55 protein-coding genes and 1 pseudogene (1 of these 56 cut by a window edge) are annotated in these 56764 nt (G+C 64.7%); 46 read left to right on the top strand and 10 right to left on the bottom strand.

What is annotated here, in order from left to right; all coding sequences use genetic code 11:
* Positions 1 to 1563, top strand: partial view of a bifunctional proline dehydrogenase/L-glutamate gamma-semialdehyde dehydrogenase PutA gene (putA, locus tag MRY80_RS25160; protein WP_293294335.1) — the final stretch only. 1926 nt of this gene lie to the left of the window's left edge; 1563 of the gene's 3489 nt are visible here — the last part of the coding sequence; its start codon lies off the left edge, out of view; it ends in the stop codon at positions 1561 to 1563.
* Between the two features lie 9 nt (positions 1564 to 1572).
* On the opposite strand, the gene MRY80_RS25155 is transcribed toward putA, so the two are convergent.
* The 4 genes from MRY80_RS25155 to MRY80_RS25140 are packed head-to-tail and all read right to left on the bottom strand — an operon-like array spanning position 1573 to position 5352.
* Positions 1573 to 2451 carry a hypothetical protein gene (locus MRY80_RS25155; protein ID WP_293294333.1) on the bottom strand — a complete coding sequence of 293 codons (879 nt, stop codon included), beginning with the start codon at positions 2449 to 2451 and terminating at the stop codon, positions 1573 to 1575.
* Between the two features lie 9 nt (positions 2452 to 2460).
* Entirely contained in the window at positions 2461 to 3627 is a 1167-nt protein-coding gene (locus tag MRY80_RS25150; protein WP_293294331.1) for an acetate/propionate family kinase, read from the bottom strand.
* Positions 3624 to 5009 carry a bifunctional enoyl-CoA hydratase/phosphate acetyltransferase gene (locus MRY80_RS25145; RefSeq protein ID WP_293294329.1) on the bottom strand — a complete coding sequence of 462 codons (1386 nt, stop codon included), beginning with the start codon at positions 5007 to 5009 and terminating at the stop codon, positions 3624 to 3626. Before MRY80_RS25145 ends, MRY80_RS25150 begins: the two co-directional genes overlap by 4 nt.
* Before the next feature lie 19 nt (positions 5010 to 5028).
* A complete protein-coding gene (locus tag MRY80_RS25140; protein WP_293294327.1) occupies positions 5029 to 5352 on the bottom strand; it encodes a hypothetical protein in 324 nt (107 codons plus the stop codon).
* A 57-nt stretch (positions 5353 to 5409) separates the two neighbouring features.
* On the opposite strand from MRY80_RS25140, the gene MRY80_RS25135 reads away from it, so the two are divergent.
* The 5 genes from MRY80_RS25135 to MRY80_RS25115 all read left to right on the top strand — a co-directional run bounded on the left by MRY80_RS25135 (position 5410) and on the right by MRY80_RS25115 (position 9883).
* On the top strand, positions 5410 to 6732 hold the full coding sequence (locus tag MRY80_RS25135) for an NAD(P)-dependent oxidoreductase (protein WP_293294325.1): 1323 nt from the start codon (positions 5410 to 5412) through the stop codon (positions 6730 to 6732).
* Between the two features lie 15 nt (positions 6733 to 6747).
* Positions 6748 to 8061 carry an NAD-dependent dihydropyrimidine dehydrogenase subunit PreA gene (gene preA, locus MRY80_RS25130; protein WP_293294324.1) on the top strand — a complete coding sequence of 438 codons (1314 nt, stop codon included), beginning with the start codon at positions 6748 to 6750 and terminating at the stop codon, positions 8059 to 8061.
* Between the two features lie 76 nt (positions 8062 to 8137).
* Positions 8138 to 8797: a glutathione S-transferase gene (locus tag MRY80_RS25125; RefSeq protein ID WP_293294322.1), complete on the top strand. Its 660-nt coding sequence runs from the start codon at positions 8138 to 8140 to the stop codon at positions 8795 to 8797.
* A gap of 97 nt (positions 8798 to 8894) precedes the next feature.
* Positions 8895 to 9401 carry an Rrf2 family transcriptional regulator gene (locus MRY80_RS25120; RefSeq protein WP_293294320.1) on the top strand — a complete coding sequence of 169 codons (507 nt, stop codon included), beginning with the start codon at positions 8895 to 8897 and terminating at the stop codon, positions 9399 to 9401.
* Between the two features lie 20 nt (positions 9402 to 9421).
* Positions 9422 to 9883, top strand: a complete 462-nt coding sequence (locus MRY80_RS25115) for a carboxymuconolactone decarboxylase family protein (RefSeq protein WP_293294318.1) — start codon at positions 9422 to 9424, stop codon at positions 9881 to 9883.
* A 32-nt stretch (positions 9884 to 9915) separates the two neighbouring features.
* On the opposite strand, the gene MRY80_RS25110 is transcribed toward MRY80_RS25115, so the two are convergent.
* On the bottom strand, positions 9916 to 10566 hold the full coding sequence (locus MRY80_RS25110) for a TetR family transcriptional regulator C-terminal domain-containing protein (RefSeq protein ID WP_293294316.1): 651 nt from the start codon (positions 10564 to 10566) through the stop codon (positions 9916 to 9918).
* A 224-nt stretch (positions 10567 to 10790) separates the two neighbouring features.
* Between MRY80_RS25110 and MRY80_RS25105 the strand changes: the two genes are divergently transcribed.
* The 7 genes from MRY80_RS25105 to hydA are packed head-to-tail and all read left to right on the top strand — an operon-like array spanning position 10791 to position 17885.
* The gene (locus MRY80_RS25105) at positions 10791 to 12116 is read left to right on the top strand and encodes an aspartate aminotransferase family protein (RefSeq protein WP_293294314.1); all 1326 of its coding nucleotides are present in this window, start codon (positions 10791 to 10793) and stop codon (positions 12114 to 12116) included.
* 21 nt (positions 12117 to 12137) lie between these two features.
* Positions 12138 to 13634, top strand: coding sequence for a CoA-acylating methylmalonate-semialdehyde dehydrogenase (locus MRY80_RS25100; protein WP_293294312.1), 1497 nt, complete (start codon positions 12138 to 12140; stop codon positions 13632 to 13634).
* Positions 13635 to 13658: 24 nt separating this feature from the next.
* A complete protein-coding gene (locus MRY80_RS25095) occupies positions 13659 to 14915 on the top strand; it encodes a Zn-dependent hydrolase (RefSeq protein WP_293294310.1) in 1257 nt (418 codons plus the stop codon).
* Positions 14912 to 15280, top strand: a complete 369-nt coding sequence (locus MRY80_RS25090; RefSeq protein ID WP_293294309.1) for a hypothetical protein — start codon at positions 14912 to 14914, stop codon at positions 15278 to 15280. The genes MRY80_RS25095 and MRY80_RS25090 overlap by 4 nt, the downstream gene beginning before the upstream one ends.
* A gap of 30 nt (positions 15281 to 15310) precedes the next feature.
* The gene (locus MRY80_RS25085; RefSeq protein WP_293294307.1) at positions 15311 to 16060 is read left to right on the top strand and encodes a class II aldolase/adducin family protein; all 750 of its coding nucleotides are present in this window, start codon (positions 15311 to 15313) and stop codon (positions 16058 to 16060) included.
* Positions 16061 to 16079: 19 nt separating this feature from the next.
* Positions 16080 to 16370 (top strand): hypothetical protein, encoded by a 291-nt coding sequence (locus MRY80_RS25080; RefSeq protein WP_293294305.1) that lies wholly within the window; start codon positions 16080 to 16082, stop codon positions 16368 to 16370.
* Positions 16371 to 16430: 60 nt separating this feature from the next.
* Positions 16431 to 17885: a dihydropyrimidinase gene (gene hydA, locus MRY80_RS25075; protein ID WP_293294303.1), complete on the top strand. Its 1455-nt coding sequence runs from the start codon at positions 16431 to 16433 to the stop codon at positions 17883 to 17885.
* 21 nt (positions 17886 to 17906) lie between these two features.
* Here the strand turns inward: hydA and MRY80_RS25070 are convergent, their stop codons facing one another.
* Positions 17907 to 18128 carry a hypothetical protein gene (locus MRY80_RS25070; protein WP_293294301.1) on the bottom strand — a complete coding sequence of 74 codons (222 nt, stop codon included), beginning with the start codon at positions 18126 to 18128 and terminating at the stop codon, positions 17907 to 17909.
* 83 nt (positions 18129 to 18211) lie between these two features.
* On the opposite strand from MRY80_RS25070, the gene MRY80_RS25065 reads away from it, so the two are divergent.
* From MRY80_RS25065 to MRY80_RS25045, 5 genes are all read left to right on the top strand, one after another.
* Positions 18212 to 18994 (top strand): ABC transporter ATP-binding protein, encoded by a 783-nt coding sequence (locus MRY80_RS25065; protein WP_293294299.1) that lies wholly within the window; start codon positions 18212 to 18214, stop codon positions 18992 to 18994.
* Entirely contained in the window at positions 18995 to 19558 is a 564-nt protein-coding gene (locus tag MRY80_RS25060; RefSeq protein ID WP_293294297.1) for a hypothetical protein, read from the top strand. It abuts the gene before it with no gap.
* Positions 19555 to 20421: an ABC transporter permease gene (locus MRY80_RS25055; protein ID WP_293294296.1), complete on the top strand. Its 867-nt coding sequence runs from the start codon at positions 19555 to 19557 to the stop codon at positions 20419 to 20421. The genes MRY80_RS25060 and MRY80_RS25055 overlap by 4 nt, the downstream gene beginning before the upstream one ends.
* The gene (locus tag MRY80_RS25050; protein ID WP_293294294.1) at positions 20418 to 21545 is read left to right on the top strand and encodes an ABC transporter permease; all 1128 of its coding nucleotides are present in this window, start codon (positions 20418 to 20420) and stop codon (positions 21543 to 21545) included. Before MRY80_RS25055 ends, MRY80_RS25050 begins: the two co-directional genes overlap by 4 nt.
* A 66-nt stretch (positions 21546 to 21611) precedes the next feature.
* Entirely contained in the window at positions 21612 to 22583 is a 972-nt protein-coding gene (locus MRY80_RS25045) for an ABC transporter substrate-binding protein (RefSeq protein WP_293294293.1), read from the top strand.
* A 69-nt stretch (positions 22584 to 22652) separates the two neighbouring features.
* Here MRY80_RS25045 and MRY80_RS25040 read toward each other — a convergent pair whose 3' ends face one another.
* Positions 22653 to 23390 (bottom strand): SDR family oxidoreductase, encoded by a 738-nt coding sequence (locus MRY80_RS25040; protein ID WP_293294291.1) that lies wholly within the window; start codon positions 23388 to 23390, stop codon positions 22653 to 22655.
* A gap of 98 nt (positions 23391 to 23488) precedes the next feature.
* On the opposite strand from MRY80_RS25040, the gene MRY80_RS25035 reads away from it, so the two are divergent.
* The 11 genes and pseudogenes from MRY80_RS25035 to cueR all read left to right on the top strand — a co-directional run bounded on the left by MRY80_RS25035 (position 23489) and on the right by cueR (position 34963).
* Positions 23489 to 24427 (top strand): AraC family transcriptional regulator, encoded by a 939-nt coding sequence (locus tag MRY80_RS25035; RefSeq protein ID WP_293294290.1) that lies wholly within the window; start codon positions 23489 to 23491, stop codon positions 24425 to 24427.
* 129 nt (positions 24428 to 24556) lie between these two features.
* Positions 24557 to 25228, top strand: a complete 672-nt coding sequence (locus MRY80_RS25030) for an SH3 domain-containing protein (protein ID WP_293294289.1) — start codon at positions 24557 to 24559, stop codon at positions 25226 to 25228.
* A 123-nt stretch (positions 25229 to 25351) separates the two neighbouring features.
* A complete protein-coding gene (locus MRY80_RS25025; protein ID WP_293294287.1) occupies positions 25352 to 25558 on the top strand; it encodes a DUF2783 domain-containing protein in 207 nt (68 codons plus the stop codon).
* 264 nt (positions 25559 to 25822) lie between these two features.
* Positions 25823 to 27112, top strand: coding sequence for an urea ABC transporter substrate-binding protein (gene urtA / locus MRY80_RS25020; protein ID WP_293294285.1), 1290 nt, complete (start codon positions 25823 to 25825; stop codon positions 27110 to 27112).
* Positions 27113 to 27197: 85 nt separating this feature from the next.
* Complete coding sequence (urtB, locus tag MRY80_RS25015) at positions 27198 to 28814, top strand: urea ABC transporter permease subunit UrtB (RefSeq protein WP_293294283.1); 1617 nt, start codon at positions 27198 to 27200, stop codon at positions 28812 to 28814.
* A pseudogene (urtC, locus tag MRY80_RS25010) lies at positions 28811 to 29878 on the top strand (urea ABC transporter permease subunit UrtC); the annotation flags it as partial. The gene urtB and the pseudogene urtC, both read left to right, overlap by 4 nt.
* Positions 29879 to 29961: 83 nt before the next feature.
* Complete coding sequence (urtD, locus tag MRY80_RS25005; protein ID WP_293294281.1) at positions 29962 to 30714, top strand: urea ABC transporter ATP-binding protein UrtD; 753 nt, start codon at positions 29962 to 29964, stop codon at positions 30712 to 30714.
* On the top strand, positions 30714 to 31412 hold the full coding sequence (gene urtE, locus MRY80_RS25000) for an urea ABC transporter ATP-binding subunit UrtE (protein WP_293294280.1): 699 nt from the start codon (positions 30714 to 30716) through the stop codon (positions 31410 to 31412). Before urtD ends, urtE begins: the two co-directional genes overlap by 1 nt.
* Positions 31413 to 31629: 217 nt before the next feature.
* A complete protein-coding gene (locus MRY80_RS24995) occupies positions 31630 to 32043 on the top strand; it encodes a thioesterase family protein (RefSeq protein WP_346433422.1) in 414 nt (137 codons plus the stop codon).
* Between the two features lie 128 nt (positions 32044 to 32171).
* Positions 32172 to 34553 (top strand): heavy metal translocating P-type ATPase, encoded by a 2382-nt coding sequence (locus tag MRY80_RS24990; protein ID WP_293294276.1) that lies wholly within the window; start codon positions 32172 to 32174, stop codon positions 34551 to 34553.
* Positions 34554 to 34564: 11 nt separating this feature from the next.
* Positions 34565 to 34963 (top strand): Cu(I)-responsive transcriptional regulator, encoded by a 399-nt coding sequence (gene cueR / locus MRY80_RS24985; protein ID WP_293294274.1) that lies wholly within the window; start codon positions 34565 to 34567, stop codon positions 34961 to 34963.
* Here the strand turns inward: cueR and MRY80_RS24980 are convergent.
* Positions 34960 to 35763: a creatininase family protein gene (locus MRY80_RS24980; RefSeq protein WP_293294272.1), complete on the bottom strand. Its 804-nt coding sequence runs from the start codon at positions 35761 to 35763 to the stop codon at positions 34960 to 34962. The genes cueR and MRY80_RS24980 overlap by 4 nt on opposite strands.
* Positions 35760 to 36173, bottom strand: a complete 414-nt coding sequence (locus tag MRY80_RS24975) for a RidA family protein (protein WP_293294270.1) — start codon at positions 36171 to 36173, stop codon at positions 35760 to 35762. Before MRY80_RS24975 ends, MRY80_RS24980 begins: the two co-directional genes overlap by 4 nt.
* A 234-nt stretch (positions 36174 to 36407) precedes the next feature.
* Here MRY80_RS24975 and MRY80_RS24970 point away from each other — a divergent pair, with 234 nt between their 5' ends.
* Genes MRY80_RS24970 through MRY80_RS24940 form a run of 7 tightly spaced genes read left to right on the top strand, consistent with a single transcriptional unit; the run spans position 36408 to position 42994 of the window.
* The gene (locus tag MRY80_RS24970) at positions 36408 to 37403 is read left to right on the top strand and encodes an ABC transporter substrate-binding protein (RefSeq protein ID WP_293294268.1); all 996 of its coding nucleotides are present in this window, start codon (positions 36408 to 36410) and stop codon (positions 37401 to 37403) included.
* Positions 37404 to 37429: 26 nt separating this feature from the next.
* Positions 37430 to 38242, top strand: coding sequence for an ABC transporter ATP-binding protein (locus tag MRY80_RS24965; RefSeq protein WP_293294372.1), 813 nt, complete (start codon positions 37430 to 37432; stop codon positions 38240 to 38242).
* Positions 38229 to 39098, top strand: a complete 870-nt coding sequence (locus MRY80_RS24960) for an ABC transporter permease (protein ID WP_293294266.1) — start codon at positions 38229 to 38231, stop codon at positions 39096 to 39098. The genes MRY80_RS24965 and MRY80_RS24960 overlap by 14 nt, the downstream gene beginning before the upstream one ends.
* Entirely contained in the window at positions 39098 to 40411 is a 1314-nt protein-coding gene (locus tag MRY80_RS24955; protein WP_293294264.1) for a cytosine deaminase, read from the top strand. Before MRY80_RS24960 ends, MRY80_RS24955 begins: the two co-directional genes overlap by 1 nt.
* A 3-nt stretch (positions 40412 to 40414) precedes the next feature.
* Positions 40415 to 41821 (top strand): FAD-binding oxidoreductase, encoded by a 1407-nt coding sequence (locus tag MRY80_RS24950; protein ID WP_293294262.1) that lies wholly within the window; start codon positions 40415 to 40417, stop codon positions 41819 to 41821.
* A 4-nt stretch (positions 41822 to 41825) separates the two neighbouring features.
* Entirely contained in the window at positions 41826 to 42407 is a 582-nt protein-coding gene (locus MRY80_RS24945) for an NAD(P)H-dependent oxidoreductase (protein WP_293294260.1), read from the top strand.
* Complete coding sequence (locus MRY80_RS24940; protein ID WP_293294259.1) at positions 42407 to 42994, top strand: NAD(P)H-dependent oxidoreductase; 588 nt, start codon at positions 42407 to 42409, stop codon at positions 42992 to 42994. Before MRY80_RS24945 ends, MRY80_RS24940 begins: the two co-directional genes overlap by 1 nt.
* Here MRY80_RS24940 and MRY80_RS24935 read toward each other — a convergent pair.
* A complete protein-coding gene (locus tag MRY80_RS24935; RefSeq protein WP_293294258.1) occupies positions 42991 to 44070 on the bottom strand; it encodes a LacI family transcriptional regulator in 1080 nt (359 codons plus the stop codon). The genes MRY80_RS24940 and MRY80_RS24935 overlap by 4 nt on opposite strands.
* A gap of 312 nt (positions 44071 to 44382) precedes the next feature.
* Here MRY80_RS24935 and MRY80_RS24930 point away from each other — a divergent pair, with 312 nt between their 5' ends.
* The 10 genes from MRY80_RS24930 to hemA all read left to right on the top strand — a co-directional run.
* Positions 44383 to 45621, top strand: a complete 1239-nt coding sequence (locus MRY80_RS24930) for an ABC transporter substrate-binding protein (protein ID WP_293294256.1) — start codon at positions 44383 to 44385, stop codon at positions 45619 to 45621.
* Positions 45622 to 45744: 123 nt separating this feature from the next.
* On the top strand, positions 45745 to 46674 hold the full coding sequence (locus MRY80_RS24925) for a sugar ABC transporter permease (RefSeq protein ID WP_293294254.1): 930 nt from the start codon (positions 45745 to 45747) through the stop codon (positions 46672 to 46674).
* Entirely contained in the window at positions 46667 to 47563 is an 897-nt protein-coding gene (locus MRY80_RS24920) for a carbohydrate ABC transporter permease (RefSeq protein ID WP_293294253.1), read from the top strand. The genes MRY80_RS24925 and MRY80_RS24920 overlap by 8 nt, the downstream gene beginning before the upstream one ends.
* Positions 47564 to 47567: 4 nt before the next feature.
* Entirely contained in the window at positions 47568 to 48659 is a 1092-nt protein-coding gene (locus MRY80_RS24915) for an ABC transporter ATP-binding protein (RefSeq protein ID WP_293294251.1), read from the top strand.
* 15 nt (positions 48660 to 48674) lie between these two features.
* Positions 48675 to 51116 carry a glycoside hydrolase family 2 protein gene (locus MRY80_RS24910; protein WP_293294249.1) on the top strand — a complete coding sequence of 814 codons (2442 nt, stop codon included), beginning with the start codon at positions 48675 to 48677 and terminating at the stop codon, positions 51114 to 51116.
* Positions 51113 to 51802, top strand: coding sequence for a D-lyxose/D-mannose family sugar isomerase (locus MRY80_RS24905; protein ID WP_293294248.1), 690 nt, complete (start codon positions 51113 to 51115; stop codon positions 51800 to 51802). The genes MRY80_RS24910 and MRY80_RS24905 overlap by 4 nt, the downstream gene beginning before the upstream one ends.
* Before the next feature lie 21 nt (positions 51803 to 51823).
* Positions 51824 to 52579, top strand: a complete 756-nt coding sequence (locus tag MRY80_RS24900) for a sugar phosphate isomerase/epimerase (protein ID WP_293294246.1) — start codon at positions 51824 to 51826, stop codon at positions 52577 to 52579.
* An 11-nt stretch (positions 52580 to 52590) separates the two neighbouring features.
* On the top strand, positions 52591 to 53721 hold the full coding sequence (locus MRY80_RS24895; protein WP_293294371.1) for a Gfo/Idh/MocA family oxidoreductase: 1131 nt from the start codon (positions 52591 to 52593) through the stop codon (positions 53719 to 53721).
* 70 nt (positions 53722 to 53791) lie between these two features.
* Positions 53792 to 55399 carry a glycoside hydrolase family 43 protein gene (locus MRY80_RS24890; RefSeq protein WP_293294244.1) on the top strand — a complete coding sequence of 536 codons (1608 nt, stop codon included), beginning with the start codon at positions 53792 to 53794 and terminating at the stop codon, positions 55397 to 55399.
* Between the two features lie 176 nt (positions 55400 to 55575).
* Positions 55576 to 56764 (top strand): 5-aminolevulinate synthase (gene hemA, locus MRY80_RS24885; protein WP_293294242.1); only part of this gene is annotated, 1189 nt, incomplete at its 3' end.

Below are 56764 nucleotides of genomic sequence, written 5' to 3'. Positions count from 1 at the left end.
CTGCGCTACTATGCCGGCGAGGCCGAGCGGGCGGGCGAGACCAGACCGCGCGGGCGATTTGCCTGTATCTCGCCATGGAACTTTCCGCTGGCGATCTTCACCGGCCAGTTCGCCGCGGCGCTTGCCGCCGGCAACGGCGTGCTGGCCAAACCCGCCGAGCAGACGCCGCTGATCGCCGCGCTGGCGGTCCGGCTGATGCATGAGGCCGGCGTGCCTCGCAATGTCCTGCAATTGCTGCCCGGCGACGGCGCGACGGTGGGCGCGGCACTGACATCCGATCCGCGCATCGACGGGGTCTGCTTCACGGGCTCGACCGAAACCGCGCAGGCGATCAACCAGGCGATGGCGCAGACCCTCGCGCCCGACGCGCCGCTGATCGCCGAGACCGGCGGATTGAACGCGATGATCGTCGATTCCACCGCGCTGCCGGAACAGGCGGTGCGGGACATCGTGTCGTCGGCCTTCCAGTCGGCCGGGCAGCGATGCTCGGCGTTGCGCGTGCTCTACGTGCAGGAAGACGTGGCTGACGGCATTCTCGAAATGCTCTCCGGAGCGATGGACGCGTTGCGTGCCGGCAACCCCTGGGATCTGGCGACCGACATCGGGCCTGTCATCGACGAGGATGCGCGTCGGACCATTGCCGATCATGTCGAAAAGGCACGCGCGCAGAATCGCTTGATCAAGGAACTTGACGTGCCGGGTGAAGGCACGTTCGTCGCGCCGACCGTGATCCGCGTCAAGGGCATCGGCGACCTGGAGCGCGAGATCTTCGGCCCGGTGCTGCATGTGGCGACCTTCAAGGCCTCGAAAATCGGCCGCGTGGTCGCCGACATCAACGCGTCGGGATACGGGCTCACCTTCGGCCTGCACAGCCGCATCGACGATCGGGTCGAGCAGATCACGTCGCGGATCCGGGTCGGCAATGTCTACATCAACCGCAACCAGATCGGCGCGGTCGTCGCGTCGCAGCCGTTTGGGGGAGAGGGGCTGTCCGGGACGGGCCCGAAGGCCGGCGGGCCGCATTATCTCTCCCGCTTCATGCGCGCCGAAACAAGGAGCGGGACCCCGCAGGAGGCGATCGGGGCCGATTTGACGGCGGTTCAGGCGCGGCTCGACCCGTTGCGTTTCGCCCGCGCTGCGGTTCAGGCGACGACGGCGATGCCGGGTGTCACGGGGGAATCGAACCGGCTCTCGGCCTTCGGCCGCGGCGTCGTGCTTTGCCTCGGGCCGGACGCCGCGCAGGCCGACGAACAGGCGCGGCTGGCCAGGGCGGCCGGCTGCGCGCCGCTGATCGTCGCGCCGGAGGCGAGCGGCAGCGACGCCATTCCCTTCTTCCTCGAACGCGACGCGCTGGCGACGCTCGAGGGCTTCGATGCGGTGATGCTGTGGAGCGACGAGGCCGACCTGCGCGCGGCGCGTGTCGCGCTCGCCAGGAGGCAGGGGCCGATCATTCCGCTGATCATGGAGGCCGATCCGGCCGATCGGCTGATCCTGGAGCGCCATGTTTGCATCGACACGACGGCGGCGGGCGGCAACGCGGCGCTTCTGGCCGCGAACGCTTGAGGTCCGCAATCAGTCCGGCATGGGGCGGTCCAGTCCCGTGATCGGGGCGATGCGGGCGAAGTGGTCGATGATCGCGAGGCTCTCCGCGATCACGGCGGCGTCTTCGTCGGAGGCGGTCCAGTGGTCCCGGGCCGCGGCGAAATCGAGATACTCATAGGCGGCGATGACGCGCGGGCCCCGGGGCGTCGCGACCAGGGAGAATGTCTCGCCGTCGCTGCGGGTCGCCGTGACGAGCGGCTTGCCGACACGCGCGTCGCCGAAGATCGCGGCATGGCCGAAGATGCGGGCGGAGCTGTCGGCCCGGGCGTCGCCATAGACGGCGGCATCGCCATGGATGTCTGCGTTGCCGGAAATCCGGGCGCTGCCGGAAATCTTCGCGTGGCCGTGGATGCGGGCGCTTCCGGAAATGCGGCAATCGCCGAAGGCCCAGCCATGCTCGTAGAGGCGGGCGTCGTCCGTCACGCAAGCGTTGTCCGTGACATGCGCCTGGCCGGAGACGCTGGCCTTGCCGGAGATTTCGACGTCGCCACGGACCCTGGCGTGGCCGGTCACCTCCGCCTGTCCGAGAATGCGGGCCTTGCGATCGACGACCGCGTTGCCGGACACCCGTGCGTCGTCCGCGATCATGGCGTTGCCGCGGATCGCGGCTTCGCCATGGACCTGCGCGTCGCCGGAGATCCGGGCGTTGTCCGATATCCGGGCGTCCATGAAGACCTTCGCGTCGTCGGCGATCCACGCTTCGCCGTCCTGGGCGAGGTTGTCCGTCGAGTGGACGAAGCCGCCGAGCTGGCCTATGCGGACGCTGCCGAAATCGGCGAGTGCCCGGATGCGGTAGAGCGTGTGCGTCAGGTGAATGATCGACGACGCGGTCAGTTCGTATTTGGCCATCCGGGCAGTCTAGCCGTTCAACGCGGCGTTCACAGCCCTCGCGATCACGCGTTCCTCGTCCGTCGGGATCACCATCACGCGGGTGGCGGCCGTGCCGAGATCGGTCGCGTTGCCGGCATTGCCGGCGTCGTCGATCTCGATGCCCAGCCATTCCATGCCTTCGCAGACCTTGCGGCGGATATGGGCCGAGTGCTCGCCGATTCCGCCGGTGAAGACGAGCCCGTCGAGGCCGCCGAGGACGGCGGCGAGCGCGCCCAGTTCGCGGCGGATGCGGAACACGAAATACTCGATCGCCTCGGCGGCCTCCGGCCTGTCGGAGGCTTCCAGTTCGCGCATGTCGTTCGATATGCCGGACAGCCCCTTCAGCCCGCTTTGCTTGTAGAGGAGATTGGCGATCTCGGCCGACGTCATCTTCTCGTGGTCCATCATGTAGAGCAGGACGCCGGGATCGAGCTGGCCGCTGCGCGTGCCCATCGGCAGGCCGTCCAGCGCGGTGAAGCCCATGGTCGAGGCGACGCTTCTGCCGTCGCGCACCGCGCACATCGACGCACCATTGCCGAGATGGGCGATCACGACGCGGCCATGGCGCAGGTCCGGCGCGATGCGTGCGAGTTCGCCGGAGATGAATTCGTAGGAGAGGCCGTGGAACCCGTAGCGCCGCACGCCGCGATCATACCATTCGCGTGGCAGGGCGAAGGTGTCGTTCACCCAGGGGTGGGCCCGGTGGAAGGCCGTGTCGAAGCAGGCGACCTGAATGGCGTCGGGAAAGGCGGCGCGGGCGGCGCGCACGGCGGCGAGATTGTGCGGCTGGTGCAGCGGCGCCAGCGGCTCCAGCGTCGTCAGATAGTCGATCGTCGCGTCGTCGAGGCGCACCGGCGCGGCATAGTCCGTGCCGCCATGGACGACCCGGTGGCCGATGCCGGCGACAGGGCGTCCGCCGAGCGCGTCGCCGGCATGGTCCAGGATCGCGGCCAGCGCTGCCGCGTGGTCGGCGGGGCCGATCGCGATGCGCGTCTTGTTGCCGTGATCCGGCTCGATGATCAGATAGGCCTGAGCGTCGCCGATATCCTCCACTTCGCCGCGCAACTGCTCTTCCGGCTCGTCGCCGGCGGCGTAGAGGGAGAACTTGATGGAGGAGGAGCCGGCGTTGAGGGTGAGGATCACGCCGGACGTCATGGCCGCTTTCTCCATTCGTGATAGAGGGCGGCGATCGCGCAGGAGGCGAGGCGCGCCTTGTCGTCGTCGGCGCGGCTGGTCAGGATGATCGGGCAGAGCGCGCCCATGACCAGGCCGCCGGCTTCGGCGTGGGCGACGAAGGTCAGTTCCTTGGCCAGCATGTTGCCGGCTTCCATGTTCGGCACGACGAGGATGTCGGCATGGCCGGCGACCAGCGAGTGGATGCCCTTGGTCTTCGCCGCCTCGACATCGACCGCATTGTCCATGGCGAGAGGCCCGTCGACGATGCCGCCCTTGATCTGGCCGCGCTCGGCCATCTTGGACAGGACGGCCGCATCGAGCGTCGAGGGGATGGCCGGGTTGACCGTTTCGACCGCCGAGAGAACGCCGACCTTCGGTTCCTCGATGCCGAGCGCCAATGCGAGGTCGATCGCGTTCTGGGTGATGTCGACCTTCTCCTCCAGCGTCGGCGCGATGTTGATCGCCGCGTCGGTGACGAGGAGCAGATGGTCGAGGCCGGGCGTGTCCATGACGAAGACATGGCTCAGGCGGCGCGTGGTGCGCAGGCCGCCGGTGCGCTTGACGACGTGGCGGAGCAGCACGTTGGTGTGAAGGTGGCCCTTCATCAGCGCCTTGGCGCGTCCCTCGTGGATGAGCTGGACGCCCATCGCCGCGGCCGCGTCATGGTCCGGCTCGTCGATGAGTTCGATCCCGGTGAGGTCGGCGCCGATGGACCGCGCGATGTCGGCGATCTTCTCGCGGTCGCCGATCAGGATCGGGCGGATCAGCGTGTGCTGGGCCGCGAGGACCGCGCCGCCGAGCGCCTGTTCCTCCTCCGGCGCGACGACCGCGGTGGGGATCGGGTCCAGAGGTTCGGCCAGGCCCAAGAGGTGGTCGAAATGCACGTGGCGGCGCACGGTCAGGCCCGGCAGGTCCTCGTCGTTGAACATGACCGTCTTTGCCGGCGCGATCACCTCGGCCTCGCCCTCGACGATGCGGTTGCCGTCGGGGCCCTCGACCCAGGTGTCGAAACAGGCGATCCGGTCCGGCTTGAGTTCGGTCAGGTGCACCTTGACGGTCAGTTCGTCGCCGGCCTTGGCGCGGCCGAGGAAGCGCAGGGTCTGCTGCCTGTAGAGCGAGCCCGGTCCGGGCAGCATGTTGCCGAGCACGGCCGAGAACAGCGACGCCACCCACATGGACGGAGCCATCGGCTCGTCGTCGAGGCCGTCGCCGTCATGGTCCTCGTGCGGCAGGTGCACCGGATTATGGTTGCCCGACGAGTTGGCGAAGACGAAGAAATCCTCCGCCCGGCAGAGGCGCTTGATTTCCGCCTGCATGCCGACTGCGAGTTCGTCATAGGGCGTGTTGATGTAGAGGGTCATTCGGTGGCTTCCTGCGCGGTTAGATTGCGGCGAGGTCGCCGACGATGTCCTTCATGGGTCCGAGAGCCGCTGTCCCGTCGGCGGGCGACGTCGGCAGCGGGGGCGATGTCATCATTGAGAGGTCCGGTTCGGCATGGGAGATCAGTGTTCGCCCATGGATCATAAGGGCAGGAGCGCCGCTGTCCATCGATAGAGACGGTTCCCGGGTCGATACGTTTGTCTGAGCCCTGGCGTGGGGACTGGTGACGGCGCGTTCCTTCAATGGCGCAGCGTAGATCGCCACCATGACAGGTGTTTTACGCCGGGCGTCGATAAATTTGACCTTTTGATCAAATTCAGTCATCCTCCCTGCATGCGGTGCAAATTCACCGCAGGCAACGCAATGTGGAGGGAGTGCCGCATGAATGCCGATCGATATGTCCGGGACGTCCAGGCGGGGCGGCTCGAAGCTGAAGCCTACGTGGATCTGTTCTCCGATCTCCATCCGCCGCTGGATGCGCATGAGGCCCATGTCGAGGCCGATCGCTGCTACTTCTGCTACGACGCGCCGTGCATGACGGCCTGTCCGACTTCCATCGACATCCCGCTCTTCATTCGCGAGATCTCGACCGGTAACCCGCTGGCGGCGGCCAAGACGATCTTCAACCAGAACATCTTCGGCGGCATGTGTGCCCGCGTCTGCCCGACGGAGACGCTTTGTGAAGAGGTGTGCGTGCGCGAGACGGCGGAAGGCAAGCCGGTCAAGATCGGTCTTCTGCAGCGTTACGCGACCGACGCGGCGATGGCGGCGGACAAGCAGTATTACACCCGTGCCGCCTCGACCGGAAAGAAGGTCGCCGTGATCGGGGCAGGGCCGGCGGGGCTGGCCTGCGCGCATCGCCTCGCCATGCACGGCCACGATGTCGATGTCTACGAAGCGCATGCGAAGGCCGGCGGGCTGAACGAATACGGCATCGCCTCCTACAAGACGCCGGGCGGGTTCGCCCAGCGCGAGGTGGACTACATCACCGCCATCGGCGGCATCACCGTGCATTACGAGAAGGCGCTTGGCGCCGACCTGTCGCTCGACGCGCTGGCGGCGGACCATGACGCAGTGTTCCTCGGCATGGGGCTTGCAGGCGTGAACGCGCTCAGCGTGCCCGAAGCCGACGCGGCAGGCAGCATCGACGCGGTCGAGTGGATCGAGGGTCTTCGTCAGGCCGACGACGTCGCCTCCGTTCCGGTCGGGCGCCGCGTCGTCGTGATCGGCGGCGGCATGACCGCCGTGGACGCCGCCGTGCAGGCCAAGGCACTCGGCGCCGACGAGGTGACGATCTGCTACCGTGGACCGAAGGAGCGGATGAAGGCCTCCAAATACGAGCAGGAAATCGCCCAGGTGCGCGGGGTGGCGATCCGCTATCACATGACGCCGATACGGGTGGTGGCCGCTGACGGCGAAGTGGCCGGCGTGGAATTCGACCGCGACGGCGAGACCGTGATGGTTCGCTGCGACCAGGTGATGAAAGCGATCGGGCAGAGCTTCGCGGCCGACAGCCTGAACGGATCGGGCGAAACGATTGCGCTGGACGGCGGGCGGATCAAGGTGGATGCTGACGGCAAGACGACCATGGCGAAGGTCTGGGCGGGCGGCGACTGCGTCAATGCCGGCGACGACCTGACCGTCACGGCCGTGTCGCAGGGGCGCGACGCAGCCGAAAGCATTCATCGCGCCCTGAGCGCCTGATGAGGAGGACACGACATGGCTGATCTTTCCACGAATTTCGTCGGCATCACGTCGCCCAACCCGTTCTGGCTCGCATCCGCGCCGCCGACCGACAAGCAGTACAATGTCGAGCGTGCCTTCGAGGTCGGCTGGGGCGGTGTCGTCTGGAAGACGCTGGGCGAGGCGGGTCCGCCCGTCGTCAACGTCAATGGTCCGCGCTACGGCGCGGTCTGGGGCGCCGACCGGCGCCTGCTCGGCCTGAACAATATCGAGCTGATCACCGACCGCGACCTGGAGATCAATCTGCAGGAGATCAAGGCGACCAAGAAGAACTGGCCCGACCGCGCCGTCGTCGTCTCGCTGATGGTGCCCTGCGAGGAGGATCCCTGGAAGAAGATCCTCGGCCGCGTCGCCGAGACCGGCGCCGACGGGGTGGAACTGAATTTCGGCTGCCCGCACGGCATGAGCGAGCGCGGCATGGGATCGGCCGTGGGGCAGGTGCCCGAATATATCCAGATGGTCGCCGAATGGTGCAAGCAGCACACCGACATGCCGGTGATCGTCAAGCTGACGCCGAACATCACCGACATCCGCCGACCGGCGGAAGCCGCCAAGCGCGGCGGGGCGGACGCGGTCAGCCTGATCAACACGATCAACTCGATCACCTCGGTCGATCTCGACAGTTTCGCGCCCGAGCCGACGATCGACGGCAAGGGATCGCATGGCGGCTATTGCGGACCGGCGGTCAAGCCGATCGCGCTGTCGATGGTCTCCGAGATCGCGCGCAATCCCGAGACCGCCGGCATGCCGATCTCCGGCATCGGCGGCGTGACCACCTGGCGTGACGCCGCGGAGTTCATCGCGCTTGGCTGCGGCACCGTCCAGGTCTGCACCGCGGCGATGACATATGGATTCAAGGTCGTGCAGGAAATGATTGCCGGGCTTGAGAATTACATGGACGAGAAGGGCTATGCGACGATCGAGGATTTCCGCGGCCGCGCCGTGCCGAACGTCACCGACTGGCAGTATCTGAACCTCAATTACGTCACCAAGGCGAAGATCGACCAGGACAAGTGCATCAAGTGCGGCCGTTGCCACATCGCCTGCGAGGACACCTCGCACCAGGCGATCACCAACATGGTCGACGGCGTGCGCCACTTCGAGGTGATCGAGGAGGAATGCGTCGGCTGCAATCTCTGCGTCAATGTCTGCCCGGTCGAGAACTGCATCTCCATGGAGCAGATCGCCGGCGTCGATCCGCGCACCAAGAAGCCGATCGATCCGGACTACGCCAACTGGACGACGCATCCGAACAACCCGGCCGTCTGGGCCAAGGAGGCGGCGGAATGACCGCCGCCCCGCATCGGTGGTAAGGCGCGTCTACGCGCTCTATTACTGGCCCGGCCTTCCCGGGCGCGGAGAATTCGTGCGTCTCGCGCTGGAATATGCCGGCGTGGACTACGAGGACATCGCGCTGATCGACCCGGAGGCGGTCGCCTATTTCCTCACCGACCTGGAGATCAAGACGCCGGCCTTCGCGCCGCCCTATCTGCGCGACGGCGACATCGTCATCGGTCAGACCGCGCTGATCCTGCACTATCTCGGGCCGAAGCTCTGGCTGGCGCCGCAGGACGAGGCGGAGCGTCTCTGGCTGCACCAGGTGCAGATGACGATGGGCGATTTCGTGGGCGAGGTCCACGACACGCATCATCCGATCGGCCCGGAACTCTATTACGAGGACCAGAAACGGGAGGCGGAAAGGCGCTCGGCCTCGTTCCGCGAGCACCGGATGCCGAAATATCTCGGCTGGTTCGAGCGGGTGCTGCGCCGCAATCCCCATGGCCCGACCTTCCTGGTCGGCGACAGCCTGACCTATGCGGACCTGTCGCTGTTCCACATACTCGCCGGGCTGGACTATGCCTTTCCACGGGCCTTCGCGTCGCTGATCGGGGAATATCCCTGCGTGCAGGAGCTTGGCGAATATGTCGCCGACCAGCCGGAATTGTCCGCCTATCTCGAGAGCGACCGGCGGCTGCCCTTCAACGAGACCGGCATCTTCCGCCACTATCCCGAACTCGACGACTGAGTGACGGCCACACCCGCCGAGCGCTTCCAGACACTTGTCCACCTATTGTGGATATAAGATATCCATGATAAGAAATATCGATGAATAGGAGGAAGGCATGAAACTCGGTGACGGTGTCGAGGCGTCGATTCATTGCACGGCCTTTCTGGCGGGACTGGAGGAGGGCGCCGTGCTGCCCGGTGCGGCGCTTGCCGAATTTCACGGCGTTTCGCCGACCTATCTGCTCAAGCACCTGAAGGCGCTCGTCGGTGCGGGCGTTCTTCAGTCCGTTCCCGGTCCCGCCGGGGGCTATCGGCTGGCGCGCCGGCCCGACCAGGTCACATTGCTGGACATCGTTTTCGCGGTGGAGGGCCGCCAGCCGGCGTTCCGGTGCGGCGAGATCCGCCAGCGCGGGCCGGGCGCGCCCGACGCGTCGGCCTTTGTCAGGCCCTGCGGCATCGCAAGCGCGATGCTGCGTGCGGAGGCCGCATGGCGCGACGCGCTCTCGGGCACCACGCTGGCCGACATCGTCGCCGACTTCCAGGCCACCGGCGATCCGCGCTCGGTGGCGCGGGGCTGCGCCTATCTGGAGGCCAACCAGCGGCGGCAGCCCTCATCCCGATAACCCGAACGAAAGGACATTCCATGCAACCGCGTCTCGACTACACCAAAACCGACCGCCCGCTCCTCCAGGCGCTCTACGCGCTCAATACGGCGGTCGATACTTGCGGTCTCGAAAGGAGCCTGCTGCACCTGATCAAGCTGAGGGCCTCGCAGATCAACGGCTGCTCCTTCTGCGTCGATATGCATTCCCACGAAGCGCGCGCTGACGGGGAGACGGAACAGCGCCTCTACATGGTCGCGGCGTGGAAGGAATCGCCGCTCTTCTCGGAACGCGAGCGGGCCGCCTTCGCCTGGACGGAGGCCGTGACCCGTATCGCGGAGGGCGGTGTCGGAGACGACGTCTTCGCCGCTGCCCGGCAGCAATTCTCGGAAGACGAACTGTCGAAGCTCACGATCGCGCTCGGCATGATCAACACCTGGAACCGCATCTGCGTGAGTTTCCATGTGGTTCATCCTGTGCGAGACGCTGCCAAGGCAGCGTAACCGCAGCGTCGGCGCGCGCCTGTCCGGCTGCCCTATTGGCGCGGCCGGATGCCGTTCAGGATAATCGTCAGCACGGCCTGTGCCGCCTGGTCCGCAAAGCCGGGGCGGCCGGCCTGGGAGCCGACCACGGCGCGGATCTGCACGTCGAAATCGGCGTAATGCTGGGTCGTCGCCCAGATCATGAAGATGAGGTGGTAGGGATCCACCGGCGCGAGCTTGCCTTCGCCGACCCAATAGCGGATCACCTTGGCCTTCTCGTCCACCAGCGTCTTCAGCGACGTCTTCAGGAAATCGCCGATCACCGGCGCGCCATGAATGATCTCGTTGGCGAAGAGCTTGGAGGCGTTCGGATTCTTCTCCGACATCTTCAGCTTGGCTGTGATGTAACGCCGCAGTTCCTCCACCGGGTCGCCCGTCGGATCGAGCTCGGCGAAGGGCGCCAGCCAGTCGGAAAGGGTCTGTTCCAGCACCTGCTGGTAGATCGCGCGCTTGCTCTTGAAATAGTAAAGCAGGTTGGGCTTCGACATGCCCGCCTTGGTGGCGATCTCGTCGATGGTCGCGCCGCGGAAACCGGAGATGGCGAAGACGTCGAGCGCCGCTTCCAGGATGGCTTTCCGGTTGGTTTCCTGGATGCGCGAGAGCGGTTTTGCCTGCTGCGCTTCGTCGCTTTTCGATCGGGACAAGGGCGCCTTCTTGTTCTTCCTCGTGGAGGCCTTTTTGTGCGATGGTAAAGCCACTTGACCGGCTTCGAAAGCTCTTTTAGCGTCTGTTTTGACCAAACGGTCAAGCGGATGTGGAAAACTTTCCGACACCGGTTAGGTTTTCCGCGTAGCCGTAGACGCGCCGCGGAAGAAAAGCAAGAAACCGAACAGGGCCGTAGAGCCGTACAGGCAGGGGTGGTGCAGTGATGTCCGATCGAGCAGTGGCGCCGAATAATCTTGATGCATTCTGGATGCCGTTTACGGCCAACCGGCAATTCAAGGCCAATCCGCGCATGTTCACGGCCGCGAAGGACATGCATTACACCACGTCCGACGGCCGCCAGGTGCTCGACGGCACGGCCGGCCTCTGGTGCTGCAATGCCGGTCACGGCCGTCCGAAGATCGTCGAGGCGATCCAGAAGCAGGTGGCCGAGCTCGACTATGCGCCGGCCTTCCAGATGGGCCATCCCAAGGCCTTCGAACTGGCCGCCCGGCTGGCGGCGATGCTGCCCAAGCCGCTCGACCATGTCTTCTTCACCAATTCCGGCTCCGAAAGCGTCGACACCGCACTGAAGATCGCGCTCGCCTATCAGCGCCAGATCGGGCAGGGCACGCGCACCCGCCTGATCGGCCGCGAGCGCGGCTACCACGGCGTCGGCTTCGGCGGCATCTCCGTCGGCGGCATCGTCTCCAACCGCCGTACCTTCGGCACCATGCTGACCGGCGTCGATCACATCCGCCACACCCATGATATCGCCCGCAACGCGTTCACGCGCGGCGTGCCGGAGCACGGCGTGGAATTCGCCGACGACCTGATCTCCGTCATCACCCTGCACGACCCGTCGACCATCGCCGCCGTGATCGTTGAGCCCGTCGCGGGTTCGACCGGCGTGCTGATCCCGCCGAAGGGCTATCTGAAGAAGCTGCGTGAGATCTGCGACCAGCACGGCATCCTTTTGATCTTCGACGAGGTCATCACCGGGTTCGGCCGTCTCGGCGCGCCGTTCGCTACCGGATATTTCGACGTCGTGCCGGACCTGATCACGACCGCCAAGGGGATCACTTCGGGCACGATACCGATGGGCGCGGTGTTCTGCACGTCGGACATCTACGACGCCTTCATGACCGGCCCGGAGAACATGATCGAACTGTTCCACGGCTACACCTATTCGGCGCATCCGATCGCCTGCGCCGCGGCGCTCGGCACGCTCGACACCTACGAGGAAGAGGGCCTTCTGACCCGCGCGGCCGAGCTCGCCTCCTACTGGGAGGATGCGGTGCATTCGCTGAAGGACTGCCCGCATGTCATCGACATCCGCAATCTCGGTCTGATCGGCGCGATCGAGCTGGAGCCGATCGCCGGCGCGCCGACCAAGCGCGCCTTCTCGGCCTTCCTGGAGGCCTATGAGCGGGGGCTGCTGATCCGCACGACGGGCGACATCATCGCCCTGTCGCCGCCGCTGATCATCACGAAGGCGCAGATCGACGAGTTGTTCGACACGCTGCGCGGCGTCCTCAACGCCATCGACTGAGGAACGACAAAGGGGGAGACCATGGAAACGATCCGCAACGCCATCAACGGCAAACTCGCCCTCTCGTCCTCGACACGCTCACAGCCCGTCTTCAACCCCGCGACGGGCGAGGAAAGCGCGGTGCTGCCGCTGTCGACGGCGGCGGAACTCGACGAGGCGGTGGCTGCTGCCAAGGCGGCGCTGCCGGCCTGGCGCGACATGCCGCCGCTGAAGCGCGCGCGCTACATGTTCAAGTTCAAGGAACTGCTCGACGCGCATGTCGACGACATCGCGCGCGCGATCTCCAAGGAACACGGCAAGACCCATGACGACGCGCTGGGCGAGGTCGCGCGCGGGGTGGAGGTCGTCGAGTTCGCCTGCGGCATCCCGCATCTCCTGAAGGGCGAGTTCTCGCGCAATGTCGGCCCGTCGATCGATTCGCATGCCGACCGCCAGCCGCTCGGCGTCGTCGCGGGCATCACGCCGTTCAACTTCCCGGCAATGGTGCCACTTTGGATGTATCCGATCGCGGTCGCCTGCGGAAACACCTTCATCCTCAAGCCTTCCGAGCGCGACCCGTCGGCGCCGATGCTGGTCTACGAACTGTTCAAGCAGGCCGGCTTCCCGGACGGCGTCCTGAACGTCGTGCATGGCGACAAGGAAATTGTGGACGCGATCCTCGATCACCCGGACATCAAGGCCGTGTCCTTCGTCGGCTCCACGCCGATCGCCGAATATGTCTATTCGCGCGGCACGGCCGCCGGAAAGCGCGTCCAGGCACTGGGCGGGGCCAAGAACCACATGGTGGTCATGCCCGACGCCGACATGGACAAGGCCGCCGACGCGCTGATGGGCGCCGGATACGGGTCCGCCGGCGAGCGCTGCATGGCGATCTCGGTCGCGGTTCCCGTGGGCGAGGAAACGGCGGACCGGCTGGTTTCGGCGCTGAAGCCCAAGGTGGAGGCGCTGAAGATCGGGCCTTCCAGCGATCCCGACGCGGAAATGGGGCCGCTGGTGACCAAGCAGGCCCAGGAGCGGGTGCTCGGCTATATCGACAGGGGTGTCGAGGAAGGCGCCGATCTCGTCGTCGACGGGCGCGGCTTCTCGCTGCAGGGCTACGAGGACGGCTATTTCGTCGGCGGCACGCTGTTCGACCGCGTCACGACGGACATGACCATCTACAAGGAAGAGATCTTCGGGCCGGTCCTGTCGGTGGTGCGCACGGAGTCCTACGAGGAAGCCGTGGCGATGATCGACAAGCACGAGTACGGCAACGGCACCGCGATCTTCACCCGCAACGGCGACGCCGCGCGCGATTTCGCCGACCGCATTGAGGTCGGCATGGTCGGCGTCAACGTGCCGATCCCCGTGCCGGTGGCCTATCATTCCTTCGGCGGCTGGAAACGGTCGCTCTTCGGCGACCATTCGATCTACGGTTCGGAGGGCGTGCGCTTCTACACCCGTCTGAAGACGGTGACGACGCGCTGGCCGGACGACATTCACGAGGGCGCGGTCTTCACGTTCCCGAGCATGAAATAGGCACAGACGAGAGGATACTTCATCATGGCTGCACCGGGCGAAAACCTCAGGATCAACGGGGACCGGCTCTGGGACTCCCTGATGGACATGGCGAAGATTGGCCCCGGCGTCGCCGGCGGCAACAACCGCCAGACCGTGACCGACGAGGACGGCGAAGGCCGCAAGTTGTTCCAGAAATGGTGCGAGGACGCCGGCTGCACCATGGGCGTCGACACCATGGGAAACATGTTCATGCGGCGTGAAGGTGCGGACCCGGACGCGCTGCCGGTCTATGTCGGTTCGCATCTCGACACGCAGCCGACCGGCGGCAAGTATGACGGCGTGCTCGGCGTGCTGGCCGGTCTCGAGGTCGTGCGCACGCTCAACGATCTCGGCATCAAGACGAAGCACCCGATCGTCGTCACCAACTGGACCAACGAGGAAGGCACGCGCTTCGCGCCGGCCATGCTCGCCTCCGGCGTCTTCGCCGGCATCCACGAACAGGACTGGGCTTATGACCGCGAGGACGCCAAGGGCCTGAAATTCGGCGACGAGCTGGAGCGCATCGGCTGGAAGGGCGACGAGGAGGTCGGCGCGCGCAAGGACAAGATGAAGGCCTTCTTCGAACTGCATATCGAGCAGGGTCCGATCCTGGAGGCCGAGGGCAAGGACATCGGCGTCGTCACGCACGGGCAGGGGCTGTCCTGGACGCAGGTGACGATCACCGGCAAGGACGCCCATACCGGCTCCACGCCGATGCCGATGCGCAAGAATGCCGGGCTCGGCATGGCCAAGGTGCTGCAGCTGGTCGACGAGATCGCGTGGAGCCACGCGCCGCACGCCGTCGGCGCGGCCGGCCACATCGACGTCTATCCGAATTCGCGCAACGTCATCCCCGGCAAGGTCGTCTTCACCGTCGATTTCCGCTCGCCGGACCTCGCCGTGATCCAGGACATGGAGCAGCGGCTGAAGATCGGCGCGAAGGAAATCTGCGACGAGATGGGCCTCGGCATCGAGTTCGAGAAGGTCGGCGGCTTCGATCCGGTCGAGTTCGACCATGACTGCGTCAAGGCGATCCGCGACGCCGCCGAACGGCTCGGCTACTCGCACCGCAACATCATCTCAGGCGCCGGCCATGACGCCTGCTGGATCAACCGCGTCGCGCCGACGGCCATGGTCATGTGCCCCTGCGTCGACGGATTGAGCCACAACGAGGCCGAGGACATCTCGCTCGAATGGGCGCGGGCCGGTTGCGACGTGCTGTTCCATGCGGTGGTCGAGACCGCGGAGATCGTGGAGTGAATGAAGTACGACCATTCGCGGTGATCGCGCTTGCGTCATCGTTCGCTGGGGTTGCGCCCAGTCTTGCGATCGCGGCCGATCCCAATGGTTGGTGTTTGCCATCCGACGCGTGCATGGGTGAGCAGAAGCCGATTGCAGGGAACTCGTGGAACGAGTGTGAAAGCTCTTGCGAAATCAGTGCCCCCGTCAAAGTTCGAGGTATGAACGCCAGCTTGTATGATGTCGAATGTAAAGGCGATTGGGGAAGCAGCGTCTACAGGGCGATGTTCGTCTTCACATCCAACTCGAATGGCGGGCACGATCTTCTGATGGTTTCCAATAATGACCTCGTCAAACTTGAGCAATGCAGCGATGCGCGTAACTGATTCGGATTTGGGCGAGGACTTCAGGAACGAATGAACGCCCACGCACCCATCCACACGAACGAGATGCAGCTTCGCATCGACCTCGCAGCCGCCCTGCGGCTTTCTGCGCGCAATGACTGGCACGAGGGCGTGGCGAACCATTTCTCGGCCGCCGTCTCGCCGGATGGAAGGACGTTCCTCGTCAATCCGCGCTGGAAGCATTTCTCCATGGCGACGGCGTCGGAACTGCTGCTGGTCGATGCCGACGATCCGGAGACGATGAATCGTCCCGATGCGCCCGATCCGTCGGCGTGGTCGATCCATTCGGCCATTCACCGCAACCTGCCGCATGCCCGCGTGGCGCTGCATCTGCATCCGCCCTATGCGACCACGCTGGCGACGTTGAAGGACCCGGCGATCTACCCGATTGACCAGGTGACGGCACGGTTTTTCCGGCGCATCGCCTATGATCTGAGTTTCGGCGGCATTGCGACCGAGGAGGCCGAGGGCGAGCGCATCGCGGCGTCCATCGGCAATCACTCCGCGGTCATGATGGGTAATCACGGCGTGACCACCGTCGCGCCGACTGTCGCCGAAGCCTTCGACGCCATGTACCATCTCGAACGCGCCGCCCGGCAATTGGTGCTGGCCTACCAGACCGGCCAGCCGCTCAACATCATGAGCGACGAACTGGCGGAGGCGACGGCGCGTGAGTGGGACGTCTACAAGGACGCCGAGCACGCTCACTTCGCCGAAATGAAGCGCATTCTGGATCGCGAGGACCCGTCCTATGCGGAGTAGTGTCGCAGGATCGGAGACGTTGGATCTGGAAAAGCTCCCATCCAACCATAAGACGTATATTTGCAAACATGTCTTCAACACCGACAGACCTGTTGCCTATGTCGTGGTCGAAGACGGGGATTTGAGCCTCCTGTGTGGATGCTACGATCATGAGGAGTCAGCCAGAGACTACAAGGTTGTCGGGCTTGCGCATCTGATCAAACGGCAGCCGGATATCCTGGAAATCGGGGAACTATTCGATGGGTGGCAGGCCGAACGATTGGAAGATGGATGCTGGCATAAGAGCCCTATTCCTGAAGCCGCAAACTGAGTTTGCGAACGCAGTCGGGCCGATCATGCAGATTGATGAAGAATTACGGGAGAACGCGATATGAGCAAGGTCATCAAGAACGGAACCGTCGTCACCGCCGACCTGACCTACAAGGCGGACGTGAAGATCGAGGACGGCGTGATCACCGAGATCGGGCCGAACCTGTCGGGTGGCGAGGAACTGGACGCGACGGGCTGCTATGTCATGCCGGGCGGCATCGATCCGCATGTGCATCTCGAAATGCCGTTCATGGGCACCTATTCGGCCGATGATTTCGAGAGCGGCACGCGTGCGGGCCTTGCTGGCGGCACCACGATGGTAGTCGATTTCTGCCTGCCCGACCCGGGCCAGTCGCTGCTTGACGCGCTGAAGCGCTGGGACAACAAGTCGACGCGCGCCAATTGCGATTATTCCTTCCACATGGCGATCACCTGGTGGGGCGAGCAGGTCTTCAACGAGATGGAGACGGTCGTCCGCGAGAAGGGCATCAACACCTTCAAGCACTTCATGGCCTACAAGGGCGCGCTGATGGTCAATGACGACGAGATGTTCGCGTCGTTCTCGCGCTGCGCCGAACTGGGCGCGCTGCCGCTCGTCCACGCCGAGAATGGCGACGTTGTCGCCACCATGCAGCAGAAGCTGCTGGCCGAGGGCAATAACGGGCCGGAGGGCCACGCCTATTCGCGTCCCGCCGAGGTGGAGGGCGAGGCGACCAACCGCGCCATCATGATCGCCGACATGGCCGGTGTGCCGGTCTATATCGTGCACACCTCCTGCGAGCAGGCGCATGAGGCGATCCGCCGGGCCCGCCAGAACGGCATCCGGGCCTATGGCGAGCCGCTGATCCAGCACCTGACGCTCGATGAGAGCGAATATTTCGACAAGGACTGGGATCATTCGGCGCGCCGCGTCATGAGCCCGCCCTTCCGCAACAAGAAGCACCAGGATTCGCTGTGGGCGGGCCTGCAGGCCGGCTCGCTCAGCGTGGTCGCAACCGACCACTGCGCCTTCACCACCGACCAGAAGCGCTACGGCGTCGGCGATTTCACCAAGATCCCGAACGGCACGGGCGGCCTCGAAGACCGGTTGCCGATGCTGTGGACCTATGGCGTCTCGACCGGCCGGCTGACCCCGAACGAGTTCGTCGCGGTCACGTCAACGAACATCGCAAAGATCCTGAACATGTACCCGAAAAAGGGCGCGATCCTGGTCGGGGCCGATGCCGACATCGTCGTGCTCGACCCGAACAAGGAGAAGACGATCTCGGCTTCGACCCAGCAGTCGGCGATCGACTACAACGTCTTCGAGGGCAAGCATGTGAAGGGCCTGCCGCGCTTCACGCTCTCGCGCGGCAAGGTGGTCGTCCATGACGGCGAGATCCGCACCGAGGAAGGCCACGGCAAGTTCGTTTCGCGCGAGCCGTTCCAGGCGGTCAACAAGGCGCTGTCGACCTGGAAGGAACTTGTCGCCCCGCGCCCCGTCGAGCGCACCGGCATTCCGGCGAGCGGGGTGTAATTGATGTCAGCGGAGGCTACGCTAGCTGTCGTCGGCGCGAATGACGATCGTACGGGTGTCTGGATCCCAGTCGTATTCAATAGCCTCCGCAATGCCCTGAAGGCTGAGGTTGCTTTCCCACGTCTGATCGAGCCCGCCATCAAGCCAATCGATCCAAAAATGATCGGCGAGTTGTTGGGCTTTTTCACCCGTAAACTGCAACGTGACGGTTGGTATGCTGCATTGGGTCGCCTTTTTTGCCATTTTCAATCCTCCTCAATTGGCTTGAGAAGTATTTCAACGCAGAGTGAAGTGAATATGACAAGAAAAAAGAGTTCGGCGGCGCGATGAATACGGTCATATCAGCCGACAAACTCAACCTGACCTTCCAGACCAATGATGGTCCGGTGCATGCGTTGTCGAATATCGATCTCGACATCGAAAGGGGCGAATTCGTCTCGCTGATCGGGCCGTCGGGCTGCGGCAAGACCACGCTTCTGCGCGTCATCGCCGACCTTGAGCAGCCGACCGGCGGCTCGATCACCGTCAACGGCATGACGCCGGAGGAGGCGCGGCTGAAGCGCGCCTATGGCTATGTCTTCCAGGCGGCCGCGCTGTTTCCCTGGCGCACCATTTCCGACAACATCGCCCTGCCGCTGGAGGTGATGGGCGTCCACAAGGCGGAGCGCGACAAGCGCATCGCCGAGAACCTCGAACTGGTCGACCTGGCCGGGTTCGGCAAGAAATATCCGTGGCAATTGTCGGGCGGCATGCAGCAGCGCGCCTCCATCGCGCGCGCTCTGGCGGTCCAGCCCGACATGCTCCTGATGGACGAGCCTTTCGGCGCGCTGGACGAGATCGTGCGCGACCACCTCAACGAACAGCTTCTGAAACTGTGGGCGGCGACCAAGAAGACGGTGGTCTTCGTTACCCACTCGATTCCCGAAGCGGTGTTCCTGTCGACGAAGATCGTGGTGATGAGCCCGCGGCCGGGCCGGATCCACGACGTCATCGATTGCGACCTCGGCGACGAGCGGCCGCTCGACATCCGCGAAACGCCGGAATTCCTCAAAATCGCGCATCGTGTGCGCGACGGCCTCAGGGCGGGACACAGCTATGAGGACGTCTGAATGGCGCTGGCGCTTACGTCTTCCAGTCCGCGCGTGCGCGTCATTCCCGGGCAGGGGGTCACGACCGTGGTCATCGTTCCGCGGACAGGCGTGGTCTCCTTCGTGGCGATGCTCGCGGTCTTCGCGTTCTGGTCCTTCGGCGGCCTGTTCGCCATGCTGATGCTCGAGGTGGCCAACCGCAACGGCGACTCGGGCGCCTTCTTCCGGATCTGGCTGGTGGCCTGGGTCGTTGCCGAGATCGTCTTTCTTCTCACGATCGCCTGGCGGCTGTTCGGGCGCATCGTCGTCGAGGCGCGGGCGACCGGCCTGTCGGTGGCGCGCAAGATCCTCTTCTTCGGTCCGCGCTCGACGGTGCCCGCATCGGCGTTTTCCGGGCTGAGCTTCCTGCCGGACGATCCGTCCAGACGGGTGAAGGTCAATGGCAGGCGCATTCCGCAGTCGGCGCTGACGGTGCGCGCGACCACGGGCTCGTTCAGGCTTGTCAGCGGCATCACGCGCGAGGACGCGGACGTCGTGGTCGCCGCGGTTCGCCGCCGGCTCGGCAAGGCGAGGTCTCTGGCATGAGGCGCATCGTTCCCGTCCTGACCGTCGTCGCGGTCATCGTCGCCATCTGGTATGTCGCCGCCGTGTTCATGAATGCGCCGGTGCAGCGTGACATGGACAAGCGCGCCGGCGTCACCTCGACGACCTGGGAACTGGTCGAGAAGACCATGAGCCAGGCCAAGCCGACGCTGCCCGCGCCGCACCAGATCGCGGTGAATTTCTACGAGAACACGGTGAAGCGGAAGCTCACCTCCAAGCGCAGCCTCGTCTATCACTCCTGGGTGACGCTGGCCTCGACGCTCGCCGGGTTCGGGTTCGGCACCGTTCTGGGTATCGCGATCGCGGTCGGCATCGTGCATCTGAAATCGCTCGAACGCAGCCTCATGCCCTGGATCATCGCGTCCCAGACCGTGCCGATCCTGGCGATCGCGCCGATGGTGATCGTCGTGCTCGGGGCGATCAACATCACCGGCCTCGTTCCGAAGGCGCTGATCTCGACCTACCTGTCCTTCTTCCCCGTGACCGTCGGCATGGTGAAGGGGCTTCGCTCGCCGGAGGCCATGCATCTCGACCTGATGCGCACCTACAACGCCTCCATCGGCCAGACCTTCTGGAAGCTGCGTGTGCCGGCGTCCGTGCCCTATCTCTTCACCTCGATGAAGATCGGCATCGCCGCCAGCCTTGTCGGCGCCATCGTCGGCGAACTGCCGACCGGGGCCGTCGCCGGCATCGGAGCCAAACTGCTCGCCGGTTCTTATTACAGCCAGACCATCGACATGTGGGCGGCGTTGTTCGCCGGGTCCGTGCTGGCCGCCCTGCTGGTCTTTTCCGTCGACATCGTCTCGCGGGTCGTCAATCGCCTGATGGGCGGGAGGCCGGCATGACGGCGTTGCTTCGCTCATGGCAATCGGCCGTCGCGCTGCTTCTGACCGCGATCGCGCTGATCAAGATGCCGCTCTTCGCCGAAACCGCCGCCAATGCACCGGAGACGGCAACCGTATCCGTCATCGTGCTCCTCGCCGTCGCCGGCTCGGTGGCCGCGTTTCTGCCGATCGGCCGGGCGGTTCTGGCCTTCGTGCTGCTCATTGCCGCCCATGCGGGCGCGTGGCTGTTGCTGTCCTCGCTTTCGGGCAACGAGGCGCAGGCGCGCGCGCCGTTCTTCCTGCTGGTTGCGGCGAACTGGCTGCTGGCCTGGGCGTGCGTCACGCATCTTTCGGCGCTCAGCCCACGTTCCCGCCCGGTGGCGACGTTCCTGCGGCTGCTCATTCCGGCGATCTTCGGCGCCTGGATCCTGATCATCTGGGAGGCCGCGACACGCGGCTTCGGCATTCCCTTCATCCTGTTGCCGCCGCCTTCGGCCATCGGCGCCCGCATCGCATCGTCATTGCCGACGCTGGCCGCCGACGTGCAGCAGACGATCTTCAAGGCCGTCCTGTTCGGCTATGTCGTCGGTTCCGGCGCCGGCTTCGCGGTCGCCATCCTGGCCGACCGTGTCGATTTCCTGCGCCGCGGGCTGCTGCCGATCGGCAATTTCGTGTCGGCGCTGCCGATCATCGGCATCGCGCCGATCATGGTGATCTGGTTCGGCTTCGACTGGCATTCCAAGGCGGCCGTCGTCATCATCATGACCTTCTTCCCGATGCTGGTGAACACGGTGGCAGGGCTGGGTGCCGCCGGCCACATGGAGCGCGACCTGATGCGCACCTACGCATCGGACTACTGGCAGACGCTGTTCAAGCTCCGGCTGCCGGCGGCGATGCCGTTCATCTTCAACGCGCTGAAGATCAACTCGACCCTGGCGCTGATCGGCGCGATCGTCGCTGAGTTCTTCGGCACGCCGATCGTCGGCATGGGCTTCCGCATCTCCACCGAGATCGGCCGTTTGAACCTCGACATGGTCTGGGCCGAGATCGCGGTTGCGGCGCTGGCCGGCTCGGTCTTCTATGGTGTCATCGCACTTGCGGAGCGGGCGACGACATTCTGGCATCCGTCTGTCCGGGGTGGATAGACGCAAACCGGTGTCCGTCCGCGGGCGGGCGCGCCAACTCTTGAGGGAAAGGCGAAAGGAAGAACAATGAAGAAACTGATGGTATCTCTGATGGCGGGCGCGATGTCGCTCGCGGCAGCGCAGGCCATGGCCGCCGACGCGGTGACGCTGCAGCTGAAATGGGTCGCCCAGGGTCAGTTCGGCGGCTATTTCGTGGCCCTCGACAAGGGCTTCTACGAAGAGGAAGGCCTTGACGTCACCATCAAGCCGGGCGGTCCCGACATCGCGCCGGAACAGGTGATCGCCGGCGGCGGCGCCGACGTGATCGTCGACTGGATGGGTGGCGCGCTCGTCGCTCGCGAAAAGGGCGTTCCGCTCGTCAACATCGCCCAGCCCTACGAGAAGGCCGGAATGGAAATGGTCTGCCCGAAGGACGGCCCGGTGCAGACGACCGACGATTTCCCGGGCCACACGCTCGGCGTCTGGTTCTATGGCAACGAGTATCCGTTCTTCGCGTGGATGAACAAGCTCGGCTACTCCACCGAGGGCGGCGATGACGGCGTCACGGTGCTGAAGCAGTCCTTCGACGTGCAGCCGCTGATCCAGAAGCAGGCCGACTGCATCTCGGTCATGACCTACAACGAGTATTGGCAGCTGATCGACGCCGGCTATTCCGCCGATGACCTGATTGTCTTCAACTACTCGGAAATGGGCAACGACCTGCTCGAGGACGGCCTCTACGCGCTGGAGACCGACCTTGCCGATCCGGCCTTCAAGGACAAGATGGTCCGCTTCGTGCGCGCCTCCATGAAGGGCTGGAAATACGCGCTTGAGAACCCGGACGAAGCCGCCGAGATCGTCATGGACAATGGCGGCCAGGACGAGAACCACCAGAAGCGCATGATGGGCGAAGTCGCCAAGCTGATCGGCGACGGCGACGGCGTGCTCAAGGAAGACGTCTATGAGCGTACCGCTCAGGCGCTCCTCGACCAGGGCATCATCGAGAAGCAGCCGGAAGGCGCCTGGACGCATGAGATCACCGACGAAGCGCTGAAATAGGCATCGCTTCTTCGGCCACCGAAAAGGGGCGGGACCGCGGGAGCGGTTCCGCCCTTTCTCGTTCGCGGGTCAGCTTGCCGCAGCCAGGGCGACCGCGTCGGCGCCCGCCGGGTATCTGAGCCTGTCGGAGGTGTCGTTGGCGGCCCGCCACACCGCCTCGGCCACGTCGCTTTCCCTGGTCAGCAGCGGCGGATTGGCAAAACCTTCGAAGATCGGTCCCGCATAGGCGGCATAGGCCTCGGGAATGAGGTCGGCGACCGCGATGTCGGTGTTTGCGGCGAAGCGCGTCGTTGGCGCGTAGCCGGGTTCGACCAGCTTCGCGCGCACGCCGAACGCGCCGAGCTCGTGGGCCAGCGATCCCGTGAAGCCCTCGATCGCCTGCTTGCTGGCGGTGTAGGCGGCAGCCAGGGGATGCGCGGCCAGCGTCACGCTGGAGGTGACGTTGACGATCACGCCTGACCTGCGCGCCCGCATCTGTGGGATCACCGCCTGGGTCATTGCCATGGTGCCGAATGTGTTGGTCTCGAAGACCTTGCGGATGTGGGTCATCGGCGTCGCCTCGAAGGCGCCGACGACGCCGATGCCGGCATTGTTGACGAGGGCGTCGACCGGTCCCGCCGCTTCAAGCGCGGCGGCGACGCTCTCGGGCACGGTGACGTCCAGCGGCAGGATGCGGACGGACGCGGGAAGCAGGCCCTGGCGGGGCGCGCGCATGGTGGCGATCACGCTCCATCCTTGAGCGTGGAAGTGGCGGGCGGTTTCCAGCCCGTAGCCGGAAGAGCAGCCGGTGATCAGGACGGTGTTCATGTCGGGTCTCCTGTTTTCAATGTTGACGAACCAGAGATAACCGGCATGATCAGGACTATCATCGATCCAAGATCCATATTTCGTTTGAGATAGTCCTGATGAGCGACCCATTGTCCGAAGTGATCGAGCTCCTGCGACCGCGCGCGGTGTTTTCCAAGGGGATCAGCGGCGCCGGTCGCTGGGCTGTGCGCTACACCGAATTCGGCCAACCCGGCTTTTGCGCCATGATCGACGGGCGCTGCCGGCTCGCCGTCGACGGAGAAGAGCCGGTCGTTCTGGAGGAGGGCGACTTCGTGCTCCTGCCGGCGACGCCGGCTTTCACCATGTCCGGCTTCGAGCCGGCGACGCCGACGCTGATCGATCCCAATCGGGCACCGGCACCGGCCGGGGAGGCGCGCTACGGCCGACAGGCCGGCCCGGCGGACGTCCGGCAGTTCGGCGGATACTTCGTTTTCGACACGCCCGATGCGGCGCTTCTCGTCTCGCTGCTGCCGCGCATGGTCCACATCCGGGGTGTGCCGAGGCTGGCGCAGCTCGTGCGGCTGGTCGGGGAGGAGAGTGCGACGGAGGACATCGGCCGCGACCTCATTCTCACCCGCCTGGTGGAGATCCTGCTGATCGAGGCCTTGCGCTCCGTTCCGGGCGACACCGCCGAGCCGGGGCTGTTGCGGGGGCTCGCGGATGCCCGGATATCGGCAGCGCTGCGGAAGATGCACGCGGATGTGGAGCGGCCCTGGACCGTGCCGGATCTCGCGCTCGCCGCGGGAATGTCCCGTTCGGCCTTCTTCGGCCGGTTTGCCCGCGCCGTCGGCGTCAGGCCTATGGAATATCTCCTGAACTGGCGCATGGCGGTGGCGAAGGACCTGCTGCGGGGCGGCAACCTGGCGCTCGACGAAGTGGCCAGGCGGATCGGCTATGGCTCGGCCAGCACCTTCAGCACCGCGTTCAGCCGCCATGTGGGCCTGCCGCCCGGCCGGTTCATGCGCATGGCGGGCCGAGAGAGCGACGTCATGCCGGAGGCGCAGGCCTCGCAGTAAACGGTGGCGTGGGCTTGTCGCTCGGGGGCTGAAGAAATGTTGCGCCGCCTGCGTAGGAGGTGCCGTTTGCCTGCGTGTCAGGGGCAGATGCGGACGTCTTGTCCGTGCGCCCCACCGAAAGGACTGAACATGACACGCTTCCTCCTCCTGGTCGCTTCCGGGCTCTTGTTTCTCGGTTTCGCCGTCAACTCCGCCGCGGCGGCCACGCAGGCCGTCGCCACGGCCGATGTCAATCTGCGGGCCGGCCCGTCGACGGCCTATCCGGTGGTGACCGTCGTGCCGCATGGCGCGCGGATCGTCACGTATGGCTGTGTCGCCGACTACCGCTGGTGCGACGTCGGATTCGCCGGCTATCGCGGCTGGCTTTCCGCCGGATACATGCAGGTCATCTACAACGGCGCGCCGGTGATCGTCACGGCGCCGGTCGCGACGCAGGCCGGCATCGTCGTGGTCGGTTACAGCAAGGCCTACTGGGACACCTACTATGTCGGCTATCCCTGGCATGCGCGCTGGGCGGCCTATCCGGCCTATGTCGCGCCGCGCGTGACCTCGCACAGCCGGACGGTGGATTGCGCCGACGGCAGCTGCACGGCGACCCGCAACGCGACGGGAATTTATGGCGGTTCCGCCAGCCAGACGCGGACATGCGCCGATGGCAGCTGCACGGCCACGCGGCAGACCGTCGGCCCCGCCGGCGCCACGGCGAGCCGGACGCGCAATTGCAGCCCGCAGGACAGGAACTGCACCGTCACGCGCACGGGCCCGGCCGGGAGGGTGATCCACGGAACGCGCAGCTGGTAGTCCGGCTTTCTGAGCCGCGAAAGGCACGAGAAGCGGGCTGCGATGCGGCCCGCTTTTCCATTGAGTGGCGGGCACCGGCCGGCAGTGTTAGGCTTATGCGCGATTGCAGTGGCGGGGAGGCCTATGAGCGACAAGCGCGACATGGCGAAAGAGCGTCGGGAGGCCGATGCGGAGGCGTTCCACGAAGCGCTTCTGGCGGCGCATGAGGGCCTGACGCTCGAGCAGTGCGTGCGCATGGACGTGCGGCTGATCCTCATCCTCGCGAGCCGCATCGGCGACCGCGACCTGCTGACCACCGCGTTGGCGACGGCGCGCGCCGGGGCCAAATGATTGCCCAATTGGGCGGCATGCCATCGGCCTGCAACAGTTGAAAATTATTGCATGTATGATTCAGTGATCAAATATTGTGCAGCCGACTCTGTTCTGCTGAATTCCAAAGCAGCGGCCGCAATGTGACAATTCCTTGAAGCTTGAGTCCGGTTTCTTCTGCAACGCATTGAAAACGTAAGGTAAAGTACCTTTTGCCGCAGGTTGTTCAGTGGTTGGCATGGCGATTGCTGTTTACCGGCTGTTGTCAATTGTCAGGAGCTTTCCATGAGATTCATCCGTAAAACTCTGACCGGTGTGCTTGCCAGCGCAGCGATCGCCGCGTCGGCCCTTGTGCCGGCGGCCAGCGCGCAGGAAGACACCATCAAGGTCGGTATTCTCCACTCGCTGTCGGGCACGATGGCGATTTCCGAGACGACCCTCAAGGACGTCATGGAAATGCTCATCGACGAGCAGAACGCCAAGGGCGGGCTTCTCGGCAAGAAGCTTGAAGCCGTCGTCGTCGATCCGGCTTCCGATTGGCCGCTGTTCGCCGAAAAGGCTCGCGAACTGATCACGGGCAACGGCGTCGCCGCCGTGTTCGGCTGCTGGACCTCGGTCTCGCGCAAATCCGTTCTGCCGGTCTTCGAGGAACTGAACTCGATCCTGTTCTACCCCGTCCAGTACGAGGGTGAAGAGTCGCAGCGCAACGTGTTCTACACCGGTGCCGCTCCGAACCAGCAGGCCATTCCGGCCGTCGATTACCTGATGGAAGAGGAAAGCGTCGAGCGCTGGGTTCTCGCCGGCACCGACTACGTCTATCCGCGCACGACCAACAAGATCCTCGAGGCCTACCTCAAGGACAAGGGCGTTGCCGAAGAAGACATCATGATCAACTACACGCCGTTCGGTCATTCCGACTGGCAGACGATCGTGGCTGACATCAAGGCCTTCGGTTCGGCCGGCAAGAAGACCGCCGTGGTCTCCACCATCAACGGCGATGCCAACGTTCCGTTCTACAAGGAACTCGGCAACCAGGGCATCGAAGCTTCCGACATCCCGGTCGTCGCCTTCTCGGTCGGCGAAGAAGAGCTCGCCGGTCTCGACACCGCTCCGCTGGTCGGCCACCTTGCCGCCTGGAACTACTTCCAGTCCGTCGACACGCCGGAAAACGAGGCGTTCATCGCTGCCTGGAAAGAGCGCATGGGCGAAGAGCGCGTGACCAACGACCCGATGGAAGCCCATTATATCGGCTTCAACATGTGGGTTAAGGCCGTCGAGGCCGCCGGCACCACCGATGCCGACGCCGTCATCGACGCCCTGCCGGGCATCGAAACGCCGAACCTGACCGGTGGCATCTCCACCATGCTGCCGAACCACCACATCACCAAGCCGGTGCTGATCGGTGAAATCCAGGCCGACGGCCAGTTCGAAGTCGTGTCCGAGACCGAAGACCTCGTTCCGGGCGACGCATGGTCGGACTTCCTGCCGGAGTCCAAGCCGCTCAAGTCCGACTGGGTCGAGCTGAAGTGCGGCAACTACAACACCGAAACCGAGAAGTGCCTCGGCGCCATGTAAGGCGACTGCCGATCAGGGGAGGCCGGTCTGCCGGCTTCCCCGTCCCGTTTTTCCCTTTGTCCCTTAAGGCGCATATGATCGAACCATGCGGCTGATCGTCATTCTTCTCGGCTTGCTCGCCACGCTCTTTTCAGCAGCCCTGCCGGCCACGGCCGATGAAGCCGAATTGCGGGCCGCCATCGCCAAGTTTTCCGAAGCAAAGAAGTTTTCGCAGACCGAAGCCGTCATCGAGGAGATCGCCGCACTGGGCGATCCGGCTGCCGCGCCTGCGCTCAACGCCCTGTCCGAAGGCGTGCTTATGGTGCGCGAGAGCGACGGCGCGGTCTTCATCATTCGCGGCACCAAGGACCCGCTCGAACTGCTCGACCCCGTCACGCTCGAAGCCGTCGGTTCGGCTCCCGAAGATGAACTGAGCAAGGTCAAGGTCAAGAACTCCATTCGCCGCCAGATCGCCGACGTCGTCTCCGGCCTGACTCTGCGCGCCAGCGATCCGAAGGTCCGGCTGCAGGCCGCGGCGACGATCTTCTCGCGGCCCGATCCCGAAATCATCGAAACGCTGGACGCCGTGATCGCCGACGAGGCCGATCCGCGCGTCAAGCAGGCCTTCATCGAGGCGCGCGCCGCCGCGGTGCTCGACTCCGACCTGAGTTCCGAAGAAAAGGTCGAGGCCGTCGCCGTGCTCCGCGCCCGCGGCGGACGCGACGTCCTGCCGATCCTGACCTCCGTCAGCACCTCGGAAGACGAGGCGGTCGCCGGCGCGGCGCTCAACGCCATCTCCGCCGTCGAGGAAAACCTGATGTTCTGGGCCGCCGGGCAGAACATCTGGTACGGCATCTCGCTCGGCTCCGTTCTTCTCCTCGCCGCCATCGGCCTTGCCATCACCTTCGGCGTGATGGGCGTCATCAACATGGCGCATGGCGAAATGGTGATGCTCGGCGCCTACACGACCTTCGTGGTGCAGGAGTTCATCCGCAACTCCGCGCCCGGCCTGTTCGACTATTCGCTGGCGATCGCGTTGCCGCTCGCCTTCCTCGTCTCCGGCTCGGTCGGGCTCGTGCTCGAGCGCGGCATCATCCGCTTCCTCTACGGACGCCCGCTGGAAACGCTGCTCGCCACATGGGGCGTGTCGCTGGTCCTTCAACAGGCGGTGCGCACCGTGTTCGGCCCGACCAACCGGGAGGTCGGCAATCCGTCCTGGATGTCCGGCTCGTTCGAGGTCGGCGAATTGCTGATCACGACCAACCGGTTGTGGATCGTCGTCTTCTCGCTGTTCGTCTTCGCGGTCCTGCTTCTGGTGCTGAAACGCACCCGCTTCGGCCTGCAGATGCGCGCGGTCACCCAGAACCGGCCGATGGCCTCGTCGATGGGCATCGCGACGCCCTGGGTCGACGCCTTCACCTTCGCGCTCGGTTCGGGCATCGCCGGCATCGCCGGTGTGGCGCTCAGCCAGATCGACAACGTCTCGCCGAATCTCGGCCAGGGCTACATCATCGACTCGTTCATGGTCGTGGTGTTCGGCGGGGTCGGCAATCTCTGGGGCACTCTCGTCGGCGCGATGACGCTCGGCGTGGCCAACAAGTTCCTCGAACCCTATGCCGGTGCCGTGCTTGCCAAGATCTTCATCCTCGTCCTGATCATCCTCTTCATCCAGAAACGTCCGCGCGGGCTGTTCGCGCTCAAGGGAAGGTCCGTCGAGGCATGATCACCGGATTTCTGTTCCGCGCGCTTGACCGCAAGGCCATTCTCGTCGCGCTCATCCTGCTGGCGATCGCCGTCGCCGTGCCTGTGTCCAACCTCATGCTGCCGGTCAGCCATCCGCTGCATGTGCCGACGCACATCATGGCGCTGTTCGGCAAGTATCTGACCTATGCGCTGCTTGCGCTGGCGCTGGACCTGGTCTGGGGCTATTGCGGCATCCTCTCGCTCGGCCATGGCGCGTTCTTCGCGCTCGGCGGCTACGCGATGGGCATGTATCTGATGCGCCAGATCGGCACGCGGGGCGTCTACGGCCATCCGATCCTCCCGGATTTCATGGTCTTCCTGAACTGGAAGGAACTGCCCTGGTACTGGTACGGCTTCGACCAGTTCTGGTTTGCCGCGCTGATGATCCTGCTGGTGCCCGGCGCGCTCGCCTTCGTGTTCGGCTGGTTCGCCTTCAGAAGCCGCGTGTCCGGCGTCTATCTGTCGATCATCACCCAGGCCCTGACCTACGCCCTGCTTCTGGCCTTCTTCCGCAACGAGATGGGCTTCGGCGGCAATAACGGCCTGACCGACTTCAAGGACATTCTCGGCTATTCCGTGCAGGCGCAGACGACTCGCGCGTCGCTGTTCGCCGCGACCGCGATCGCGCTCGCCATCGCTTTCGTGATCTGTTCGGGCATCGTCAATTCGCGCTTCGGCAAGGTGCTGGTCTGCGTGCGCGACGCCGAGAGCCGGACGCGCTTCATCGGCTACCGGGTGGAGCACATCAAGCTCTTCGCCTTCGTGGTCTCGGCCATGATGGCCGGTGTCGCCGGCGCGCTCTACGTGCCGCAGGTCGGCATCATCAATCCGGGCGAATTCGCGCCGGCCAACTCCATCGAGGTCGTCATCTGGACGGCGGTCGGCGGACGCGGATCGCTGATCGGGCCGATCATCGGCGCCATCGCGGTCAATGGCGGCAAGAGCTATTTCACCGCGGCGTTCCCCGAGTTCTGGCTGTTCGCGCTGGGCGGGCTGTTCGTCGCGACCACGCTGTTCCTGCCCAAGGGCATCGTCGGCCTGGTTTCGAGCGGGTTTGCCAAGCTGCGCGGTCCGCGTGAGGCCGACCGGGTCGAGGAAACCCTGCAACCCGGAACGGAGGCGGCGCAATGACCGAGAAGCTCACCGACGCGCTGCTCTATCTCGATGGTGTCTCCGTCGCCTTCGACGGGTTCAAGGCGATCAACGACCTGTCGCTCACCGTCGAGCATGGCGAGATGCGGGCCATCATCGGCCCGAACGGTGCCGGCAAGACGACGATGATGGACATCATCACGGGCAAGACCAGGCCCGACAAGGGCACGGTGCTGTTCGAGGGCGAGATCGACCTGACGCGGCATGACGAGTCGGCCATCGCGCTGCTCGGGATCGGCCGCAAGTTCCAGAAGCCGACCGTGTTCGAGAGCCACACGGTTCAGGACAATCTGGAACTGGCTCTGAAACGCGACCACGGCATCATCGCGACGCTGTTCCACGACACCTCGAAGGAACAGAAGGACCGGATCGACGAGATCCTCGACGAGATCCGCCTGACGGAGCGGCGCAGCCACCTGGCCGCCGACCTGTCGCATGGTCAGAAGCAGTGGCTGGAGATCGGCATGCTGCTGGCGCAGGATCCGAAGCTGCTGCTGGTCGACGAGCCGGTCGCCGGCATGACCGACGCGGAGACGGTGGAGACGGCCAAGCTGTTGCGCCGCATCGCCGGCGAGAAGGCCGTCATCGTGGTCGAGCACGACATGACCTTCATTCGCGACCTCGACGTCAAGGTCACGGTTCTGGCCGAAGGGTCGGTCCTGGCCGAAGGGTCGCTCGACCATGTCAGCGCCGACGAGCGCGTGATCGAAAGCTATCTGGGGCGCTGATGACCGCTTTGTCCGTAAACAACATCGATCTGTTCTATGGCGCGGCGCAGGCGCTTCGCGGCGTCTCGGCAAAGGCCGAGTCGGGCAAGATCACCTGCATCCTCGGGCGCAACGGCGTCGGCAAGTCATCGCTCCTGCGCGCGATCATGGGGCACCAGCCGATCCGCAAGGGCGATATCTCGCTCGACGAGGAGAAACTCGCCGGCGCGCCGCATGCGCGGGCGGGCAGGGGGCTCGCCTATGTGCCGCAGGGCCGCGAGATCTTCCCGCTGCTCACGGTGAAGGAAAACCTGGAAACCGGCTATGCGCGGCTGCCGCGCGGCGAACGCACCGTGCCGGCCGAGGTGTTCGAATTGTTTCCCGTCCTCAAGAGCATGCTGTCGCGGCGCGGCGGTGACCTGTCGGGTGGTCAGCAACAGCAATTGGCGATCGGCCGGGCGCTGGTGACGCGACCGAAGGTGCTCGTCCTCGACGAGCCGACGGAAGGCATCCAGCCGTCGATCATCAAGGATATCGGCCGGGCGCTCACCTATCTGCGCGACGAGAAGGGCATCTCGATCCTGCTGGTCGAGCAATATCTCGATTTCTGCCGGGAGCTTGCCGACAAGGTCTACATCATGGACCGCGGCGAGATCGTGCACGAAGGCGCCGCCGAGAGCCTGGACGACCCGGCGGTGCGGCGTCATTTGACGGTCTGATTCCCGGGGCGTCCGGGCCCCTTTCTCTCTGAAAATGGCCGCAGGCGCGTTCTTGCCACGTCGCTGACGCCGGACCACAATGGCGCGATTCATCGCTGCTTCGGGCGGCGGTGGAATGTCTCGGGGAGGGAGGCCGGGCGCGCCTGCGTCCGGCGCAACAGGATGTATTTGCGAATGACAGGGCGGCGTTGTGATGGGTGATCGGCCGAAACCGACAATGCGCGCGGACTATGCCGTCTTCCGGGTCATCACGACCCGGTGGATGGACAATGACGTCTACGGCCACATGAACAATGTCGTGCATTATTCGCTCTTCGACACGGCCGTGAATGGCTGGCTGATCGAGAACGGCCTGCTTGACCCGACCAGCAGCGAAACGATCGGTCTCGTTGTCGAGACGGGCTGCCGCTACCATGCCGAGATGGCGTTTCCCGACACCGTCCACGCAGGCATCAAGGTGACCCGGCTCGGCACGAGCTCGGTGCGATACGAGGTCGGCCTCTTCCGCAATGACGAGGAAACGGCCGCTGCCGAGGGCTTCTTCGTGCATGTCTATGTGGATGCGAAGACACGCCGGCCGGCGCCGCTCGATGCGACGTGCCGGGAGGCGCTGGAGCGCCTTCAGGTCTGACCTCGGCAGGGCATCTGGTCCAGCTGCGCGACGCTCAGGCGCAGAAAAAGGGCATCGAAATAAAGGCGCTTGACCTTCCAGTTACTGGAAGCCCTATCTCAGGGTTGCCAAGACTGGAAGGTTTGACGATGGACCATCACGATCACGCTCATCACGAGCACAAGCATGACGGCGGCTGCTGCGGTTCCGCCAAGACGGAGACCCCGCCGCCGGATGGAGCGACCGCCATCGATCCCGTCTGCGGAATGACGGTGAAGCTGAACGCCGGCAAGCCCTCGTTGAAATACAAGGGCGAGGAGTATCATTTCTGCAATCCGAAGTGCTACGACCGCTTCGAGGCCGATCCCTATTTCTTCCTGTCGGGCAACAACAAAAAGAAGAAGAAGACCGCGCCCGCCAACGCCCTCTACACCTGTCCGATGGATCCGGAGATCGTCAAGGAAGGGCCCGGCACCTGTCCGATCTGCGGCATGGCGCTGGAGCCGATGAGCGGCGTTTCGGAAGGGCCGAACGAAGAGCTGATCGACTTCACCCGGCGTCTCTGGGTCAGCGCCGGCGCGGCGATCCCGCTCCTGATCCTGACCATGGGCGCGATGGTCGGCCTGCCGGTGCGCGAATGGATCGGCGAGCGCGTCGCCCTCTATGCCGAATTCGTGCTGGCGACGCCGGTGGTGCTGTGGGCGGCACGGCCGTTCTTCCAGCGCGGCTGGATGTCGATCGTGACGCGCAACTTCAACATGTGGACGCTGATCATGCTCGGCGTGGCGGCGGCCTATGCCTACAGCGTGGTGGCGACCTTCGTGCCGGGACTGTTTCCCGACACCATGCGCATGGCCGGCGGTCATGTGCCGGTCTATTTCGAGGCCGCGGTGGTGATCATCGCACTGGTCTTCGTCGGTCAGGTGCTTGAACTGCGTGCCCGCGAACGCACCGGCGACGCCATCAAGGCGCTGCTCGACCTTGCGCCGAAGACGGCGCGGCGCATCACGCCCGACGGCGACGAATATGACGCGCCGCTGGACAACATCATCGAAGGCGACCGGATGCGCGTGCGGCCCGGCGACAGCATCCCTGTCGATGCGGTCGTGCTGGACGGCCACACGGCGGTCGACGAGAGCATGATCACCGGCGAACCGGTGCCCGTGGAGAAGTCCGAAGGCGACACGGTCACCGGCGGCACGATCAACAAGAACGGCACGCTGGTGATCGAGGCGACGAAGGTCGGTTCGGACACGATGCTCTCGCATATCGTCGAGATGGTCGCGTCGGCGCAGCGCTCGCGTGCGCCGATCCAGGGTCTCGCCGACCGCGTGGCCTCCTATTTCGTGCCGGCGGTCGTCAGCGTCGCGGTCCTAGCCTTCGTCGCCTGGCTGGTCTGGGGCCCGCAGCCGGCGTTCGTCTTCGCCATCGTGTCGGCCGTTTCGGTGCTGATCATCGCCTGTCCCTGTGCGCTCGGTCTGGCGACGCCGATGTCGATCATGACCGCCACCGGACGCGGCGCGCAGGCCGGCGTCCTGGTGCGCGAGGCCGGTGCGCTGGAACGCATGGCGGCCGTCGACACGGTGATCGTCGACAAGACCGGCACGCTGACCGAAGGCAAACCGAAGCTGACTGATGTCGTCGCGCTCGGCTCAGTTTCCGAGGACGACGTGCTCGCTCTCGCCGCGGCGCTTGAGAAGGGGTCCGAACACCCGCTGGCGGAGGCGATCGTCTCTGGCGCGTCGGAGCGCGGCATCGCCGCCGGTTCGGCTTCGGGCTTCGAGGCGCTCACCGGCAAGGGCGTGAAGGGCTCTGTCGGCGGCAGGGCGGTTGCGCTCGGCAATGCGGCGATGATGGAGGCCGAAGGCGTCCAGTCCGGCGCGGCTGCGCAGAAGGCCGATGCGTTGCGCGGCGAGGGCAAGACCGTGATGCTCATCGCCGTCGACGGCGAGATCGCCGGTCTCGTGGCGGTCGCCGATCCGGTCAAGCAGACGACGGCCGGCGCCATCAAGGCGCTCCACGAGGCGGGATTGCGCGTCATCATGGCGACCGGCGACAATGAGCGCACGGCCAACGCCGTGGCGGCCGCACTCGGCATCGACGAGGTGCGCGCCGGCGTCCTTCCCGAGGACAAGCAGGCGCTTGTCGCGGAACTGCAAGCCCAGGGGCGCAGCGTCGCCATGGCCGGAGACGGCGTCAATGACGCGCCGGCGCTGGCCGCGGCCGATGTCGGCATCGCCATGGGCACCGGAGCCGACGTGGCGATGGAGAGCGCGGGCATCACGCTCCTGAAGGGCGACCTGCAGGGCGTGGCCAAGGCGCGCAAGCTGGCGCAGGCGACGCTCGCCAACATCCGGCAGAACCTGTTCTTCGCCTTCGCCTACAACACGATCGGCGTTCCGGTGGCGGCCGGCATTCTCTATCCGCTGACGGGCACGCTCCTGTCGCCGATGATCGCGGCTGCGGCGATGAGCCTGTCGTCGGTCTCGGTGATTTCGAACGCGCTGCGGCTGCGGTCGCTGAAGCTCTAGGGGAGGTGGCGATGAATATCGGAAACGCGGCCGAGAAGGCCAGCCTGCCGGCCAAGACGATCCGCTATTACGAGGAGATCGGCCTGATCACGCCGGGACGGGCGGAAAACGGCTATCGCGACTACTCCGACAACGACGTGCACCGGCTGCGTTTCCTGCAGCGCTCGCGCAGCCTCGGCTTCACGATCGACGAATGCCGGCTCTTGTTGTCGCTCTATGACGACAAGCAGCGCGCCAGCGCCGACGTGAAGGCGATGGCGCTGGAGAAGGTCGCCGAGATCGAGCGCAAAATCGCGGACCTGCAATCGCTGCGCGACACGCTCTCGACGCTCGCGCGCCATTGCCACGGCGACGGCCGGCCGGATTGTCCGATCATCGACGATCTGGCCGGGGAGGGCGTTTCCGCCTAGCTCTTCGCGACGATCCAGTCGGCGAGTTTGGCCTGGGCCATGTCGCCGATCAGTTCGACGAAGCCTTTCGCCTGGTGTTCGGCGGTCAGGCGGCCCTTCTCGGCCGTGGCCTTGGCCGCCTCGCCGATGGCGCCGGCCGGATTGACGTCGGGGGCGATCCAGGCGAAGGCGTTCGGGCCGGTATGGGCGATGTGGGTGAACTGCTGCTGGGCCGCGGCGACACGGGAGGTGAAGTCCTCGGCCTTGTCCATCTTCACCGTGTCGGCGGTGAAATGCAGCATCAGCGACGTCTCGACGTCGCCGCCATGGATGCCGTATTTGCGCTCGTAATCGCCATAGAGGTTCTCCGGCAGGCCGAAGCGCATCCAGGAGGTCTTGGCGACCATCATGTCGTGGCGCACGCGCAATTCGCGCGCGACGATCCCCATGACCTCCTCGTTGCCGCCATGCGAATTCACGATGACGAGCTTTCGGATTCCGGCACGGGCGACCGAGGCGCCGAGATCGCACCAATGGTCGATCAGCGTCGTCGCCGAGATGGTGAGCGTGCCGGGCGAGCGGATGTGCTCGTTCGACTTGCCGACCGACTGGATCGGCAGAACGCGCATGTCGACCCCGTCCGGCATCAGCGGGAAGACGGTTTCCAGCATGCCGGCCATGATCGAGTGGTCGGTCGAGACCGGCAGATGCGGGCCGTGCTGTTCGGTCGCCGCGATGGGCAGGACGGCAATGACGGCATCCGCGTCGAGATTGTCGAATTCGCGCGACGTGAAGTCGCCCCACCAGAAACGCCGGGTCATTTGCCGCTCCCTTCGCCAGTCGTTGCGGGTCCGGCCGCGATCACCTCGATCTCGACCGTGAATTCGGGTCTCGCAAAGCCGGAGACGATCATCAGCGTCGAGGCGGGGGCCGGATCGGCGAACAGTTCGTCGCGCACCGCCATGTAGGGCTTCAGATGTTCGCGCCCGGTGACATAGGCGTTGATGCGCACGATGTCGCCAAGCCCGAGCCCGGCATCCTTCAGGATCGATTCGACATTGGCGAAGCAGAGCCGCGTCTGGGCTTCCGTTTCGGCAGGAATGCCGTCGTCGGTGTCGATGCCGAGCTGGCCCGAGCAAAACACGAGGCGCATGCCTTCCGGCACTTCGATTCCATGGCTGTATTTGGCGAAAGGCGGCCGGATGTCGGCCGGGGTGAGGTGCGTGAACAAGGGCTTCTCCGCTCGATTGCGGGCCCATAATGCAAAGCGCAAAGGCAAACACAAGCGTGCTGTTTTTTTGAGCATCTTGCGCTAATACTGGGCTGGCCCGGAAGGGGGCATTGTGGGGCGCACAGTGGATTTGATGCCTCCCGGGCGTTGCTGCGGGTGGCATATCACTTGCATTCGGGACCGAGGATCAAACGCATGGCGCTCACGACCATGCATCAGCAGAGAGGTGTGAACATGAAACGGATTCTTCTGGCAAGCACGGCCGTTTTCGCGGTTCTTTCAACGCAGGCTGGCGCTGCCGAGAAGGTGACCTTCGGCACCAACTGGCTCGCTCAGGCCGAGCATGGCGGCTACTACCAGGCGGTTGCCGACGGCACCTATGAAGCGTGCGGCCTCGAGGTCGAAATCATGCCGGGCGGACCGCAGGTTTCCGGTCGTCCGCTGATGCTGGCCGGCAAGATCGACTTCTACATGGGCGGCAACCTCCTGCAGGCCTTCTCGGCCGTCGAGCAGGAGATCCCGCTCAAGGTCGTCGCGGCGCATTTCCAGAAGGAGCCGCAGGTGCTCATGAGCCATCCCGGCGAAGGGTTGGACACCTGGGAAGAGCTGAAGGATGCCGAGCAGTACATCCTCGGCGACGAGGGCTTCCAGACCTACTTCCAGTGGATGATCAAGGATTTCGGCTTCGACGCCTCGAAGCGCATTCCCTACACCTTCAACCCGGCGCCCTTCATCGCCAACCCGAAGTCGGTGCAGCAGGGCTACGTGACCTCCGAGCCCTATGCGGTCGAGCGTGAGGGCGGTTTCAAGCCGAACCTCTTCCTCCTGGCCGACTACGGCTTCACCACCTACGCGACCACCGTGGAAACCATGCAGAAGACGATCGACGAGCGTCCGGAAGTCGTGGCCTGCTTCGTCGATGGCTCCGCCAAGGGCTGGTACAACTATCTCTACGGCGACAACGCCGCCGCCAACGAGATGATCAAGAAGGACAATCCGGACATCACGGACGAGCAGATCGCCTTCTCCATCGAGAAGATGAAGGAATTCGGCATCGTCGATTCCGGTGACACCGAGACCATGGGCATCGGCGCGATGACCGCCGAGCATATCGCCGAGTTCTACGGCAAGATGGTCGATGCCGGCGTCATGGCTGCGGGCATCGACATCGAGAAGGCCTACACGCTGGACTTCGTCAACAAGGGCGTCGGGCTCGACCTGAAGAAGTAACTGCGAAAAGGCATTTCCTCGTGGACATGCAACTGGCCGAAAAGCCTCAAACCGGCGGGGCGCAGCTTATCCTGCGGTCCGTCGGCAAGACCTTCGGAAATGATGTCGTCGCTCTGAGCGACGTCAACATGACCATCAATCACGGCGATTTCCTCAGCCTTCTGGGTCCGTCGGGCTGCGGCAAATCCACCGCGCTCCGGCTGATCGCGGGCCTGTCGTCGCCGACCTCCGGGTTGCTCGACTGGCACGGCGCGCCGATGGGCAAGGCCGATATCGGTTTCGTCTTCCAGGAGCCGACGCTGATGCCCTGGGCGAGCGTCTTCGACAATGTCTGGCTGCCGCTGCGCCTGCAGGGCGTGTCGCGCGCCCAGGCCGAGCCGCAGGTGAAGAAAGTCCTCGCGCAGGTGAACCTGACGGGCTTCGAGGACGCGGTGCCGCGCGAACTTTCCGGCGGCATGAAGATGCGCGTGTCGATCGCGCGCGGGCTGGTGACGCGGCCGCGCGTCCTGCTCATGGACGAACCCTTCGCCGCGCTCGACGAGATCACCCGCTTCCAGCTGAACAGCGACCTTCTGGCGCTGTGGGAACGCGAGCGCTTCACCGTGATCTTCGTGACCCACAGCGTGTTCGAGAGCGTCTTCCTGTCGAACCGCATCGTCGTCATGGCCGCCCATCCCGGCCGCGTGTTCGGCGAGATGGTGGTGGACGCGCCTTATCCGCGCGACGAGAAGTTCCGGACGTCGGAGGCCTATGCGCATCTGACGCGCAAGGCGTCCTCGCTCCTGCGCACGGCAATGGGTCTGGAAGGCGAGGGAGGGGGCGATCATGTCCTCCACTGAAGCCACACCGCAGGGCGGTGACCTGACCGTCATGGTCGATGCCGAAGAGGCGCGCCGCGCGCGTCAGCGCAAGCTCGAGAAGACGGGCAAATGGGTGCTGCCGATCCTGATCATGGTGCTGGCGATCGTCATGTGGGACCGGATCTGCGTCTGGAACGAGATCCCGCGCTACATCCTGCCGCGCCCGGGCGAGGTGCTTGCGACGCTCATCGCGGATAGCGGGCTGCTGTTTTCCTCGCTGGTGACCACGCTCAAGATCACCTTCCTGTCGCTGGCGCTCGCCGTGATCGGCGGCGTCGGGCTCTCGGTGCTGTTCACGCAGTCGAAGTGGATCGAGATGAGCTTCTTTCCGTTCGCGGTCGTGCTGCAGGTGACGCCGATCGTGGCGATCTTCCCGCTGATCAACATCTATGTGGACAACCAGACCGCCAAGCTCCTGCTGTGCGCCTGGATCGTCGCCTTCTTCCCGATCCTGTCGAACACGACGCTTGGCCTGAACTCGGTCGATCGCAACCTGCTGGACCTGTTCAAGCTCAACGGCGCGTCGCGCTGGCAAACGCTGTGGCATCTGCGGCTGCCCGCTTCGATGCCCTATTTCCTCGGCGGATTGAAGATCGCGGGCGGTCTGTCGCTGATCGGCGCTGTCGTCGCCGAATTCGTCGCGGGCGCGTCGGGCCAGTCCTCGGGGCTTGCCAGCCGCATCATCGAGGCCGGTTATCGCCTGAACGCGCCGCGGCTCTTCGCCGCGCTGATCCTGATCTCGTTCACGGGCATTCTCATCTTCCTCGTACTGAGCTGGTTCGCGAACCGGATCCTGCATCGCTGGCACGAGAGCGCGCTGAAACAGGAGCATTGATGTCTGGCGGTACCATCCTTCGAACCGATACGGGTTTCACGCTGCATCGGGCGAACCTGCACGAATCCTGGATCGACGATGCGGGCGGCGAACATGATCGCGACGGCTTCGCGGTTTACGACCTGACCGTCGAGAACGGCCGCATCGCGGCGATCACGCCTTCGGGCATACAGAGCGAAGGCGCAGAGAACGATATGCGTCGCCGTGTCGTCATGCCCGCTTTCGTCGATTGCCACACCCATCTCGACAAGGGGCACATCTGGCCGCGCCGTCCCAATCGCGACGGCTCGTTCAACGGGGCGCTGGAGGCGGTCGGCGCCGACCGTCCCGCCAAGTGGACGGCCGAGGACATCGAGGCGCGCATGGAATTCGCGCTGAAATGCGCCTGGGCGTACGGCACGAAGGCGATCCGCACCCATCTGGACTCCCTGCCGCCGCAGGAGACGATTTCCTGGCCGGTCTTCGAAATGATGCGCGAGCGCTGGGCGGGGCGGATCGATCTGCAGGGCGCGTGCCTTTTCGGCATCGACACGGGGCGCGACGAGGCCTGGTTCAACACGCTGGTCGACCGTGTCCGCAAGGCCGGCGGCGTGCTCGGCGCGGTGACCTACATGGTGCCGGACATGGACGAGTTGCTCGACATGATCTTCCGCGCCGCAATCGAGCATGATCTGCATCTCGATTTTCACGCCGACGAAACGGACGCCCTTGAAGCGGTCTCGCTGCGCAAGATCGCAGAGGCGGCGAAGCGGCACGGCTATGAAGGTCGCATCCTGATCGGCCATTGCTGTGCGCTCGCCCGTCAGCCCGACGACGAGGTGCTGCGCACGCTGGACGCCGTTGCCGACTGCAACATTTCCGTCGTCTCTCTGCCGATGTGCAACATGTACCTGCAGGACCGTCGCTTCGACGGGACGACGCCGCGCTGGCGCGGCGTCACGCTGTTGCACGAGATGAAGGCGCGCGGCATCAACGTCTGCGTCGCCTCCGACAACACCCGCGACCCCTTCTATGCCTATGGCGATCTCGACATGATCGAGGTGTATCGCATGGCGACGCGGACGATCCATTTCGATCACCCCGTCGCGGACTGGCCGAAGACGGTGCTGGCCAATCCGGCCGGGGCGATGGGATTGGACGAGAGCTACGGCAAACTTGTGACGGGCGGGCCCGCGGATTTCGTGATCTGCGAGGGACGCTCCTGGACCGAGGTGCTGTCACGCCCGGAGAGCGGGCGCATCGTGGTGCGTGGAGGCGCGGTGATCGACCGCACGCTGCCCGCCTATGAGGAACTGGATCATTTGATGGAGTGATGAATGGCTGACTTGCAGGCACTCAAGGCGGATATCGACGGGATCAAGGTCGAAGACAACGACAAGATCGTCCAGCAGAAGAGCCGCGATTTCTACTGGTACTCCCCGGTTCTCAAGGAGCGCCTCGATCATGTCACCGGCGACCTGATCGTTTCGCCGAAGACCGAGGAAGAGCTGATCCGCGTGCTGAAGGCCTGCTACAGGCACGGCGTTCCGGTGACGCCGCGCGGCACGGGCACCGGCAATTACGGCCAGGCCATGCCGCTTTCGGGCGGTGTCGTGCTGTCGCTGGCCGACATGAACGAGATCAAGGAGATCGCTCCCGGTCGGGCGGTCGTCGGTCCGGGCGTCATCTGCTCCGACCTCGACAAGGCGGCGCGCGAGCACTCCGGCCAGGAGATGCGCATGCACCCGTCGACCGCGCATACCGCGACCGTCGGCGGCTTCATCGCCGGCGGTTCGGGCGGGATCGGGTCGACGCGCTGGGGCGGCCTGCGCGATTTCGGCAATGTCATCCGGCTGCGCGTCGTGACGATGGAGGAGGAGCCGCGCGTCCTCGAACTGACGGGCGCGGACCTGCACAAGGTCACGCATGCCTACGGCACGAACGGCATCATCAGCGAGGTCGAGCTGCCCCTGACGTCGGCCTATGACTGGGTCGACGTGATCGTGGCCTTCGACGATTTCATGGAAGCGGCCACCTATGCGAACACGCTCGGCCGCCTCGACGGCGTCCTGCTGAAACTCAACACCGTGGTCTCGGCGCCGGCGCCGTTCGATTATTTCAAGCGCCACCAGAAGTTCCTGAAGGAAGGCGAAAGCGTCGTCATCTGCATGGTCGCGCCACAGTCGCTGGACGCATTCCTCGCCTTCACGGCGCGCGAGGGCGGCCGGGTCGCGTTCAACAAGGCGGCCATGACCGAGGAGGAGCTTCGGGGTCTGCCGATCGCCTACGAGCTTGCGTGGAACCACACGACGCTGCGCGGGCTGCGCATCGATCCGGCGATCACCTACTTGCAGGTGCTCTACCCGTTCCCGAACCAGCTGGCGCTTGTCGAGAAGCTGCACGGCATGTTCGAGGGCGAGATCATCGACCATCTGGAGTTCGTGCGCTTCGACGGCGACATCACCTGTTTCGGCCTGCCGATGGTGCGCTATTCGACCGAGGAACGGCTGGAGGAAATCATGGCGACCTTCAACGCCGAGGGCGCGCCGATCTTCAATCCGCACCGTTACACGCTTGAAGAGGGCGGCATGAAGCAGACCGACGACATCCAGTTGGCCTTCAAGCGCGAGGCCGATCCGAAGGGCCTCTTGAACCCCGGCAAGATGATCGCCTGGGAGAACCCGGAATACGATTACGACACGGGCGGCGTGTGGCTGTTCAAGGGTCTCCAGAAAGCGGGTTGAAGCGATGCGCGTTCTGGTGCTGCATGCCCATCCGGTCGCTGAAAGCTACAACGGCTTCCTGCACGGATTGATCGTCGAGCGGCTGAAGGCCAAGGGTCACGACGTCGATGACTGCAACCTCTATGCGGAGGATTTCGACCCTCGGCTGACGCGCGAGGAACGTCTCGCTTATCACGATATCGGCCCGAACATCGAACCGGTGAAGGGCTACGTGGAAAGGGTGCAGGCGGCCGAGGCCTTGGTGATGAGCTATCCGGTGTGGAACTTCGGCTATCCGGCGATCCTGAAAGGCTTCTTCGACCGGGTTTTCCTGCCGGGCGTGTCGTTCAAGATGGCCGACGGCAAGGTGAAGCCCTGCCTGCACAACATTCGCAAGGTGGGCGTCGTGACGACCTATGGCGGGTCGCGCCTGCGCGCGGTGCTTGTCGGCGATCCGCCGCGCAAGTCGGTCAATCGCGTGCTGCGGGCGATCGTCAAGCCGGCCGCGCCGTTCACCTATCTGGCGCATTACGACATGAACCGCTCGACCGATGAGACGCGCCAGCGCTTCATCACGAAGGTCGGAGAGGCGATGGACGCCTTTTGATGCGCCTCCTCGTGGTCTACTGCCATCCGGTTCCCGAGAGCTTCGGTGCGGCCCTGCGGGATGTCGTCGTCAAGGCGCTGACGGAAGCCGGCAACGACATCCGTCTGCTCGACCTCTATGCCGAGGGGTTCGATCCGGTGATGGGCTGCGACGAGCGACGGATCTACAACGAGATGGATCGCGGCCAGCATCCGGTTCCGGAGCATGCGGCTCATCTGGAGTGGGCCGAAGGGATCGTCTTCGTCTATCCGACATGGTGGTACGGGCTGCCCGCCATGCTGAAGGGGTGGCTCGACCGGGTCTGGACGCCGGACATCACGTTTTCCATCGCGCCGGACACGAAACGCATCCGGCCGATGATGCAGCATATCCGCAAGCTCGCCATCGTCACGACCTGCGGCGCGCCGCGCTGGTGGTCCTACATGGTCGGACATCCCGGCAAGCGCACCATCATGCGCGGCATGCGTGCCCTGTTTGCCCGCCGCTGCAAGACGCTCTTCCTCGCCCACTACCTCATGGACGTCTCGACCCCGCAGTCGCGCGCGGATTTCCTCGCTCGCGTCGAACGCAGGATGCGCGGCTTCTAGACCGCCGCGCGGGCGGTGGGCGTCGCCGCCTCGAGATCGTCGGCCGGCGCGTCGGGATAGGACAGGTAGTGCAGATCGCTCGCGGGCACGCCCTCGATCGAGCGGATCACGCAGGTCGCGAGATCCCGGCCGCCCTGGCGCACGTCCTCGTTGATGACTTCGATGTCCTGGCGGAACCGCTTCAGGATGTTGGTGTGCTGCTTGGACACGATGTGCACGTCGCGCCCGACGACGAAACCGGCCTCTTCGATACCGGCGGTGGCGGCGATGGCGGCGCTGCCGCTGCTGCAGACGATGCCGTCGGGGCGTTCGGGCGACCGCATCATCTCGCAGACGCCGGATTGCATCGTGTCGAGATTGTCGTCGACCGTGATGGTGTCGATGAGCGTCTGCTGGATGCGGTGTTCGCGCAGGCCGGCGGCGAAGCCGGTCTTGATGTGGCGGGCATAGGTGAGGATGTCGGGCGGGGCGATGAGGGCGGCGCGCCTGACGCCGTGGCGGGCGAGCCTGGCGACCGCGTCGCGGCCGAAGCGCTCATTGTCGAAGTCGTGCCACGGGTGTTCGATGCCCATGTCGGTGCGCCCGTGCGTCGCGAACGGCATGCCGTGTTCGGTGAGGTAGCGCACGCGCCGGTCCTGCAACTCCATGCGCGACAGGATGATGCCGTCGGCCGAGCCGGTCTCGACGACATATCGGACGGGGTCCATCGGGTCGTTCTGCAGGGAGTAGGGGGTGACGACGAGGTGATAGGGCGTGTCGCGCAGCACTTCGGAGATGCCGAAGACCATCTGCGACGTCAGGCCCATGACCTCCTCCTCGGTGTTGAGGACGAGGCTGATGACATTCGTCTTGCCCGTGCGCAGGCGCACGCCGGCGCGGTTGGGGCGGTAGCCGATCTGCTTGGCGACCAGCCGCACGCGGTCTTTCGCCTCCTGCCCGATGTCGGGGGCGTCCTTCAGGGCGCGCGAGACGGTGGTGATCGAGTAGCCGGTGATGAAGGCGATCGATTTGAGGGTGGGTGGGCCCGCAACGAGATCCGCCGCATCTGCCTCTTTTTTCTGTGTTTTTCTTGCCATTGCAGTGCGGCCCCTTAGCCTGCGGCGGACTATAGGCCGCCCGGCGGGCCTGATTCAACACCTTCGCGCCGCGTCTGCACAAACGTTAAAGTATGTTGCATTGCGAAGCGCCGTGCTGCGATGCCGAAGCCGGGTATGTATGAGGCGGGCATCGAGGCCGAAATTCCTATCAAAAACATGATTTTAAAAGGCTTTCCTGCCGAAAATTTCAATTTATTCGAGGCTCGAAGAATTTTTTCCAAAGCTGGTTGCGCGGCGAAATCGCTTGGCATACAGTTTTACTGCAACGTTACAGTTTTCAGGGAGGAGAACATGCGTTTACGTGGAATGATTGCGGCGCTGGCCGCTTCGGCCGTGCTGCCGGTCGCCAATGCGGGTGCGGTCGATCTGGAGGTCACCCACTGGTGGACGTCCGGCGGCGAGGCTGCCGCGGTCGCCGAATTCGCCAAGGCGTTCAACGAGAAGACCGAGCACAACTGGGTCGACGGCGCGATCGCCGGCGGTTCGGGCGCGGCCAACCCGGTCATCGCCAACCGCATTCTCGGCGGTGAGCCGATGGGCGCGACGATGATGAACACCGGCCGCGACGCCGAGGAAATGGTCGAAGCCGGCCTGATGCTCGACATCACGGACGTCGTCGAGGCAAGCGGCGTTCTCGACGTGGAATCGGCCCCGGGCCTGTTCGAGAACTGCAAGTTCGAGGGGCGCTATTACTGCGTTCCGGTGAACATCCATTCCTGGCAGTGGATGTGGACGTCGCGCACCGCCTTCGAGAAGGCCGGCGTGGAGCCGCCGAAGGATTGGTACGAGTTCGTCGCGGCGGTGCCGAAGCTCAAGGAAGCCGGGATCATCCCGCTGGCGATGGGGCAGCAGTCCTGGCAGTCGTCGGGCGCGTTCGGCGTGCTGGAAACCGGCCTGGGCGGCGTCGATCTGAAGATGAAGATCTATCGCGACCGCGACATGGATGCCGCGGCCGGCGAAGAGATGGGCAAGATCATCGAGGCCTTCGGCGCGGCGCGCGAATTCGCGGCCGACAGCGCCGTGCAGGACTGGAACCAGGCGACCAATCTCGTCATCACGGACCAGGCTGCCGCGCAGATCATGGGCGACTGGGCGCAGGGCGAGTTCTCGGTGGCGGGTGAAGTCGCCGGCAAGGACTATGACTGCCTTCCGGGTCTCGGCCTGCACGAGATCCTCGATACGGGCGGCGACAGCTTCTACTTCCCCGTCAGCAAGGACGCCGAGGTCGAGGCCGCGCAGAAGGAACTCGCGGCGCTGCTGATCTCGCCGGAAGTCCAGGTTGCGTTCAACCTGAAGAAGGGGTCGCTGCCGGTGCGCAACGACGTCGACCTGGAGGCGGCCAACGCCTGCATGAAGAAAGGTCTCGAAATCCTCAAGGCCGGCAACGTCATGCCGAACACCGAACAGTTGAACAATCCGGACACCGAAGGTCGTCTGGAGGATCTCTGGGTCGAGTTCTGGTTCGACAAGTCGATCACGCCGGAAGAGGCACACAAGCAGTTCGTGCAGATCATGTCCGAAGCCGAATAGGCGAGGGCGCCGTACGCAGGGCGGCCGGACCCTGGTCCCCGGCCACCTTGCCCGCGCCGTGGCGTCGCCCTTCGGGGGCGCCACGGCTGCGGCGGACAGCATGCTGTGTGAGGAGATCGTTTCTTGGCTGAAGTTACCGCCGTGTCGTCAGCGTCGTCCGCGCGCACGAAGGGCCGTCCCAACCCGCTGACGCGCAACCTGACGGCCAAGATCGCGGCCATTCCGATGGTCCTGACCGCATCGGTCATCTTCGTCGGCTGCACCATATGGACGGTCGTCTATTCATTCACATCCACGCGCTCGATACCGCGGCTGAAATTCGTCGGCTTCGACCAGTATGAGCGCCTGTGGTCCACCAATCGCTGGCTCATCTCGATCGAGAACCTGGCGATCTACGGCATCCTCTCGGCGATCTTCTCGCTGGTGATCGGCTTCGTGCTCGCCGCGCTGCTCGACCAGAAGATCCGTTTCGAAAACACCTTCCGCACGATCCTGCTCTATCCGTTCGCGCTGAGCTTCATCGTCACCGGCCTTGTCTGGCAGTGGATCCTCAATCCCGATTTCGGCATCCAGAAAGTGGTGCGCGATCTCGGCTGGGAGGGCTTCGTCTTCAATCCGCTCAACAATGCCGAAACGGTGATCTACGGCGTCCTGATCGCAGGGCTCTGGCAGGGAACGGGCCTGATCATGTGCCTGATGCTCGCCGGCATGCGCGGGATCGACGAGGACATCTGGAACGCCGCGCGCATCGACGGCATTCCGAAATGGAAGACCTATGTCTTCGTCATCATTCCGATGATGCGGGCGGTGTTCATCACCACGCTCGTGCTCATCGCGAGCGGCATCATCAAGGTCTACGACCTCGTGGTCGCGCAGACCTCCGGCGGGCCGGGCATCGCTTCCGAAGTGCCCGCCAAATATGTCTACGACTTCATGTTCGGCCGGACCAATCTCGGCCAGGGCTTCGCCGCCTCGACCATGATGCTCCTGTCGGTGCTGATCGTGCTGATCCCCTGGGCCTATCTCGAATTCGGAGGAAAACGCCGTGACTGACGCCGCGCTTGACGCTCCGCGCGGGCCGAAGCCCCGACCCGCCCTCTCACGCCGAAACGTCTTTCTGTACGGCACGCTGCTGGTGGTCTCGGTCTATTACCTGCTGCCGCTTTACGTGATGATCGTCACCTCGTTGAAGGGCATGCCCGAAATCCGCCTCGGCAACATCTTCTCGCCGCCGGTGGAGGTGACGTTCGAGCCTTGGGTGAAGGCGTGGTCGTCGGCCTGCACGGGTCTCAACTGCGACGGGCTCAGCCGCGGCTTCTGGAACTCGGTGCGCATCCTTGTTCCGTCCGTGGTGATGTCCATCGCGATCGCATCGGTGAACGGCTATGCGCTGGCGAACTGGCGGTTCCGCGGTGCAGACCTGTTCTTCACGATCCTGATCTTCGGCGCCTTCATCCCCTATCAGGTGATGATCTACCCGATCGTCATCCTCCTGAGGGAGGTCGGGCTCTACACCGACCTGTTCGGCCTGGTGATCGTCCACACGATCTTCGGCATGCCGATCCTGACGCTCCTGTTTCGCAACTACTTCACGACCGTGCCGGAGGACCTGTTCAAGGCCGCCCGGGTGGATGGCGCCGGTTTCTGGGGCATCTATTTCCGGATCATGCTGCCGATGAGCCTGCCGATCTTCGTGGTTGCGATCATCCTGCAGGTGACGGGCATCTGGAACGACTTCCTGTTCGGCGTCGTCTACACCAAGCCCGAAAACTATCCGATGACGGTGCAGCTCAACAACATCGTCAACTCGGTGCAGGGCGTGAAAGAATACAATGTGAACATGGCCGCGACGCTCCTGACCGGCCTCGTTCCCCTCGTCATCTATTTCGTTTCCGGCAAGCTCTTCGTGCGCGGCATCGCAGCCGGCGCGGTGAAAGGTTGACCCCATGTCCAGTGTGTCCGTCCGTGACATTTCCCTGAATTTTGGCGCCATCCGCGTGCTGCAGGATCTCAATCTCGAAGTGGAGGAGGGCGAGTTCCTGGTGCTGCTCGGCCCGTCCGGCTGCGGCAAGTCCACGCTTCTCAACTGCATTGCCGGTCTGCTCGACGTCTCCGACGGCCAGATCTTCATCAAGGGCCGCAACGTCACCTGGCAGGAGCCGAAGGACCGCGGCATCGGCATGGTGTTCCAGTCCTACGCGCTCTATCCGCAGATGTCGGTTGAGGGGAACCTCAGCTTCGGTCTGCGCAACCAGGGCATGGCGCGCGACAAGGTGCGCGAACGCGTCGACCGGGCGGCGAAGATGCTGCAGATCGAAAACCTGCTGGCGCGCAAGCCGGCGCAACTCTCGGGCGGACAGCGTCAGCGTGTCGCGATCGGCCGGGCGCTGGTGCGCGATGCCGAGGTGTTCCTGTTCGACGAGCCGTTGTCCAACCTGGACGCGAAGCTGCGCTCCGAACTGCGCGTCGAGATCAAGCGCCTGCACCAGAAGCTCACCAACACGATGATCTACGTGACGCATGACCAGATCGAGGCGCTGACGCTGGCCGACCGCATCGCGGTCATGAAGGGCGGCGTCATCCAGCAACTCGACGTGCCGCACACGATCTACAACCGGCCGCGCAACCTCTATGTGGCCGGATTCATCGGCTCTCCCTCGATGAACTTCCTTGACGGAGAGATCGTGGCGCAGGATGGCGGGCTCGTGTTCCGCCTGGGGTCGCACGAGGTGCCGTTGCAGGACTATGTTGCCGATATCGACCTGCGGCCGGCGGCGAACGCCGTGTTCGGCGTCAGGCCGGAACATGTCGAAGTCTTCCAGGGCGATGCCGACGGCTCCAAGCCGACCTTTCCGGCGGTCGTCGATCTGGAGGAGCCGATGGGCGCGGACAGCCTGGTCTGGATGACGCTCGAAGGCCAGCAGCTCTCGGCCCGCGTGGAGGCGTCACGCCGGTTCCGTCGCGGAGACGAGGTGCGCGTCGCATTCAATCTGCCGATGACTTCGGTTTTCGACAGGCAAACCGAAGACCGCATGTAGGGCATTGCGCCGATCATGAATGCAGGGACCTCATCAGTCGCGGCCGTGTCGCAGCAGGCACCGGGATCGCTCGATCTCGCCGGATCGTGGGCGCTCGCCGACGGGCAGGGCGGTCATGCGACGACGATCGCGCTTCCCGGCGACGTGCATTCGGCGCTTCTCGCGGCGGATTTGATCCCCGATCCCTATGTCGGGCGCAACGAATACGACGTGCGCTGGGTCGCTGAGCGCGACTGGGTGCTGTCGCGCGAATTCGAACTGGCGGATCCGGCTGTCACGCTGGTGATCGACAGTCTCGACACCGTGGCGGAGATTCGCGTCAACGGGGAACGCGTTCTGGAAGCCGCCAACGCGTTCCGGACATGGCGGGCCGACCTCTCTCGTGCCGCCGTCGTCGGGACCAACCGGATCGAGATCGTCATCCGGTCAAGCGTCGCCGCGGCTGAGGAGCGGCAGGCCGCGCAGCCCTTCTACGTCCCCTGGCACAAGGGCAATTGCCCGATCCCGAACGGCAACATGCTGCGCAAACCGCAATGCGATTTCGGCTGGGACTGGAACATCGCCCTGGCGCCGCTCGGCGTTCACGGTGCCATCCGCCTGGAGCCGACGCGTCAGGCGCGGCTCGCCGGGGTGACGGTCGCGCAGGCGCATGGCGAGGGTCGCGTCACGCTCACCCTGACTGCGAGGATCGAGGGCGAAGCGTCTGGAAACGGAATCGAATTCGCGATCGGCGGCCAGTCCGTCAGCACGACGGTGGACGGCGATCGGGCCGTCGCCGAGATGGTGATCGAGGCGCCGGATCTCTGGTGGCCGGCGGGGGTCGGGGCGCAGACCCTGCACGACCTTGTCGTGCGCATGGACGATCAGATCTTGCGTCGCCGAGTCGGGCTGCGGGCGATCGACCTTGTCGTGCAGGACGACGCTGCGGGAACCGCCTTCGGCTTCCGCGTCAACGGGCGCGATGTCTTTGCGCGCGGGGCCAACTGGATCCCCGCCGACGCGCTGCCCGGCCGGATCACGCCGGAGGCGACGCGCGACCTCCTGCAATCGGCCGTCGATGCCAACATGAACATGATCCGCGTGTGGGGCGGGGGGCGCTACGAGCCGGACTGGTTCTACGACATATGCGACGAACTTGGCCTGTTGGTCTGGCAGGATTTCATGTTCGCCTGCAATCTCTACCCCGCCACGCCGGAATTCCTGGCCGAGGTCGATGCCGAGGTCCGCGAGGCCGTGCTGCGCATCGCGCACCATGCCTGCCTGGCGCTCTGGTGCGGCGACAACGAGCTTCTCGGCGCGCTCAACTGGTTCGAGGAAAGCCGCAACAACCGCGACCGGTATCTCGTCGCCTATGACCGCCTCAATCGCACGGTCGAGACGGCGTTGAAGGAGACGGCGCCGGACGCCAATTGGTGGCCGTCATCGCCGTCGCCGGGATATCTGAATTTCGGCGACGCCTGGCATGACGACACGTCCGGCGACATGCATTTCTGGTCCGTCTGGCACGAGGGCAGGGATTTCGAGCATTACCGCGACGTTTCCCCGCGCTTCTGCTCGGAATTCGGTTTCCAGTCCTATCCGTCGATGGAGGTCATCCGGTCGTTCGCCGAGCCGAAGGACTTCAACATCGCGGCACCGGTTCTGGAAAGCCACCAGAAGAACGCCGGCGGCAATGCGCGCATCGCCGAGACGATGTTCCGCTATTTCCGCTTTCCGCATGATTTCGAGAATTTCGTCTACCTGTCCCAGGTGCAGCAGGGGCTGGCGATCAAGACCGCCGTCACCCACTGGCGCAGCCTCAAGCCGCATTGCATGGGCACGCTCTACTGGCAATTGAACGACACCTGGCCGGTGGCGAGCTGGTCGTCGCTCGACCATGGCGGCGGCTGGAAGCTCCTGCATCACATGGCGCGCCGGTTCTTCGCCCCGGTGACGGTCTGCGTCGTGCCGGAGGCGGAAGGTTTCGTGCTGAAGGGCGTCAACGACACGGGCGCGCCGGTTTCCCTGTCGCTCGAGGCCATCGCCGTCACGCCGGCCGGTGATGAGCGCACGCTCGGTTCGACGGAGGCGGTCGTCTCGCCGGATGCGGCGCAGGCGCTGCTGTCCGTCCCCGCGCTTGCCGGGGACGAGGTGCTCGTCTGGACGTGGCGGTCTTCCGACGGCGGCGCGGGCATGGATCTGCATGCGCCGAAGCCGTTCAAGTCCTACGATCTGCAGGCGCCCTCGATCTCGCTGGATGTCCGCGAGGACGGGCCTTTGCGGCATTTGACGTTACGTACGGAAACGCCCGCCTTCTTTGTCGCGCTGGAAGCCGATATACCGGGTCGATTCTCCGACAACGCCTTCCCGCTTCTGGCGGGCAGGGATGCCGAGATCACCTTCGCGCCGCGCGACGGCGGCAGGCCACCCCGCTTCACCGTCCGCGATCTGTACTCTGCAACATACGGTTCGCCATGAAACGCTCCATCATCAACGACATTATACACGAAAGCGACGCCTTCATCCGCTCATTCGGCTATGTCATGCCGCCTTTTGCCTACTGGTCTCCGCAGGAGATGAAGGCAAAGACGGCGAGCGACAGTGCCCGCATTCTCGAGCACCGGCTCGGCTGGGACATCACCGATTACGGCCAGGGCCGGTTCGACGAACTCGGCCTGTTCCTCTTCACCGTGCGCAACGGCAACAATTCCAATGTCGAGCGAGGCCGGGGTATGCTCTATGCCGAGAAGATCATGATCTCCGGCGAGAACCAGATCTCGCCGATGCATCGGCACGTTCTGAAGACCGAGGACATCATCAACCGCGGTGGCGGGACCCTGGTGCTGGAGCTGTTCAAGGCCAATCCGGACGGTTCCATCAGCGACGATGCCGAAGTCCGTGTCCTGACCGACGGCTCGCTTCGCAGCCTGCCGGCGGGCGGGCATCTGAAGCTCGCGCCGGGGGAGAGCGTGACGCTCGAACCGGATACCTGGCACGCCTTTTGGGGCGAGGGCGGCAAGGTCCTGATCGGCGAGGTCTCCAACGTCAATGACGACCTGACGGACAACATTTTCCGCGAACCCATCGGCCGTTTCTCGCAGATCGAGGAAGACGCCGACCCGTTGCATCTGCTCGTTTCCGATTACGACACTTGGCTCCGATGAGCCGCATCGAAGGATGTCTTCATGACCGCGTTTTCCTACCAGCTCTACAGTTCCCGCAACTTCCCGCCGCTTGCGGATACGCTTCGCATGCTGGGCGCGCTCGGATACGCCCAGGTCGAGGGGTTCGGCGGGCTGTTTGCCGATCTGGAAGCGCTGGACGAGCTGAAGCGCGATCTCGGCGCTAACGGCCTTGCCATGCCGACCGGACATTTCGGCCTCGACATGGTGCGTGACCAGCCGGATCGGGTGCTCGCGATCGCGGAGGCTCTCGGGATCGAGGCCGTGTTCGTGCCGGCCGTGCCTGCCGAAGAGCGTGAGAAGGATGCCGCCGGCTGGCGGGCGCTGGGCGCGGATCTCGCCGCAGCGGCGAAGCCCTACTGGGAGGCCGGCCTGTCTTTCGGCTGGCACAATCACGCCTTTGAATTCGTCGAAACGGAAACCGGGGAAATGCCGCTCGATCTGATCCTCGCCGGCGATCCCCGTCTGGTGCTGGAGTTCGACGTCGCCTGGTCGGTGAAGGGCGGGCAGGATCCGCTGGTCTGGATCGAGAAATACGCGGATCGCATCGTGGCCGCCCATGTCAAGGACATCGCCGCGGAAGGCGAGTGCGTCGACGAGGATGGCTGGGCCGATGTCGGCCATGGCGTCATGGATTGGCCGACGATCATGGCGGCGCTGCGCAAGACTCAAGCGCGCTGGTTCGTCATGGAGCATGACAATCCCACCGATCATGCCCGCTTCGCGCGTCGCTCGATCGAATCCGCCCGGACGCTGTGAGGATGACTGCGATGGAAAAGCTCGGCGTCGGCATCATCGGATGCGGTAACATCTCGACCGCGTATCTGCGCCTGGCGCCTCTGTTCAAGGCGCTGGAGGTTCGTGCCGTCGCCGACGTCAACATGGGCGCCGCGAAGGCGAGGGGGGACGAGTTCGGGGTCAAGGCGGCCTCTGTCGACGAATTGCTTGCGGCCAAGGACATCGACGTCGTCGTCAATCTGACGGTTCCCGACGCGCATTTCGCAGTCACCCGCTCCATCCTGGAAGCCGGCAAGCACGCCTATTCCGAAAAGCCGCTGGTGCTGAGCCTGGAGGACGGCGAGGCTTTGCGCGCGCTGGCGCAGGCAAAGGGGCTGCGGGTCGGCTCGGCGCCGGACACGTTCCTCGGCGGCGCACACCAGCTCGCCCGGGCAGAGCTCGACGAAGGCCTCATTGGCGACGTCGTGGCCGGCACCTGCCACGTCATGTCGCATGGCATGGAGCACTGGCATCCCAACCCGGACTTCTTCTTCAAGCCCGGGGCCGGTCCGGTGCTCGATATCGGGCCGTACTACGTCACCAACCTCATCCAGCTGATCGGCCCGGTGAAGCGGGTTGCCGCGCTGACGTCATCGGCCACGCCGACCCGCACCATCCTGTCGCCGCCGCGCAAGGGAGAGATCATCACCGTCGAGACGCCCACGAACATCCACGCGCTGCTGGAATTCGAAACGGGCGCGACGATCACCTTGTCGGCGAGCTGGGATGTCTGGGCGCATCGCCATGCCAATATGGAGCTCTACGGCGTGGACGGCTCTCTCTTCCTGCCCGACCCGAATTTCTTCGGCGGCGATGTCGAACATGCCGGCCGCGACGGCAAGATTGCGCCGTTGCCCAAGTGGGACCACCCCTTTGCCCGCGCCAACGAGGATCACCCGGCCGGAGCGAGGGCGAACTATCGCGCGGCCGGGCTTGCCGACATGGCGCAGGCGATCGTCGAAGGGCGCGACCACCGCTGCTCGCTCGATCTCGCGATCCACGCCGTCGACGTGATGACCTCGATCCTGAAATCTGGCGAGACGGGCGCGTTCGTGGAGTTGTCGACGCGTTGCGAACGGCCGGCGGCCCTGTCGCCGGACGAGGCTCGCGCGCTGATGGCCTGACTAGGTTTCAAGACGTCATGGGGGAGGAGGCGCAGATGGTTTGCATGTTCGTGAAAGGGGCGAGAGCGCGATGATCCGCAATCCGATCCTGCCCGGCTTCAACCCCGATCCGTCCTTTTGCCGGGTCGGAGAGGACTACTACATCGCGACATCGACCTTCGAGTGGTATCCGGGCGTGCCGATCCATCATTCGCGCGATCTTGTGAACTGGACGCTGGTCTCGCGGCCGCTCGACCGCGCGGCGTTGCTCGACATGCGCGGCAATCCCGACAGTTGCGGAATCTGGGCGCCATGCCTCTCCCATGCCGACGGCCGGTTCTGGCTGGTCTACACGGACGTCAAGCGGCTCGACGGCAACTTCAAGGATGCGCACAATTACATCACGAGTTGCGAGACGATCGACGGCCGGTGGTCCGATCCCTGGTATGTGAATTCGTCGGGCTTCGACCCGTCGCTGTTTCACGACGAGGACGGGCGCAAATGGTTCGTCAACATGCAGTGGAACCATCGCGGTCCCGGGACCGGCGGTAACCCGAAGCACGCCTCCTTCGACGGCATCCTCTTGCAGGAATGGAGCCCGCAGCAGGGGCTCATGGGGCCTGTGAAGAACATCTATGCGGGCACTGACCGCGGGCTGACGGAAGCGCCGCATCTCTTCAAGCGCAAGGGTTGGTATTACCTGACGACCGCCGAGGGCGGCACGGGCTACGGCCATGCGGTCACGATGGCGCGGTCGCGCAGCATCGACGGACCTTACGAGGATCATCCGCACAAGCATCTGATCTGCACGGCCGCAGACCCTGAACATCCGATCCAGCGCACCGGTCACGGCCAGTATGTGGAGACCCATTGGGGCGAAATCTATCACACCTTCCTGATGGGACGTCCGATTGCCGGGCCGGACGGGACAGGGCGCTTCTGTCCGTTGGGGCGTGAAACGGGGATCGAGCGATGTGTCTGGGGCGAAGACGACTGGCTCTATCTGGGAGAGGGCGGATTGCTGCCGCGGCTCGACGTGCCGTCGCCGACCGTTACTCAGCCTGAGCCGCCGCAGCCGATCTGCCGTGTTTTCGACGGCGACAGCCTTCCGATGGAGTTCCAGTGGCTACGCACGCCCGACACCGATCGCATCTTCAGGCTTGACGGTGGCGCATTGACGCTGATCGGCCGGGAGAGCGTCGGGAGCTGGTTCGAGCAGGCGCTGGTGGCCCGTCGCCAGGAGCATCTCGTCTACGCAGCCGAGACCGATGTGACCTTCGAACCCGAGACCTACCAGCAGGCGGCCGGCCTGACGACCTATTACAATCGGCACAAGTTCCACGCCTTGCTGGTGACCAGCGAGCCGGATGTCGGTCGAGCGCTGACGATCCTGTCTTGCAGTGGCGACTGGCCGGATGGCGCGTTGACGCAACCGCTGCAGACGCCCGTGCCGATTGGCGAAGGGGCGGTGGAACTGCGTGTGGAGGTCGACCACGCGAGCCAGCAATTCTTCTGGCGGCAGGGTGGCGATGACTGGCAGGCGGTTGGCCCCGTGCTCGACGCCTCGGTGATTTCCGACGAAGGCGGACGCGGCGAGCATGGCTCGTTCACGGGCGCCTTCGTCGGCATGCTCGCTTTCGATATCACCGGACAGGGCCGGGAGGCCCGCTTTTCGCGGTTTGATTATCGTCCGGGCTGATTTTCCTGCCGGGTTCGCGCGCCCGTCAAATCAAGAGCTTGCCTGTCAATCCTGAAAGATTGATTCCGGTCTGGACCCTCGCGGGCGTGCTGGCTATGGGTGCGGTGCAGCAACGAATCCCGGTTGACGTGCCGGGAGGCGTGTCGCATTTTCCTTCAACACATAGGGAAATCGCTATGCATTTCGAGAATTTCTTCTCCGATCGTTTGTCGACATTGCGCGATGACGGGAACTATCGCGTGTTTGCGGATCTCGAGCGCCATGCGGGTCAGTTCCCGAAGGCGACGCGCTACCGCGCCGACGGCTCGACGCAGGACGTCACGGTGTGGTGCTCGAACGACTATCTGGGCATGGGCCAGAACGAGAAGGTCGTCGCCGCGATGCACGAGGCGATCGACAAATGCGGCACCGGGGCAGGCGGCACGCGCAACATTTCCGGCACCAACCACTATCATGTCATGCTGGAGCGCGAGCTGGCCGACCTGCATGGCAAGGAAGCCGCGCTGATCTTCACCTCGGGCTATGTCTCCAACTGGGCCGCGCTCGGCACGCTGGCCTCTAAGATTCCCGGCGTCATCGTCTATTCGGATGCGCTGAACCACGCCTCGATGATCGAGGGCATCCGCCATTCCCGTTGCGAGAAGCGCATCTTCAAGCACAATGACTGGCGCGATCTCGACCGGCTGATGAGCCAGGACGATCCGGCGGCGCCGAAGCTGGTGGCCTTCGAGAGCGTCTATTCGATGGATGGCGACATCGCGCCGATCGCCGAGATCTGCGACATCGCCGACAAGCACAATGCGATGACCTATCTGGACGAGGTTCATGCGGTCGGCATGTACGGCCCGCGCGGCGGCGGTGTTGCCGAGCGCGAGGGCCTGATGGACCGGGTGACGGTGATCGAGGGGACGCTCGGCAAGGCCTTCGGCGTGATGGGCGGCTACATCACCGGATCGTCGAACCTGATCGACTTCGTGCGGTCGTTCGCGTCCGGCTTCATCTTCACGACGGCGCTGCCGCCGGCGCTCGCCGCCGGCGCGACGGCCTCGATCCGGCATCTGAAGGAAAGCCGTGCCGAGCGCGAGATGCACAAGGCCAATGTGGCGCAGGTGCGCGCGGCGCTGGATGCGCGCGGCATCCCGCACATGCCGAACCCATCGCACATCGTTCCGGTGATGGTGGGCGACGCGAAGAAGTGCAAATGGATCTCCGACATCCTCCTGGACCAGTACGGGATCTATGTGCAGCCGATCAACTATCCGACGGTGCCGGTGAAGACGGAGCGGCTGCGCATCACGCCGACGCCGCTGCACACGCAGGCCGACATCGACCATCTGGCCTCCGCGCTCTGCGACCTCTGGTCTC

It is taken from the genome of Oricola sp., from assembly GCF_022763245.1.
In the GTDB taxonomy this organism is placed as follows: domain Bacteria; phylum Pseudomonadota; class Alphaproteobacteria; order Rhizobiales; family Rhizobiaceae; genus Oricola.
The sequence above is the reverse complement of the archived record's forward strand: the minus strand, read 5'-3'. Positions and strand labels throughout refer to the sequence as shown.

Excerpts from the sequence above, each read along its gene's own strand:
- MRY80_RS25155 (WP_293294333.1), bottom strand. The coding sequence starts at position 2,451 with ATGGCCAAATACGAACTGACCGCGTCGTCGATCATTCACCTGACGCAC.
- MRY80_RS25150 (WP_293294331.1), bottom strand. The coding sequence starts at position 3,627 with ATGACGTCCGGCGTGATCCTCACCCTCAACGCCGGCTCCTCCTCCATC.
- MRY80_RS25145 (WP_293294329.1), bottom strand. The coding sequence starts at position 5,009 with ATGACCCTCTACATCAACACGCCCTATGACGAACTCGCAGTCGGCATG.
- MRY80_RS25140 (WP_293294327.1), bottom strand. The coding sequence starts at position 5,352 with ATGACTGAATTTGATCAAAAGGTCAAATTTATCGACGCCCGGCGTAAA.
- MRY80_RS25135 (WP_293294325.1), top strand. The coding sequence starts at position 5,410 with ATGAATGCCGATCGATATGTCCGGGACGTCCAGGCGGGGCGGCTCGAA.
- preA (WP_293294324.1), top strand. The coding sequence starts at position 6,748 with ATGGCTGATCTTTCCACGAATTTCGTCGGCATCACGTCGCCCAACCCG.
- MRY80_RS25120 (WP_293294320.1), top strand. The coding sequence starts at position 8,895 with ATGAAACTCGGTGACGGTGTCGAGGCGTCGATTCATTGCACGGCCTTT.
- MRY80_RS25115 (WP_293294318.1), top strand. The coding sequence starts at position 9,422 with ATGCAACCGCGTCTCGACTACACCAAAACCGACCGCCCGCTCCTCCAG.
- MRY80_RS25105 (WP_293294314.1), top strand. The coding sequence starts at position 10,791 with ATGTCCGATCGAGCAGTGGCGCCGAATAATCTTGATGCATTCTGGATG.
- MRY80_RS25100 (WP_293294312.1), top strand. The coding sequence starts at position 12,138 with ATGGAAACGATCCGCAACGCCATCAACGGCAAACTCGCCCTCTCGTCC.
- MRY80_RS25095 (WP_293294310.1), top strand. The coding sequence starts at position 13,659 with ATGGCTGCACCGGGCGAAAACCTCAGGATCAACGGGGACCGGCTCTGG.
- MRY80_RS25085 (WP_293294307.1), top strand. The coding sequence starts at position 15,311 with ATGAACGCCCACGCACCCATCCACACGAACGAGATGCAGCTTCGCATC.
- hydA (WP_293294303.1), top strand. The coding sequence starts at position 16,431 with ATGAGCAAGGTCATCAAGAACGGAACCGTCGTCACCGCCGACCTGACC.
- MRY80_RS25070 (WP_293294301.1), bottom strand. The coding sequence starts at position 18,128 with ATGGCAAAAAAGGCGACCCAATGCAGCATACCAACCGTCACGTTGCAG.
- MRY80_RS25065 (WP_293294299.1), top strand. The coding sequence starts at position 18,212 with ATGAATACGGTCATATCAGCCGACAAACTCAACCTGACCTTCCAGACC.
- MRY80_RS25060 (WP_293294297.1), top strand. The coding sequence starts at position 18,995 with ATGGCGCTGGCGCTTACGTCTTCCAGTCCGCGCGTGCGCGTCATTCCC.
- MRY80_RS25055 (WP_293294296.1), top strand. The coding sequence starts at position 19,555 with ATGAGGCGCATCGTTCCCGTCCTGACCGTCGTCGCGGTCATCGTCGCC.
- MRY80_RS25050 (WP_293294294.1), top strand. The coding sequence starts at position 20,418 with ATGACGGCGTTGCTTCGCTCATGGCAATCGGCCGTCGCGCTGCTTCTG.
- MRY80_RS25045 (WP_293294293.1), top strand. The coding sequence starts at position 21,612 with ATGAAGAAACTGATGGTATCTCTGATGGCGGGCGCGATGTCGCTCGCG.
- MRY80_RS25040 (WP_293294291.1), bottom strand. The coding sequence starts at position 23,390 with ATGAACACCGTCCTGATCACCGGCTGCTCTTCCGGCTACGGGCTGGAA.
- MRY80_RS25035 (WP_293294290.1), top strand. The coding sequence starts at position 23,489 with ATGAGCGACCCATTGTCCGAAGTGATCGAGCTCCTGCGACCGCGCGCG.
- MRY80_RS25030 (WP_293294289.1), top strand. The coding sequence starts at position 24,557 with ATGACACGCTTCCTCCTCCTGGTCGCTTCCGGGCTCTTGTTTCTCGGT.
- MRY80_RS25025 (WP_293294287.1), top strand. The coding sequence starts at position 25,352 with ATGAGCGACAAGCGCGACATGGCGAAAGAGCGTCGGGAGGCCGATGCG.
- urtA (WP_293294285.1), top strand. The coding sequence starts at position 25,823 with ATGAGATTCATCCGTAAAACTCTGACCGGTGTGCTTGCCAGCGCAGCG.
- urtB (WP_293294283.1), top strand. The coding sequence starts at position 27,198 with ATGCGGCTGATCGTCATTCTTCTCGGCTTGCTCGCCACGCTCTTTTCA.
- urtD (WP_293294281.1), top strand. The coding sequence starts at position 29,962 with ATGACCGAGAAGCTCACCGACGCGCTGCTCTATCTCGATGGTGTCTCC.
- urtE (WP_293294280.1), top strand. The coding sequence starts at position 30,714 with ATGACCGCTTTGTCCGTAAACAACATCGATCTGTTCTATGGCGCGGCG.
- MRY80_RS24995 (WP_346433422.1), top strand. The coding sequence starts at position 31,630 with ATGCGCGCGGACTATGCCGTCTTCCGGGTCATCACGACCCGGTGGATG.
- MRY80_RS24990 (WP_293294276.1), top strand. The coding sequence starts at position 32,172 with ATGGACCATCACGATCACGCTCATCACGAGCACAAGCATGACGGCGGC.
- cueR (WP_293294274.1), top strand. The coding sequence starts at position 34,565 with ATGAATATCGGAAACGCGGCCGAGAAGGCCAGCCTGCCGGCCAAGACG.
- MRY80_RS24980 (WP_293294272.1), bottom strand. The coding sequence starts at position 35,763 with ATGACCCGGCGTTTCTGGTGGGGCGACTTCACGTCGCGCGAATTCGAC.
- MRY80_RS24970 (WP_293294268.1), top strand. The coding sequence starts at position 36,408 with ATGAAACGGATTCTTCTGGCAAGCACGGCCGTTTTCGCGGTTCTTTCA.
- MRY80_RS24965 (WP_293294372.1), top strand. The coding sequence starts at position 37,430 with ATGCAACTGGCCGAAAAGCCTCAAACCGGCGGGGCGCAGCTTATCCTG.
- MRY80_RS24960 (WP_293294266.1), top strand. The coding sequence starts at position 38,229 with ATGTCCTCCACTGAAGCCACACCGCAGGGCGGTGACCTGACCGTCATG.
- MRY80_RS24955 (WP_293294264.1), top strand. The coding sequence starts at position 39,098 with ATGTCTGGCGGTACCATCCTTCGAACCGATACGGGTTTCACGCTGCAT.
- MRY80_RS24950 (WP_293294262.1), top strand. The coding sequence starts at position 40,415 with ATGGCTGACTTGCAGGCACTCAAGGCGGATATCGACGGGATCAAGGTC.
- MRY80_RS24945 (WP_293294260.1), top strand. The coding sequence starts at position 41,826 with ATGCGCGTTCTGGTGCTGCATGCCCATCCGGTCGCTGAAAGCTACAAC.
- MRY80_RS24940 (WP_293294259.1), top strand. The coding sequence starts at position 42,407 with ATGCGCCTCCTCGTGGTCTACTGCCATCCGGTTCCCGAGAGCTTCGGT.
- MRY80_RS24935 (WP_293294258.1), bottom strand. The coding sequence starts at position 44,070 with ATGGCAAGAAAAACACAGAAAAAAGAGGCAGATGCGGCGGATCTCGTT.
- MRY80_RS24930 (WP_293294256.1), top strand. The coding sequence starts at position 44,383 with ATGCGTTTACGTGGAATGATTGCGGCGCTGGCCGCTTCGGCCGTGCTG.
- MRY80_RS24915 (WP_293294251.1), top strand. The coding sequence starts at position 47,568 with ATGTCCAGTGTGTCCGTCCGTGACATTTCCCTGAATTTTGGCGCCATC.
- MRY80_RS24910 (WP_293294249.1), top strand. The coding sequence starts at position 48,675 with ATGAATGCAGGGACCTCATCAGTCGCGGCCGTGTCGCAGCAGGCACCG.
- MRY80_RS24905 (WP_293294248.1), top strand. The coding sequence starts at position 51,113 with ATGAAACGCTCCATCATCAACGACATTATACACGAAAGCGACGCCTTC.
- MRY80_RS24900 (WP_293294246.1), top strand. The coding sequence starts at position 51,824 with ATGACCGCGTTTTCCTACCAGCTCTACAGTTCCCGCAACTTCCCGCCG.
- MRY80_RS24895 (WP_293294371.1), top strand. The coding sequence starts at position 52,591 with ATGGAAAAGCTCGGCGTCGGCATCATCGGATGCGGTAACATCTCGACC.
- MRY80_RS24890 (WP_293294244.1), top strand. The coding sequence starts at position 53,792 with ATGATCCGCAATCCGATCCTGCCCGGCTTCAACCCCGATCCGTCCTTT.